This is a genomic window from Pseudomonas sp. NEEL19 (assembly GCF_028751975.1).
Taxonomy (GTDB): domain Bacteria; phylum Pseudomonadota; class Gammaproteobacteria; order Pseudomonadales; family Pseudomonadaceae; genus Aquipseudomonas; species Aquipseudomonas juntendi.
Genome location: NZ_CP081491.1, coordinates 4,817,465 through 4,875,135 on the forward strand (window position 1 = coordinate 4,817,465; position 57,671 = coordinate 4,875,135).

Sequence of the window (57,671 nt, forward strand, 5' to 3'; positions counted from 1 at the left end):
AGGCAGCAGCGCAGTCGATAGACCGCACGCCGCACTGGTTGATCAAGCAGGCGATCTTCAATTACCTGGAGAAGCTCGAGGGTGGCGCGACCCTGAACGACCTCAACGGCCATGCCGGCAGCCTGGCCGATGACGCCGGCGAGGTCCAGCCTGACCATGGTCACCAGTGCTTCCTGGAATTCGCCGAGAGCATCCTGCCCCAGTCGGTACTGCGCTCGGCCATTACCGCCGCGTACCGCCGCCCCGAGCAGGAAGTGGTACCGATGTTGCTGGAACAGGCGCGCCTCAGCGCACCGCTGGCCGAGGCGACCAACAAGCTGGCCGCCGGCATTGCCGAGAAACTGCGCAACCAGAAAAGCGCCGGCGGCCGGGCGGGCATCGTTCAGGGCCTGCTGCAGGAGTTCTCGCTGTCTTCGCAGGAAGGCGTGGCCCTGATGTGCCTGGCCGAAGCCCTGCTGCGCATCCCCGACAAGGGCACCCGTGACGCACTAATCCGCGACAAGATCAGCAACGGCAACTGGCAGCCGCACCTGGGCAACAGCCCGTCGCTGTTCGTCAACGCCGCCACCTGGGGCCTGCTGCTGACCGGCAAGCTGGTCAGCACGCACAACGAAGCCGGCCTCACCTCATCGCTCACCCGCATCATCGGCAAGAGCGGCGAGCCGATGATCCGCAAGGGTGTCGACATGGCCATGCGCCTGATGGGCGAGCAGTTCGTCACGGGCGAAACCATTGCCGAAGCCCTGGCCAATGCCAGCCGTTTCGAGGCCAAGGGCTTCCGTTATTCCTACGACATGCTCGGCGAGGCCGCCCTCACCGAGCACGATGCGCAGAAATACCTGGCGTCCTACGAGCAGGCCATCCACTCGATCGGCAAGGCTTCGCATGGCCGCGGCATCTATGAAGGCCCAGGCATCTCGATCAAGCTGTCGGCGCTGCACCCGCGCTACAGCCGTGCCCAGTACGAGCGGGTGATGGAGGAGCTGTACCCGCGCCTGCTGTCGCTGACCTTGCTGGCCAAGCAATACGACATCGGCCTGAACATCGACGCCGAGGAAGCCGACCGCCTGGAGCTGTCGCTGGACCTGCTCGAGCGCCTGTGCTTCGAGCCGGCGCTGGCTGGCTGGAACGGCATCGGCTTCGTCATCCAGGCCTACCAGAAGCGCTGCCCGTACGTGATCGACTACGTTATCGACCTGGCCAAGCGCAGCCGCCACCGCCTGATGATCCGCCTGGTCAAAGGTGCCTACTGGGACAGCGAGATCAAGCGCGCCCAGGTCGAGGGGCTGGAGGGCTACCCGGTATACACGCGCAAGGTGTACACCGACGTGTCCTACGTGGCGTGCGCACGCAAGCTGCTGGCCGTACCCGAGGCCATCTACCCGCAATTCGCCACCCACAACGCCCACACCCTGTCGGCCATCTACCATATTGCCGGGCAGAACTATTACCCGGGCCAGTACGAGTTCCAGTGCCTGCACGGCATGGGCGAGCCCCTGTACGAGCAGGTGGTCGGCAAGCTGGCCGATGGCAAGCTGAACCGCCCATGCCGCGTCTATGCTCCGGTGGGCACCCACGAAACGTTGCTGGCCTACCTGGTGCGTCGCCTGCTGGAAAACGGCGCCAACACCTCGTTCGTCAACCGCATTGCCGACCACTCGATCTCGATCCAGGAACTGGTCGCCGACCCAGTCGCCAGCATCGAACGCATGGGCACCCAAGAGGGCAGCATCGGCCTGCCGCACCCGCGCATCCCATTGCCGCGTGACCTGTATGGCAGCGAACGGGCCAACTCGGCCGGTATCGACATGGCCAACGAGCACCGCCTGGCTTCGCTGTCCTGCGCCATGCTGGCCACCGCTCACAATGACTGGAAAGCCGCCCCGCTGCTGGCCTGCGCCGCCAGTGAGGCGGCTGCGGTAGCGGTGCTGAACCCGGCAGACCACCGCGATGTGGTTGGCCATGTGCAGGAAGCCACGGTCGCCGACGTGGACAATGCCATCCAGTGCGCCATCAACGCGGCACCGATCTGGCAGGCGACCCCGCCGGCAGAGCGCGCCGCGATTCTGGAGCGTACCGCCGACCTGATGGAGGCAGAAATCCAGCCGTTGATGGGGCTGCTGATTCGCGAAGCCGGCAAGACCTTTGCCAACGCCATCGCCGAAGTGCGCGAGGCGGTGGACTTCCTGCGCTACTACGCGGTGCAGGCCCGCAACGACTTCAGCAATGACGCGCACCGCCCGCTGGGGCCGGTGGTCTGCATCAGCCCATGGAACTTCCCGCTGGCGATTTTCACCGGCCAGGTAGCCGCAGCCCTGGCTGCCGGCAACCCGGTACTGGCCAAGCCTGCCGAACAGACCCCACTGATCGCCGCGCAGGCCGTGCGCCTGTTACTGGAAGCCGGCATTCCGGAAGGTGTACTGCAGTTGCTGCCAGGGCGCGGTGAAACCGTGGGTGCCGGCCTGGTCGGTGACGAGCGGGTCAAAGGCGTGATGTTCACCGGCTCCACCGAAGTCGCGCGCCTGCTGCAGCGCAACGTCGCCGGCCGCCTGGACAACCAGGGGCGGCCGATCCCGCTGATCGCCGAAACCGGTGGCCAGAACGCCATGATCGTCGACTCTTCTGCGCTCACCGAGCAAGTGGTGATCGACGTGGTATCGTCGGCCTTCGACAGTGCCGGCCAGCGTTGCTCGGCCCTGCGTGTGCTGTGCCTGCAGGAAGACTCCGCCGACCGCGTGATCGAAATGCTCAAGGGGGCCATGGCTGAAAGCCGCCTGGGCTGCCCGGACCGCCTGGCAGTGGACATTGGCCCGGTGATCGACGCCGAAGCCAAGGCCGGTATCGAGAAGCACATCCAGGGCATGCGTGAAAAAGACCGCTCGGTCTACCAGGTCGCGATCGCCGATGCCGCCGAAATCAAGCGCGGCACCTTCGTCATGCCGACCCTGATCGAGCTGGACAGCTTCGACGAGCTGAAGCGTGAAATCTTCGGCCCAGTGCTGCACGTGGTGCGCTACAACCGCCGTAATCTCGACCAGTTGATCGAGCAGATCAACAACTCCGGCTATGGCCTGACCCTCGGCGTGCACACCCGCATCGACGAGACCATTGCCAAGGTGGTGGAAACCGCCAACGCCGGCAACATGTACGTCAACCGCAACATCGTTGGCGCCGTGGTAGGCGTGCAGCCCTTCGGTGGTGAAGGCCTGTCTGGTACCGGCCCGAAAGCCGGCGGCCCGCTGTACCTGTATCGCCTGCTGTCGACCCGCCCGGCCGACGCGATTGGCCGCCACTTCCAGCAACAGGATGGCGAAGGCAAGCCGGACCGTACCCTGCATGAGCAACTGGTGAAGCCGCTGCACGGTCTGAAGGCCTGGGCCGAGAGCAATCAGCTGGCCGACCTGGCCGCGCTGTGCGACCAGTTCGCTGGCCAGTCGCAGAGCGGCATCGCCCGCCTGCTGCCAGGCCCGACCGGTGAGCGCAACAGCTACACCATCCTGCCGCGCGAGCATGTGCTGTGCCTGGCCGACAATGAAACCGACCTGCTGGCGCAGCTCGCCGCGGTGCTGGCTGTTGGCAGCTCGGCGGTGTGGGCTGACAGCGAACCGGGCAAGGCCTTGCGCGCGCGCCTGCCGCGTGAGTTGCAGGCCAAGGTGAAGCTGGTGGCGGACTGGAACAAGGATGAAGTGGCGTTCGACGCCGTGATCCACCATGGCGACTCGGACCAGCTGCGTGGCGTTTGCCAGCAGGTGGCCAAGCGTGGCGGGGCGATCGTGGGTGTGCACGGGTTGTCCAGCGGGGATCATCAGATTGCGCTGGAGCGGCTGGTGATTGAGCGCGCGGTTAGTGTGAATACTGCGGCGGCCGGTGGTAACGCCAGCTTGATGACGATTGGCTGAGGCTGAGGGTTGTTGAGGAAAAGGGAGAGCTTTGGCTCTCCTTTTTTTATGGGTGCCCGCCTTGAGATTGGGGGTGGGCTGACAGGTGACCGACACAACATTTTCAGCGCCTGTGAGACCGAGCGCCGCCCGCGCGGCGCTTCGCGGGTAAACCCGCTCCTACATTTGTTTCGGGCCAATATTGCCTGTGCCGGACGCGCGCGACCGCCTTGTTTGCACGACGCGATATCGTGGCGGGCGCCAAGGCGTTCGCGCGCCAATCCCGCAGGAAATAATTGGCCCGAAACAAATGTAGGAGCGGGTTCACCCGCGAAAGGGCCCGCACAGGGATCCCTGCATTCTCAACCCATATCACCCATACCTATTAACCTCCCCTTACCCCACCCAACCACATAGACTCGCAGCATCCCGCCTCAGGACCGCCCCCATGCCCGAGACCCTGCTCAGCCCCCGCAACCTCGCCTTCGAACTCTACGAAGTCCTCGACGCCGAAGCCCTCACCCAGCGCCCACGCTTCGCCGAACACAGCCGCGAAACCTTCGACGCCGCGCTGACCACCGCGCGCACCATCGCCGAGAAGTTCTTCGCCCCGCACAACCGCAAAGCCGATGAAAACGAGCCGCGCTACGTCGACGGCCGCGCCGAGCTGATCCCCGAGGTGAAACCCGCCGTCGACGCGTTCCTGGAGGCCGGTTTCCTCAACGCCAATCGCGACTACGACGCAGGTGGTATGCAACTGCCCAGCCTGGTCTCGCAAGCGTGCTTCGCGCACTTCCAGGCCGCCAACGCCGGCACCACAGCCTACCCGTTCCTGACCATGGGCGCGGCCAACCTGATCGAAAGCTTCGGCACGCAGGAGCAGAAGCGCCTGTTCCTGCAGCCGATGATCGAAGGCCGCTTCTTCGGCACCATGGCCCTGACCGAACCCCACGCCGGCTCGTCGCTGGCCGATATCCGCACCCGCGCCGAACCTGCCGGCGACGGCAGCTATCGGCTCAAGGGCAACAAGATCTTCATCTCCGGCGGCGACCACGAGCTGTCGGAAAACATCGTGCACATGGTACTGGCCAAGCTGCCGGACGCCCCGCCTGGGGTGAAGGGCATCTCGCTGTTCATCGTGCCCAAGTACCACGTCAACCCCGACGGCAGCTGCGGTCCGCGCAACGATGTGCTGCTGGCCGGGCTGTTCCACAAGATGGGCTGGCGCGGCACCACCTCCACGGCGCTCAACTTCGGTGACAACGGCCAGTGCGTCGGCTATCTGGTCGGCCAGCCGCATCAAGGCCTGGCCTGCATGTTCCAGATGATGAACGAAGCGCGTATTGGCGTCGGCATGGGCGCGGTGATGCTGGGTTATGCCGGCTACCTGTATTCGCTGGAATACGCCCGCCAGCGCCCGCAGGGCCGCCTGCCGGACAACAAGGACCCGCACAGCAGCGCGGTGCCGATCATTCAGCACACCGATGTGAAACGCATGCTGCTGGCGCAGAAAGCCTACGTCGAAGGCGCCTTCGACCTTGGCCTGTACGCCGCGCGCCTGTTCGACGACACGCAGACCGGCAGTGATGAGAGCGCCCGCAACCAGGCGCAGGAACTGCTCGATCTGCTGACCCCGATCGTCAAGTCCTGGCCCTCGGCGTTCTGCCTCAAGGCCAACGAACTGGCGATCCAGATTCTCGGCGGCCACGGCTATACCCGCGATTACCCGGTGGAGCAGTACTACCGCGACAACCGCCTGAACCCGATCCACGAAGGCACCGAGGGCATCCAGTCGCTCGACCTGCTCGGCCGCAAGCTGGCGCAGAACAATGGCGCCGGCCTCAAGCAACTGCTTCGCCGAATCGCCGCCACCGGCGAGCGCGCCAGCCATCACCCCAACCTCGACCCGCTGCGCCAGCCACTGGAGCAACTGGTCAACCGCCTGCAAGGGGTCACCCTGACCCTGCTCGGTGACCTGGCCCAGGGTAAAGTCGCCGGCGCCCTGGCCAATTCGGCCCTGTACCTGAAGGCTTTCGGCCACTGTGTAATCGGCTGGCGGTGGCTGGAACAGGCAGTCCACGCCGAACTTGGGCTGCTCAAGGCCGACGCTGGCGAGCGCGACTTTTACCTCGGCAAGCTGCAAGCCGCCCGTTATTTCCTGACCTGGGAAGTACCAGGCTGCCATAATGAGCTGGCATTGCTCGAGGCACGCGACGACACTTGCCTCACCATGCAGGACGAGTGGTTCTAGAAGGAGCCACCGTGTACACGGAGGCTTGCACATGTTCGATTCCAGCGCCCTGCTGCGCCAGCGCTTTGCCGCGCTGCGCAGCACGGCCGAGTTGTTTTCCCTGCGCCATGTGAAACAGTCGCACCAGGCGCTTTCGGTTCGCCGCAATGTGGCCGAGCCACCCTCGTTCAGCCAGGACGAGGGCGCGATGCTCACCGTACGGGTCAATGGCGTGGAGGCCTATGCGGCCACCGCCGATCTGTCGCAGGCCGGCCTGCAGCGCGCCCTGGAGCAGGCCGAAGCCCTGGCCCGGCAGATCGCCCGGCATAGCCTGCTGGACCTGCGCGGGCAACCCGTGCCCAGCGCCCGCCACGACCACATCTCGCCCAACTTCGACCAGCCCGTGCCCAGCCTGGCCGACTGCCTTGGCTTGCTCGCCGCGGAATCAGCCAGCGTACCCAAGGACAGCCGCCTGGTGGACTGGCAGGCCAGTCTGGGCCTGAGCCTGGTCGAGCAGACCTACCTGAACTCAGCCGGCGCCGAGCTGCGCCATGCCCAGCGCTTTCTGTTCCCGGGGCTGGGGGTAACTGCCAGCAACGGCCAGGACAGCCAGAGCCGCAGCCTGGGCCGCGACAATTTCGGCCAGCAAGGCGGTTACGAGATCGTTGAGCGTTGCGGCCTGGTGGGCGCCGCCAGCCGGGTCGCCGACGAGGCCCTGCAGTTGCTGCTGGCCCCTAATACGCCCGGTGGCCCGCGCGACCTGCTGTTGATGCCCGACCAGATGATGCTGCAGATTCACGAATCGATCGGCCACCCGCTGGAGATGGACCGCATCCTCGGTGACGAGCGTAACTACGCGGGCACCAGCTTCGTCAAAGCCAGTGACTTCGGCTACCTGCAGTACGGTTCCAGCCTGCTGAACGTGACCTTCGACCCGACCATCGGCGAAGAACTGGCCAGCTACAGCTTCGATGATGACGGCACTCCGGCCAGCAAGCAGTTCCTGATCCGCGATGGTCTGCTGCTGCGCCCGCTGGGCGGCGCGCTATCGCAGTTCCGCTCCGGCCTCGACGGTGTGGCCAACAGCCGCGCCTGTGGCTGGAACCGCGCGCCGATCGACCGCATGGCCAACCTCAACATCGAGCCGGGCGAGCACTCCCTCGAACAACTGATCGCGGGCATCGAGCACGGCATCCTGATGCGGACCAACCGGTCCTGGTCCATCGACGACGCGCGCAACAAGTTCCAGTTCGGCTGCGAATGGGGCCAACTGATCGAGAACGGCGAGCTCAAGGGCATCGTCAAGAACCCCAACTACCGGGGCATCTCCGCACAGTTCTGGCGCAACCTGGCAGCGGTCGGCGACCGCAGCACCTTCCAGGTACTGGGCACGCCCAACTGCGGCAAGGGCGAACCCAACCAGGTGGTGCGCGTGGGCCACGCCTCGCCGGCCTGCGTGTTCCGCCAGATCGACGTATTCGGAGGCGACGCCTGATGAAACACGCTTTTGAAACCCTGGCCGGGGAGGTGCGCGCCGCCCTGGAAAGTGGCGAGCAGTTCACCCTTGGCTACAGCGCCGAGCAGTCCCAGTTCGTGCGCTTCAACCACGCCAAGGTGCGCCAGGCCGGGCATGTCAGCCAGGCCAGTGCGCAGCTGCGGCTGATCCGCGACGGTCGCCAGGCCGAACAGCAGGTGACCTTGAGTGGCGATGCGCAACTGGACCGCCAACGCTTGGCGGATGCCCTGGCGCAACTGCGCCAGACCCTGCCACTGCTGGCCGTCGACCCTTACCTGCGCCTGGACGAAAGCGCCTGGCACAGCCACAGCCAGCAACAGCAGCCACTACCTGAACTCAGCGATGTGCTGGCGTTGCTCGACCGCGAAGCGGGTGACCTGGACCTGGTCGGCATTTATGCCGCGGGCCCGGTCTGCCGGGGCTTCGCCAGCTCGTTCGGTGCCTTCGGCTGGCACCAGGCCAACAGCTTCAACGTCGACTGGAGCCTGTTCCACGAAAACGGCCAGGCGGTGAAGGCCAACTACGCCGGCCAGGTGTGGAACCCCGACGACTTCACCGCGCGCCTGCGCCAGGCGCGGGAGCAGTTGGGCTTCCTCGGGCGCCCGGCAGTCACCCTCGAACCCGGCAGCTACCGTGCCTACCTGGCCCCGGCGGCGATGGACGAAATCGCCGGCATGCTGTGCTGGGGCGGTTTTTCCGCCCAGGCGCTGGCCACCGGCAATAGCGCCTTGCAGCGCCTGTACAACGGCGATGCACGGCTGAGCCCGCTGGTGAGTTTCACCGAGCAGGTCAGCGGCTCGCTGAGCCCGGCGTTTTCCGACGAAGGCTCACCGCGCCTGGATGTGCCGCTGATCCAGCAAGGCCGGGCGGCGCAACGGCTGATCAGCGCGCGCAGCGCCGCCGAATTCAAGCTGCTGGCCAATGGCGCCGACAGTTACGAGTCGCCCTGCGCACTCAGCCTGGCATCGGGTGGCCTGCCCATGGACGAGGTCTTGCAGCGGCTGGGCACTGGGCTGTACATCAGCAACCTGTGGTACCTCAACTATTCGGACCTGCCAGCAGCGCGCATGACCGGGCTGACCCGTTTCGCCACCTTCTGGGTGGAGAACGGTCAGATCCAGGGGCCGGTGAGCACCATGCGCTTCGATGACAGCCTGTACAGTTTGCTCGGTAGCCAACTGGAGGACCTGACCCAGGAGCGCGAGATGATCCTGTCGACCAGCACCTATGGGCAGCGCAGCACCGGGTCGAGTCATTTGCCGGGTGCGCTGGTCAAAGGCCTGACCCTGACATTGTGATTGGACTTGCCGGCCCTTTCGCGGCTAAAGCCGCTCCTACAACGAACGCGTAACCCTTGTAGGAGCGGCTTTAGCCGCGAAGAGGCCGGCACTGACAAACGAGGAAGTCATGCCCGAACGCACCCCGCTAGACCCCGCCACCGCCCGCTGGATTCCCTGGGTGGTCGCCATCGCCTTCTTCATGCAGTCCCTGGACGGCACCATCCTCAACACCGCGCTGCCGGCCATGGCCCGCTCGCTGGCCGAAGACCCGCTGCGGATGCAGGGCGTAATCATTGCCTACATGCTCACGGTGGCCCTGCTGATACCCGCCTCGGGCTGGATCGCCGACCGCTTCGGCACCAAGCGCATCTTCTTCAGCGCCATCCTGCTGTTCAGCTTTGGTTCGCTGCTATGCGCCGCCGCCAACAGCCTTGGCTTCCTGATCTTCGCCCGTGTGGTGCAGGGCCTGGGCGGCGCGCTGATGCTGCCGGTCGGGCGGCTGGTGGTGTTGCGCGCCTACCCGCGCAGCGAGCTGGTACGCATCATGAGCTTCATTACCATCCCCGGCCTGCTCGGGCCACTGCTGGGTCCGACGGTGGGCGGCTGGCTGGTGGAGATACTCAGCTGGCACTGGATTTTCCTGCTCAACCTGCCTGTCGGCCTGCTGGGCTGCTACGCCGTCTGGAAGTTCATCCCCGACCTGCGCGGCGCTGAACGCACCCGCTTCGATACCCCTGGCTTCCTGCTGTTCGGCGCAGCGATGGTGCTGATCACCATTGCCATGGAGGGGCTCGGCGAGCTGCACCTGCCGCACCTGCGGGTGATGCTGCTGCTGTTTGCCGGCATGGCGTGCCTGGCCGCCTACTGGCTGCGCGCCGGGCGCGACCCCGAGCCGTTGTTCTCCCCCAGCCTGTTCCGCGTGCGCACCTTCGCCATCGGTATCCTGGGCAACCTGTTCGCGCGCCTGGGCAGCGGCGCCCTGCCGTTCCTGGTGCCGTTGCTGCTGCAAGTCGCACTGGGCTATTCGCCGGCCCAGGCCGGCATGAGCATGATCCCGCTGGCGGCGGCGGCAATGGTGGCCAAATCCCTTGCCAGGCCGCTGATCGAACGCTTCGGCTACCGCATCATCTTGACCAGCAATACCTTGCTGCTGGGCCTGCTGCTGGCCAGCCTTGGGCTGGTTGACGAGCAGACGTCCTATGCCGTGTTGCTGATCCAGCTGGGGCTGCTGGGCGCGGTCAACTCGATGCAGTTCACGGCAATGAACACGGTAACCCTGATCGACCTCGACGATGCCAGCGCCAGCAGCGGCAACAGCCTGCTGTCGGTGGTCGCGCAGCTGGCGCTGAGCCTGGGCGTGGCCTGCGCCGGCGCCCTGCTGGGCGGCTTCACCGCCGCCGGCAGTGCCGAAGGTGTGGACACCACATTGGGCGCCTTCCAGCTGACCTTCGTCACCATCGGCGTGATGGCCATGCTGGCGGCGGCGATCTTCCTGCAGCTGGCACCGACGGACGGAAGGCGTGCCCGTCGTCCGGAACACCACATGGAGTCTTAGGGCGAATGGCCACGAGGCTGGTAGACTATGCGGCATTTTTCGCTTCGCACCGCAGGCCCGCCTCGTGACCACCGAATCCACCGCCTTTGCCACCTTGCCGCTGTCCACTGCCATGCTGGCCAACCTGGACGCCCTCGGCTATGCCGCGATGACACCGATCCAGGCCCAGAGCCTGCCGGTCATCCTCAAGGGCCAGGACCTGATTGCCCAGGCCAAGACCGGCAGCGGCAAGACCGCCGCCTTCGGCATCGGCCTGCTGAACCCGATCAACCCGCGTTACTTCGGCTGCCAGGCCCTGGTGCTGTGCCCGACTCGCGAACTGGCCGACCAGGTCGCCAAGGAACTGCGCCGCCTGGCCCGCGCCGAGGACAACATCAAGATCCTGACCCTGTGCGGTGGTGTTTCGCTGGGCCCGCAGATCGCCTCGCTGGAACACGGTGCGCACATCATCGTCGGTACGCCTGGGCGCATCCAGCAGCACCTGGACAAAGGCACACTGGTACTCGATGGCCTGAACACCCTGGTGCTCGACGAAGCCGACCGCATGCTCGACATGGGCTTTTTCGATGCCATTGCCAGCATCATCGGCAAAACCCCATCGCGCCGACAGACCCTGCTGTTCTCGGCCACCTACCCGGCCGGCATCAAGCAGCTGGCCGCCGACTTCATGCGTAACCCGCAGCAAGTGAAAGTCGAGAGCCTGCACACCGACAACCAGATCGAGCAGCGCTTCATCGAGATCGACCCAGAGCAGCGCCTGGAAGCGGTGACCCGCGTGCTGGGCCACTATCGCCCGCAGTCGTGCGTGGCGTTCTGCTTCACCAAGCAGCAGTGCGAAGACGTGGTTGCTCACCTGACCGCCAAGGGTATCGTCGCCCAGGCGCTGCACGGCGACCTGGAGCAGCGCGACCGCGACCAGGTTCTGACCATGTTCGCCAACCGCAGCAGCTCGGTGCTGGTGGCCACCGACGTGGCCGCGCGCGGCCTGGACATCGATGGCCTGGACATGGTCATCAACGTCGAGTTGGCACGCGATGCGGAAATCCACGTGCACCGCGTGGGCCGTACTGGCCGCGCAGGCGAGAAGGGCCTGGCGGTGAGCCTGGTTGCCCCGGCAGAAGGCCACCGCGCCCAGGCCATCGAGCAACTGCAGAAGAGCCCGCTGCGCTGGGACCAGCTCGACAGCCTGAAGAACAAGGGCGGCGAGCCGCTGCTGCCGGTGATGAGCACCCTGTGCATCGCCGCCGGGCGCAAGGACAAGCTGCGCCCGGGCGACATTCTCGGGGCGTTGACCGGTGATGCCGGGATCCCGGGCAAGCAGGTGGGCAAGATCGCGATCTTTGACTTCCAGGCGTTTGTGGCGGTGGAGCGGGCGCTCGCCAAGCAGGCCATGCAGCGCTTGAACAGCGGCAAGATCAAGGGCCGGTCCCTGAAAGTCCGCATCGTCTGACATTTTTGGGGCTGCTTTGCAGCCCATCGCAGGCACGCCAGCTCCCACAGGATCACCACAGGCCTTCAGGCTTGTGCAGTACCTGTGGGAGCTGGCTTGCCTGCGATGGGCCGCACAGCGGCCCCGGCTATCCATGAGGTAACACCGTGCACTCCACCGACGTGATCATCCTCGGCGCCGGCGCCGCCGGCCTGATGTGCGCCCAGCTCAGCGCCCGCCGCGGCCGCCGGGTACTGTTGCTCGACCACGCCAACAAGCCAGGCAAGAAGATCCTCATGTCTGGCGGCGGGCGCTGCAACTTCACCAATATGTACACCGAACCGGCCAACTTCCTCTCGCACAACGCCCATTTCTGCAAATCGGCGCTGGCCCGCTACACGCAATGGGACTTCATCGAGCTGGTGTGCAAGCATGGCGTGGCGTACCACGAGAAGAAGCTCGGCCAGTTGTTCTGCGACAACAAGGCCAGCGACATCCTCGACATGCTGCTGGCCGAATGCGACGAGGCCGGTGCCGAAATCCGCATGCACACCAGCATCGAACAGATCGAAAAAACCGAAAGCGGCTACCTGTTGCAGACCAGCGGCGGGCAGTTCGCCTGCCAGTCACTGGTGATCGCCACCGGTGGCCTGTCGATCCCGACCCTGGGCGCCAGCGGGTTCGGCTACCAGGTCGCGCGCCAGTTTGGCCACACCCTGCTGCCGACCCGCGCCGGGCTGGTGCCGTTCACCATCACCGAGCCACAACTCAAGGCATTGTGCAGCGAGCTGTCCGGCACTTCGCTTGATTGCACGGCCACCTGCAACGGCACCAGCTTCCGCGAAAACCTGCTGTTCACCCACCGTGGCCTGAGTGGCCCGGCAATCTTGCAGATCTCGTCGTTCTGGGAAGCCGGTGACACTGTCGAGATCAACCTGTTGCCCGACCGCGATGCACTCACCTGGCTGCAGCAGATGCAAACCGAGCGCGCCAATGCCGAACTGAAGACCGTGCTGGGCGAAGTGTTCACCCGCAAGCTGGCCAACCTGCTGGCCGAGCAGTGGTTCGAGTCCAGGCCCATGAAGCAGTACACCCCGGCAGAACTGGCGCACATTGCCGAGAAGCTGGCCAACTGGCAGGTGGTGCCTGCGGGCACCGAGGGCTACCGCACCGCCGAAGTGACCCTGGGCGGCGTGGATACCCGCGAAGTGTCGTCCAAGACCATGGAGTCGCTGAAAAGCCCCGGGCTGTACTTTATTGGGGAAGTGCTGGATGTCACCGGCCACCTGGGTGGCTTCAACTTCCAGTGGGCCTGGGCATCGGCCAACGCCGCAGCGCAGTTCGTGTAGAGTAGAATCCATTCAGCAGCACGGAACGCTTCTTGCTGGCCCGTGCCCAGCGCCGGAATCTGGGCCGCTTTGCGGCCCTTCGCGGGCATGCCCGCTCCCACGGGGTTTTGTGCAGTACCTGTGGGAGCGGGCGCGCCCGCGAAGGGCCGCAAAGCGGCCCCAGTAACCGGTTCTGAAAGGTATTCCTCTGATCACTGCCTAGCAGGCCAACATGTCATCGAGCTCGTTCCGTCAGTCACTGCGTCGCCTGTGGGGCCAAGACAAGTTCAGCTATAGCATCCGGGTCACCATCGCCCTCACCGGCAGCCTGGCCCTGTGCTGGTACCAGAACGAGATGGCCCTGCTGATCCCGCTGTTCCTCGGCATCATCGCCAGCGCCCTGGCCGAAACCGACGACAGCTGGCAGGGCCGCCTCAGCGCCCTGGCCGTCACCCTGGTGTGTTTCGCCATTGCTGCGCTGGCGGTCGAACTGCTGTTCCCCTACCCCTGGTTCTTCGCCATCGCCCTGGCCCTGGCAGCGTTCAGCCTGACCATGCTCGGCGCACTGGGCGAGCGCTACGGGGCCATTGCCTCGGCAACCCTGATCACCGCGGTGTACACCATGATCGGCGTGGACCAGCGCGGCGGCCAGGTCACGGATTTCTGGCACGAGCCCATGCTGCTGGTGGCGGGCGCGGCCTGGTACGGGCTGTTATCGGTATTGTGGCAGGCGCTGTTCTCCAACCAGCCGGTCCAGCAGAGCCTGGCCAAGCTGTTCTTCGAGCTGGGCAGCTACCTGAAACTCAAGGCCAGCCTGTTCGAGCCGGTGCGCACCCTAGACGTCGAGGCCACACGCCTGGCCCTGGCCCAGCAGAATGGCAAGGTGGTGGCAGCCCTGAACGCGGCCAAGGAAATCATCCTGCACCGGGTCGGCAACAGCCAGCCAAACTCCAAGGTCAGCCGCTACCTGAAGCTGTATTTCCTGGCCCAGGACATCCACGAGCGGGTCAGTGCCTCGCATTACCCCTACAACGCCCTGACCGAAACGTTCTTCCACAGTGACGTGATGTTCCGCTGCCAGCGCCTGCTGCGCAAACAGGGCTCGTCCTGCCAGGAGCTGGCCCGTTCGATCCGCCTGCGCCAGCCTTTCGTGCTGGCCAGCGGTTATCCCGAGGCCCTCGAAGACCTCAACGCTGCGCTGGAGCACCTGCGCCTGCAAAACAACCCGGCCTGGCGGGGCCTGTTGCGCTCGCTGCGGGCCCTGGCCGCCAACCTGGCCACGCTCGACCGCCTGCTCAGTGCCGCGAGCAACCCCGACAGCCTGGCCGACGCCAGTGACAGCAGCCTGCTCGACCGCTCGCCACGCTCGCTCAAAGACGTGTGGACCCGCCTACGTACCCAGCTGACACCCACGTCGCTGCTGTTCCGGCATGCCTTGCGCCTGCCCTTGGCGCTGTCGATCGGCTACGGCATGGTGCACCTGATCCACCCCACCCAAGGCTATTGGATCATCCTCACCACCCTGTTCGTCTGCCAGCCCAACTACGGTGCGACCCGGCGCAAGCTGGTGCAGCGCATTTTCGGCACGGCCATTGGCCTGACCGTTGGCTGGGCCTTGTTCGACCTGTTCCCCAACCCGCTCATCCAGTCGCTGTTCGCCGTAGTTGCCGGGGTGGTGTTCTTCGTCAATCGCACGACCCGCTACACCCTGGCCACGGCCGCGATCACGCTGATGGTACTGTTCTGCTTCAACCAGATCGGCGACGGCTACGGCCTGTTCCTGCCGCGCCTGTTCGATACCCTGGTGGGCAGCCTGATTGCCATCCTTGCGGTGTTCCTGTTCCTGCCTGACTGGCAGGGGCGGCGCCTGAACAAGGCGCTGGCCAATACCCTGGCCTGTGCCAGCGTGTACTTGCGCCAGATCATGCAGCAGTATGCCCACGGCAAGCGCGACGACCTGGCCTACCGCCTGGCCCGGCGCAATGCCCACAACGCCGACGCGGCGCTGTCCACCACCCTGGCCAACATGCTGATGGAGCCGGGGCATTTCCGTAAGGAGGCCGATGTCGGCTTCCGGTTCCTAGTGCTGTCGCACACCCTGCTCAGCTACCTCTCGGGGCTGGGCGCGCACCGCGATACGGCATTGCCGGCCCAGGCCCAGGAACAGTTGATCGAAGGTGCCGGGCAAAGCCTGGCCAGCAGCCTGGACGAAATCGCCAACGGCCTGGCAGCGCGGCTGCCCGTGGCCATTCACAGCGATGCCGAAGAAGCGCTGGCCAACGCCCTGGAGCAGATGCCGGATGAGCTGGATGAACATCAACGGCTGGTGCAGACACAACTGGCGCTGATCTGCCGGCAGTTGGGGCCATTGCGGACCTTGGCCGCGCACCTGATCAAGGAAGGCAACCCGGGCTGAGGCCTGACCCGGCCTTTACCCACGAAGAGGCCGGTAACGCCACCCAAGCTCAAAAGCCATGCTGGCGCAGCAGCCGGGCATAGCTGCCATCGGCCTTCATCGCTGCGATCGCCTGCTCGAACCGCTCGACAATCCGCGCACGCTCCGGGTGCTTCAGGCTGACCATGATATGCAGGGTGTTCTCCCCCAGCGGCGGCTCAACCAGCACCACCCCGTCACGCACCTGCTGCGGTTCACGCTGCAGGTTGTAGCGGGCAACGTACTCGTCTTCCACCGCCAGGTCTACACGCCCTGCTGCGACCATGCGCAGTGCCGAGGAAAAGGTGCGCACCGCCACCTTGTGCAGGCGCGGATCGCCGTCGAACCCAGGGGAATAGGCGTAATCACGCACGACAGCGATGGTGTAGGGGTAAAGGTCCGACTGTTGCCGGTAGCGTATCGCCTGGCCTTTTCGCTGCAGCAAGCGGATACGGTTGGTCAGGTATGGCGTGGAGAACTGCCCGATACTGGCACGCGCCTCGTTGTACCAGGCATCGATCAACACGTCGTAGCGCCCTTGCGCAACGCCCTGCAGCGCCCGCGCCCAGGGCGCCTCCTCATAGCTGCTGGCATAGCCGGCACGGGCCAGCGCCGTGGTGACGATGCTGGTCGCCAGGCCACCGCCCGGCAGGTCTACATCGGTGAACGGGGGCCATTTGTCCGCCACCAGGCGCAGCTTGCCCTGGCCCAGGGCAGGTGTTGCCAGCAAGATTGCCAGTACTCCCAGCGCACAAAGCAGTGGCCGCATGCTTTTGTCCTTTTGCCATGGAGGGCACACACTGCGGGTGAGATTACACAAACGCACTGCCGGGGGCAGCGGCCAATAGTGTCATTTTGCCTCTATTTTTGGCCTCAAGGGTAACCCAGCACGTCGCGGATCTGCCGCAGATGCTGGCTGATCCACTGTTTGTCGACCGCGCCCCAGTCACGAATACGGTAATGCCCGGCGTGGTTGCGCGCGCCTTCCTGTTGCTCGAACTCGCAAACGATGTCCAGGTCGGCCAGCGCGGCGATGGTGTCCTGGGCGGTGCGCCGCGGCATACCGGTGGCTTCCACCAGGGCCGGCACGCTGGTCGCGGTGCGGCTGTCGATCAGCCAGGCTACGTACAGGCGCCGGTAGAAGCTGCTTTTGGTCTTGCTCACGTCCATGCTGCATGTTCCTCAGAGGTTGCCCGGCAGTTCCCGGTAGGTCAGGTAGACGCGCAGGTCGAATTCCAGTTGGTGATAATCGGGCTCCATGTGCTGGCAGAGCTGGTAGAACGCCTTGTTGTGGTCGCGCTCGCGCAAGTGCGCCAGCTCATGCACCACGATCATGCGCAAGAATTGCGGTGCGGCCTCCTTGAACAGCGAGGCGATACGGATTTCCTTTTTGGCCTTGAGCTTGCCGCCCTGCACCCGCGACACCGCGGTGTTCAGGCCGAGCGCGCGGTGGGTCAGGTCGAGCCGGCTATCGAACAACACCTTGTCCAGGCCCGGCGCACTGCGCAGGTACTGCTGGCGCAGCTCCTGGGCATAGCCGTACAGCGCCTTGTCGCTTTGCACATCATGGCGCCCGGGGTAGCGGCGCTGCAGGTACTCGCCCAGGCGGTCGCTGTCGATCATCTTGCGCACCTGCTCTTGCAGGTGCGGCGGGTAGGCTTGCAGGTAACGTAATACGGTCATGGCAGTGCATTCGGCGTAACGAATGCCGATTCTAGCCAATCATGGCGCTGGCCAGGAGAAAATCACCGGGAAGCGGGTAGCGTCCGAGGCGGTCATGGGGTGGGCCACCAGGAACCCCTGCACATACTCGCAACCATTGGCCTTGAGCCAGGCTGCCTGGGCCGGAGTCTCCACACCCTCGGCAATGACCGTGATGCCGTAGTCGGCGCACAAGCTGATGACACTGCGCACCAAGGCGGTATCCACTGCCGTATCAGGCAAGCGTGCCACCAGGTGGCGATCCAGCTTCAGGGTATCGATCGGCAGGTCCCGCAGCATGCGCAGTGAACAGTCGCCGGCGCCAAAGTCATCCAGCGCCACCCGTACGCCCAGCTCGCGCAGGCGATGGATCTGTTTCACCGCCGCATCGATGTTGTACATCAGCGAGGTCTCTGCAACCTCGACCTCCAGTTGCGCCGGGTCCAACTGGTAAAACTGGACCACCCGCTGCAGTTCTTCGACCAGCCCGGGCATGACGAACTGCGCACGGCTCAGGCTGATGCCCAACACCAGGTCTGCGGGAAAGTGCTGGTACCAGGCATGGCGTTGGGCCGCGCCCTGGCGGTAGATCCAGCTGGCCAGCCGGTTGATCAGCCGGGCTTCCTCGAGCAGAGGAATGAACAGGCCTGGCGGCACATCGCCGACGCTCGGGTGCTGCCAGCGCAACAAGGCCTCGAAGCCCCGCAGGTGGCCATCGATGAAGCTGACCTGCGGCTGGTACACCAGGGTGAAGTCCTGTTGCTCGATGGCGGTGCGCACGCTGTCTTCGAGCATCAGCCGCGAACGCGCCCGCCCGTTGAGTTCCTGGTCGTAAAAGCGGTACTGCTGGCGCCCGGCCTGCTTGGCGGCATACATCGCCGCATCGGCTGCGCGCAGCAGGCCTTCGACATTGGCACCGCATTCCGGATAGGTGGCAATACCAATGCTCACCCCAAGGCACACATCCAGGCCGTCCACTTCATGGCGGATGGACACCCGCTCCAGCAGCCGCTCGGCATAACGCCCAGCCTGCTCCGGGTAAGGCAGGCTGTCGAACAGCGCGGTGAATTCATCGCCGCCCATGCGCGCCAGCAAGGCCTCGCTGCCCAGGCAGTCCTTGAGTTGCTCGGCGACCCAGCGCAGCACCCGGTCACCGGCGTCATGGCCAAGGGTGTCGTTGATGCGCTTGAAGCCGTCCAGGTCCATGTACATCAGCGCCTGGGCCTTGTCCGAGCGCTCGTTGCGCAACAGAGCGCCCTCGGCCGCCTGGTAGAAACCGCGGCGGTTCAGCAGGCCGGTCAGCGGGTCGGTAACGGCCTGGTACTCCAGTTGCTGGTGCAGGTTGCGCACTGCCGACATGTCCAGCACGGTCACCACCATGGCCTGCTGGTCGGCTGGCAACGGCGCGCACGACAATGCCACCGGAACAAGCTCGCCGGCCAGCGTGCGCAGTTGCGCGTCGTGCACGCGGTAGATTTCTTGCCCCAGGTAAGCGCGGTAGAACTCCGATTCAAGCCATGGGCAGGCAGCGGGAAGCTGCACCAGGTCGAGCAGTTGGGCGCCCTGAATGTGCTGCACGGGGGCCGCCAGCAAGCGGGAAATGGCCGGGTTGGCAAAGCTGATCACGCCCTGTGCGTCCACCACCAGAATGCCTTCGGCGGCGTTCTCCAGAATTGACCCATTGAACGCCCTGGCGGCTTCCAGCTCCCGGGTCAGGCGCTGTAGCATGCGCCGGTTGCGCTGCTGGTCGAGCAAGGCCTGGACCTTGGGCTTGAGAACCTTGGGGTCGAACGGTTTGAACATGTAGTCCACGGCGCCGCTGGCGTAGCCTTTGAGCACGGCCGCTTCGGACTGTTCGTTGGCGGTCAGGAAAATGATGGGTGTCAGCCGCGTACGTTGGCTGCCGCGCATCAGCCGGGCAACTTCAAAGCCGTCCATCTCCGGCATTTGCACGTCCAGCAGGACCAGGTCGACATCATGTTCCAGCAAGGTGCTGAGGGCTTCCATCCCCGAACCGGCTGTCAACACCTGCCAATCTTGCCGGGCCAGCAAAGCCCGCATGCTGATGAGGTTTTCGGGGTAATCGTCTACCACCAGAAGAACCGAACTGCCATCCAGTGGCTGAGGGTAAGCGCCATCCATGCTGCTTCTCTTGTATGTCCAACTACGACTTGCTATTGGCTCCGAGCTTAACTCTAGCCGTGGCTACGAAAGACGCAATGCAAGGCATGGCAATAAGCCATGGACGAAGAAATTAGTCGACTAACGGTAGCTGTGCAATATGACTGTGAGCCTGATGCCGGGGGCCGCCAAACCGCTCCCAAGGCCTGAATGCCAAGCAAAAAAAACCCGCATTTCTGCGGGTCTTTCTATAACGCTCAACGGTTCGATCAGTTGACCTTGGCCGCCAGCTCGCCTTTGGCATAGCGCTGGAACATGCCTTCCAGGGAGATCGGCTTGATCTTCGAGGCATTGCCTGCAGTGCCAAACGCTTCGTAACGGGCGATGCACACATCACGCATGGCCTTCACGGTTTCAGCGAAGAACTTGCGAGGGTCGAACTCGCTCGGGTGCATGGCCATGTGGCGGCGCATGGCACCGGTGGAAGCCAGGCGCAGGTCGGTGTCGATGTTGACCTTGCGCACGCCGTACTTGATGCCTTCAACGATTTCTTCAACCGGTACGCCGTAGGTTTCCTTGATCTCGCCACCGTACTGGTTGATGATCGCCAACCACTCCTGCGGTACCGACGAGGAGCCGTGCATCACCAGGTGGGTATTGGGGATGCGCTTGTGGATTTCCTTGATACGCTCGATGGCCAGGATGTCACCGGTTGGCGGCTTGGTGAACTTGTAGGCACCGTGGCTGGTACCAATGGCGATGGCCAATGCATCGACCTGGGTCTTCTTGACGAAATCAGCGGCTTCTTCCGGGTCGGTCAGCATCTGGCTGTGGTCCAGAACACCTTCGGCACCGATACCGTCTTCTTCACCGGCCATGCCGGTTTCCAGCGAACCCAGGCAGCCCAGCTCGCCTTCTACCGAAACGCCACAGGCGTGCGCCATGGCCACGGTCTGCTGGGTGACACGCACGTTGTATTCGTAGTCGGTCGGGGTCTTGCCGTCTTCGCCCAGCGAGCCGTCCATCATGACCGAGCTGAAGCCCAGCTGGATCGAGCGCTGGCAGACATCAGGGCTGGTGCCATGGTCCTGGTGCATGCACACCGGAATGTGCGGGAATTCTTCGATGGCAGCCAGGATCAGGTGGCGCAGGAACGGGGCGCCGGCGTATTTACGGGCGCCGGCCGAGGCCTGCACGATCACGGGGGAGTCGGTCTTGTCGGCCGCTTCCATGATGGCGCGCATCTGCTCGAGGTTGTTGACGTTGAAAGCTGGTACGCCGTAACCGAACTCGGCGGCGTGGTCCAGCATCTGGCGCATGCTAATGAGTGCCATTGTGTATCTCTCTCCCGACAAGCGTCGTATGTTTCGTGCAAGCCTGCCGCAGGGGCGGTTGCTGTTCAAGTAGTGTGGGCCGCCATTGCGGCCCGGCCAGTCACGGTGCCTTGCAGCCCCGCCCAATCAGATCGTTGGTTGCCACCCAGTACACCAGGCCTTCTTCGCCCTTGGTGTGGAAGGCCAGCATGCCATCGCTGTACAGCGCGCCCGAGGCACCTGGTTCGGCCTTGAGCCGGTAAACCTGGTCACCACCGCCCAGGCGCACATCGACCTGGTCACGCTGGGCATCGGCGAAGCGCCACAGCACCTCGGCCTGGGTGTCGCAGACCCAGCGGGTCCAGTTGTCTGCCGGGGCGGGTTGCGCCGGCTGCAGCAATGAGCAGCCTGCCAGTGTCGCCAGGACCGTCACGGCCAAAAGCGCTTTCATTCAGTTTCCTCGATTTGGGGCTGCTTTGCAGCCCTTCGCGGGCTTGCCCGCTCCCACAGGTCAAGCGCGGTACCTGTGGGAGCGGGCAAGCCCGCGAAGGGCGCACGGCGGCTCCTTTCCAAGACCACAAATCAGCCTTCAGGTTGCCTGTTACCCGATCAAGGGCAACCCGGCGCCTTGCGCTGGTGGTCTTCGTCGTACTTTTCCAGGCCTTCCGGGCCCACACGCTTGCTGATCACCGGCACGGTCTCGGCCTGCCACTCGGACTGGTAGCAGCCGCCCTTGGGCGGCTGCGCCGGGTCGTCAGGCGAAGCCGGGCTGCCGGAGCATGCGCTCAGCAGACCCGCCAGCAGCATCACAGGCAATTGCTTGACCATCAGGCCACTCCCTTTGCCAGGCGCCGAAGTCATCAGGCCTTGGCCCGCTCTTCCAGGATTGCCACGGCTGGCAGGACCTTGCCCTCGACGAACTCGAGGAACGCGCCGCCACCGGTAGAAATGTAGGAGATTTCCTTGCTAACGCCATATTTGTCGATGGCCGCCAGGGTGTCACCGCCACCGGCGATGGAGAACGCGTCGCTGTCGGCGATGGCCTTGGCCAGCACCTGGGTACCCTTGCCGAACTGGTCGAACTCGAACACGCCGACCGGGCCGTTCCACAGGATGGTCTTCGACGACTTCAGCAACTCGGCGAACTGGGCTGCGGTTTGCGGGCCGATGTCCAGGATCATGTCGTCGGCAGCAACATCCGCGATGGCCTTGACGGTGGCTTCGGCATCTTCGGCGAACGCCTTTGCGACCACCACGTCAACCGGCAGCGGCACATTGACCTTGGCAGCGATGGCCTTGGCCGTGTCGACCAGGTCCGGCTCGTACAGCGACTTGCCGACAGGGTGGCCGGCAGCGGCCAGGAAGGTATTGGCAATGCCACCACCGACGATCAGCTGGTCGCAGACCGCGCTCAGGCTGTTCAGCACGTCCAGCTTGGTGGAAACCTTGGAGCCGGCGACGATGGCCGCCATCGGCTTGGCCGGCGCCTTCAGGGCTTTGCCCAGGGCATCCAGCTCGGCAGCCAGCAGGGGGCCTGCAGCTGCAACCTTGGCGAACTTGGCCACACCGTGGGTCGAGCCCTCGGCGCGGTGCGCGGTGCCGAACGCGTCCATGACAAACACGTCGCACAGCGCAGCGTACTGCTGGGCCAGCTCGTCGGCGTTCTTCTTCTCGCCCTTGTTGAAGCGCACGTTCTCGAACAGCACCAGCTCACCGGCCTGCACCGCGACGCCGCCCAGGTAGTCGGCAACCAGCGGCACCTCGCGGCCCAGGGCCTTGCTCAGATACTCGGCAACCGGCTTGAGGCTGTTTTCGGCAGAGAACTCGCCTTCGGTCGGGCGGCCCAGGTGCGAGCAGACCATTACCGCCGCGCCCTTCTCCAGGGCCAGCTTGATGGTCGGCAGCGCTGCCAGGATGCGCGCGTCGCTGGTTACCACACCGTCCTTCACAGGCACGTTGAGGTCTTCGCGGATCAGTACGCGCTTACCTTGCAGGTCGAGGTCGGTCATCTTCAACACGGTCATGAATGCAGTCCTTCAGGGCTGTTTATTGCGGGTTGGGTGAACGACGTGCAGATAGTGTTCGGCAACGTCGAGCATACGGTTGGCGAACCCCCATTCGTTATCGAACCAGGCCAGCAGGTTGACCAGGCGGGGCCCGGCAACACGCGTCTGGCTGGCATCGACGATCGCCGAATGCGGGTCATGGTTGAAATCACAGCTGGCATGCGGCAGCTCGGTGTAGGCCAGCAAGCCTTTCAGCGGGCCGTCCAGCGCGGCCTCGCGCAGCACCCGGTTGACCTCGGCGGCACTGGTGTCGCGGGCGGTCTGCAGGGTGATGTCCAGGCAAGACACGTTGACGGTCGGCACGCGTACCGCTTTGGCCTGGATTCGCCCGGCAAGTTCCGGAAGCAGGCGCTCGATACCGCGCGCCAGACCAGTGGACACCGGTATCACCGACTGGAAGGCCGAACGGGTGCGGCGCAAGTCTTCGTGGTGATAGGCGTCGATCACCGGCTGGTCGTTCATCGCCGAGTGGATGGTGGTGATCTGCACGTACTCGATGCCGAACGCCTGGTCCAGCACACGCAACAGGGGCACGCCGCAGTTGGTGGTGCAGGAGGCATTGGAAACCAGCCGCTCCTGGCCGGTCAGGCAAGCCTGGTTGATGCCATAGACCACAGTGGCATCGACATCGGCCTCGCTGGCCATGGGCTGGGAGAACAGCACGCGCGGGGCACCGGCATCGAGGAAACGCTGGCCGTCGGCGCGGGTGTTGTAGGCACCGGAGCACTCCAGCACCAGATCGATACCCAGGGCAGCCCAATCGATGCCTTCGGGGGTGGCGCTGCGCATGACTTTCACGCAGTCGCCATTGATATGCAGACAGTCGCCGTCGACCTTCACCTGGCCAGGGAAGCGGCCATGGGTGGAGTCGAAGCGAGTCAGGTACTCCAGGCTGGCCTGGTCGGCCAGGTCATTCAGCGCAACGATCTCGAAACCGGCCTTTGCCCCCCGCTCGAACAGCGCGCGCAGGACACAGCGGCCGATACGGCCATAACCGTTGAGTGCAACTTTGTAGGGACGCAGGTGGGGCATTCGTTGGCTCGCTAACGCATGATGGCGGTTGGGGCCGCGTGGCGGCCCATCGCGACGCAAGGCCGCTCCCACAGGGTGCGGCATGCGCAGTACCCTGTAGGAGCGGCCTTGTGTCGCGATGGAGGGCAGAGCCCTCCCCTTGCACGACCTGGAGGGCGTCACTGCCCTCCCGGGTTACATCAGTCTTCCAGCAGCTCTTCGGCAGTACCGAGGATGTTCTCCAGGGTGAAGCCGAACTCCTCGAACAGGGCCGAAGCCGGCGCCGACTCACCGTAGGTGGTCATGCCGATCACGCGGCCTTCCAGGCCGACGTACTTGTACCAGAAGTCGGCGTGGGCGGCTTCGATGGCGATGCGCGCGCCCACTTCCAGCGGCAGCACGGACTGCTTGTAGGCAGCATCCTGGGCATCGAACACGCTGGTGCACGGCATGGAAACCACGCGCACCTTGCGGCCCTGCTCGGTCAGCTTGTCGAAGGCCTGAACCGCCAGGCCCACTTCCGAACCGGTGGCGATCAGGATCAGCTCAGGCTCGCCTGCACAGTCCTTGAGCACATAGCCACCACGGCTGATGTCGGCAATCTGCTGCGCGCTGCGCGCCTGGTGCTGCAGGTTCTGGCGCGAGAAGATCAGCGCCGAAGGGCCGTCCTTGCGCTCCAGGGCGTTTTTCCAGGACACAGCGGATTCAACGGCGTCAGCCGGGCGCCAGGTGTCCAGGTTCGGCGTGCTGCGCAGGCTGGTCAGCTGCTCGATCGGCTGGTGGGTAGGGCCGTCTTCGCCCAGGCCGATGGAGTCGTGGGTATACACATGGATCACACGCTGCTTCATCAGCGCCGACATGCGCACGGCGTTGCGGGCGTATTCCATGAACATCAGGAAGGTCGCGCCGTAAGGCACCAGGCCGCCGTGCAGGGCAACACCGTTCATGATGGCGGTCATGCCGAACTCGCGTACGCCATAGAACACGTAGTTGCCGCTGGCGTCATTGGCTTCGACGCCCTTGCAGCCCTTCCACAGGGTCAGGTTGGAGCCGGCCAGGTCGGCCGAACCGCCGAGGAACTCGGGCAGCAGCGGGCCGAAGGCGTTCAGGGCGTTCTGGCTGGCCTTGCGGCTGGCGATGGTTTCACCCTTGGCAGCCACTTCTTCGATGTAGGCCTGGGCCTTGGCACTGAAGTCGGCCGGCAGTTCGCCGCGGGTACGGCGCTTGAACTCGGCAGCCAGCTCCGGGTAAGCCTTGGCGTAGGCGTCGAAGCGCTGGTTCCACTCGGCTTCGACCTGGGCACCGGCAGCCTTGGCATCCCACTCGGCATAGATGTCGGCCGGGATTTCGAACGGGCCGTAGTTCCAGTTCAGGGCCTGGCGGGTCAGGGCGATTTCGTCGTTGCCCAGCGGTGCGCCGTGGCAGTCTTCCTTGCCCTGCTTGTTCGGCGAACCGAAACCAATGGTGGTCTTGCAGCAGATCAGGGTCGGGCGATCGCTCTTGCGGGCGGTATCGATGGCGGTCTTGATCTCGTCGGCGTCATGGCCGTCGACATTGCGGATCACCTGCCAGTTGTAGGCTTCGAAGCGCGCCGGGGTGTTGTCGGTGAACCAGCCGTGCACTTCGCCGTCGATGGAGATGCCGTTGTCGTCGTAGAAGGCGACCAGCTTGTTCAGGCCCAGGGTGCCGGCCAGCGAGGCGACTTCGTGGGAGATGCCTTCCATCATGCAGCCGTCGCCCAGGAACACATAAGTGTTGTGGTCGACGATGGTGTGGCCGTCACGGTTGAACTGGGCAGCCAGCACTTTTTCTGCCAGGGCGAAGCCCACGGCGTTGGCGATACCCTGGCCGAGCGGGCCGGTGGTGGTCTCCACGCCCGGGGTGTAGCCGTATTCCGGGTGGCCCGGGGTGCGGCTGTGCAACTGACGGAAGGCCTTGAGGTCGTCGATCGACAGGTCGTAGCCGGTCAGGTGCAGCAGCGAGTAGATCAGCATCGAGCCGTGGCCATTGGACAGCACGAAGCGGTCGCGGTCGGCGAAGTGCGGGTTGCTCGGGTTGTGTTTCAGGTAGTCACGCCACAGTACTTCGGCGATATCCGCCATGCCCATGGGGGCACCTGGGTGGCCGCTATTAGCCTTTTGCACGGCATCCATGCTGAGGGCGCGAATGGCGTTGGCACGTTCACGACGGCTGGGCATCGCTGGTCTCCTGGGGGGCTTGTAGAGGTGGTGTCACGAAAAAGACGACCATTTTCGCCCACTGGGGGGCTTGGGGCAAACATTTAAGCGCCAAGCGGCCAGCTTTAAGCTTCAAGAAAGAAGCAGGGGCCGAGCCGGACTGCTCTGGAGCCTGTAGCGTGCAGTTTGAAGGCTGCAACTCATCGCCAATATCAAAACTTTTTGATATTGGCCTTGCTAGGGCACCAATGCCTGACTAGACTGCCCGCCCATGAACCTCCGTGTGCAATCGATCCCCGAGCAATGCGAAACATTGGCCGCCCTGTGCAAGGCCAGTGGCGACGCCTTGCGCCTGAACGTGCTGAGAGCCCTGGCCAACGACTCGTTCGGTGTACTGGAGCTGGCCCAGATCTTCGGCATCGGGCAGTCGGGCATGAGCCACCACCTCAAGGTGCTGGCCCAGGCAGAGCTGGTCGCCACCCGCCGTGAAGGCAATGCCATCTTCTACCGCCGCGCCCTGCCCGACAGCCTCCGCCTGGGTGGCCGGCTGCACGCGGCGCTGCTGGAAGAGGTGGATGCCCTGGCCCTGCCGGCCGATGTGCAGGCGCGCATCGCGCAGGTCCAGCAACGCCGCGCGGTCACCAGCCAGGACTTCTTCCTGCGCGTGGAAGAAAAGTTCCGCGCCCAGCAAGACCTGATCGCCGGCCTGCCGCAGTACCGCGAGAGCCTGCTGGCGCTGCTCGACAAGCTGCATTTCGACCCGGCGGCCAGTGCTCTGGAAGTCGGCCCCGGCGACGGTGGTTTTCTGCCCGACCTGGCCCGGCGCTTTGCCCACGTCACTGCGCTGGACAACAGCGCGACCATGCTCGAACTGGCGCGCCAGGTGTGCCAGCGCGAGGGGCTCGACAATGTGACCCTGCAGTTGGCCGATGCACTGGGTGCCACGGATGTGGCCGCCGACTGCGTTGTGCTGAACATGGTACTGCACCATTTCAGCGACCCGGCCCTGGCCTTGCGCCAGCTGGCCAAACGGGTGAAGGCAGGCGGCAGCCTGCTGGTCACCGAGTTGTGCAGCCATGACCAGGGGTGGGCCCGCGAAGCCTGCGGCGACCTGTGGCTTGGCTTTGAACAGGACGACCTGGCCCGCTGGGCCAACGCGGCCGGGCTGGCCCATGCGGACAGCCTGTACGTGGGCTTGCGCAACGGCTTCCAGATCCAGGTCCGGCACTTCCAGCGCACGGCTGGCGACATACACCATCGGTAAATTTCAGGAACCTTCGAGATGAGCGAATACTCCCTTTTCACCTCCGAGTCCGTGTCCGAAGGGCATCCGGACAAGATCGCCGACCAGATTTCGGACGCAGTCCTCGATGCCATCATCGCCCAGGACAAATACGCCCGCGTAGCGTGTGAAACACTGGTCAAGACCGGTGTCGCCATCATCGCCGGTGAGGTCACCACCTCGGCCTGGGTCGACCTGGAAGACCTGGTGCGCAAAGTCATCATCGATATCGGCTACAACAGCTCCGACGTCGGCTTCGACGGCGCCACCTGCGCCGTGATGAACATCATCGGCAAGCAGTCGGTAGACATCGCCCAGGGCGTCGACCGCTCCAAGCCGGAAGACCAGGGCGCCGGCGACCAGGGCCTGATGTTCGGTTATGCCAGCAACGAAACCGAAGTGCTGATGCCGGCGCCTATCTGCTTCTCGCACCGCCTGGTCGAGCGCCAGGCCGAAGCACGCAAGTCCGGCCTGCTGCCATGGCTGCGCCCGGATGCCAAGTCGCAGGTCACCTGCCGCTATGAAAACGGCAAGGTCGTAGGCATCGACGCAGTGGTACTGTCGACCCAGCACAACCCTGAGGTTTCGCAGAAAGACCTGCAAGAAGCGGTGATGGAGCTGATCGTCAAGCACACCCTGCCTGCCGAACTGCTGCACAAAGGTACCCAGTACCACATCAACCCGACCGGCAACTTCATCATCGGTGGCCCGGTGGGCGACTGCGGCCTGACCGGCCGCAAGATCATCGTCGACTCCTACGGCGGCATGGCGCGTCACGGTGGTGGTGCGTTCTCAGGCAAGGACCCGTCCAAGGTCGACCGCTCCGCCGCCTACGCCGGCCGCTACGTGGCCAAGAACATCGTCGCCGCCGGCCTGGCCGAGCGTTGCGAGATCCAGGTGTCGTACGCCATTGGCGTGGCCCTGCCGACCTCCATCTCGATCAACACCTTCGGTACCGGCAAGGTCTCCGACGAGAAGATCATCCAGCTGGTGCGCGAGTGCTTCGACCTGCGCCCGTACGCGATCACCACCATGCTCGACCTGCTGCACCCGATGTACCAGGAAACCGCTGCCTACGGCCACTTCGGCCGTACCCCGCAGCAGAAGACTGTCGGCGACGACACCTTCACCACCTTCACCTGGGAGCGTACCGACCGCGCCCAGTCGCTGCGTGACGCTGCTGGCCTGTAAGTTTTCCTGCAGCGCCGGACGAAAGCCCCTGCCGAGCGATCGGCAGGGGCTTTTTCATGACATATCGACTCACAATCGCTTACCGGCAATGCCTGCCAGCTTGCCTACGCTGAGGGGCCAACCCGCCATGCAAGGATGCAGGCCATGCCGTTCATGCTGTTCATCACCCTGCTGGGGGTGCTCGCCGCGCCACTGGCGCACGCCAGTTCATGCCCCGGCTGGAACCCCCAGCAAGTCGCCAGCGAGGTTGCCCAACTGCGGAAAACCCTTGGCAGCTGGGACGACCACTACCATCGCCAAGGCATTGCCTTGGTACCTGATGAGCTTTATGACCAGAGCCGCCAACGCCTCGCGCAGTTGCAGCAGTGCTTCGGCCTGGCCGGTGGCCCTGCGCCCCTGGCCAACGCGGGCGGCCCGGTACCCCACCCCATTCCCCACACGGGCATCGACAAGCTGCACGACCGCCACGCCGTGCAGCGCTGGCTGGCCGGCAAGGCCGATGTCTGGGTCCAGCCCAAGGTCGATGGCGTGGCGGTGTCGCTCATTTACCGAGAGGGCCGCCTGGTGCAGCTGATCAGCCGGGGCAACGGCGCCCAAGGGCACGACTGGAGCCGCCACATCCCCCAGCTGGGTAGTATCACCCGCCAGCTGCCGCAGGCCATGGACCTGCAGTTGCAGGGTGAGCTGTACCTGCGCTTGAACGCGCATGTTCAGGCCCAGGCGGGCGGCGCCAAGGCGCGCGATACCGTGGCCGGGTTACTCGCCCGCAAGCGCCTGAGCAGCGAACAAGGCGAGGCGGTGGGCCTGTTCGTCTGGGACTGGCCGCAAGGCCCCGAGCAACAGGCCGAACGCCTCGCGCAGCTGGCACAGCTGGGCTTTGCCGACAGCCAGCGCTACAGCGTTGCCATCAATACGCTGGATGAGGCGGCCCAATGGCGTGAACGCTGGTACCACGCTGCCCTGCCCTTCGCCAGCGATGGTGTGGTGCTGCGCCAGGGTAGCCGGCCACCCGCTGAACGGTGGCAGGCCAAGGCACCGTACTGGCTCGCCGCCTGGAAGTACCCGTACATGCAAGCATTGGCCGAGGTTCGCGACGTGCGCTTTCGGGTCGGTCGTACCGGGCGGGTCACGCCCGTGCTGCACCTGCTGCCGGTAACCCTCGACAACCGACGGGTCACGCAAGTGAGCATGGGTTCGCTGGCGCGCTGGCACAGCCTGGACGTTCGCCCTGGGGACCAGGTGGCGGTGAGCCTGGCCGGGCTGACCATTCCGCGCCTGGAGCAGGTGGTACACCGCGCTGTCGAGCGGGTGCCGGTAGCGGCACCGGCAGCCGGCCAGTATCACGCCCACAGTTGCTGGCAGGCCAGCGTGGGCTGTGAAGAACAGTTCATTGCCCGCCTGGCGTGGCTGAGCGGCAAGCACGGCCTGGCCCTGCCGCGCACCGGGCCGGGCACCTGGCGCCGGCTGGTCGCAGCCGGGCTGGCAACCTCGCTCACTGACTGGCTGCAACTGGATGCCACACGCCTGAGCGAGGTTGCAGGAATCAGTGAGCGAACGGCAGCCCAGTTGCGCAGCAGTTTCGACGATGCTCGCACCCGGTCGCTTGACCAGTGGCTGCGGGGGCTGGGCGCTCCCCTACCCAATGGCATGCAGATTACTGGCGACTGGCAAGCACTGGCGGCCCGCACGGCTGACACTTGGCAGGCACTACCCGGCATTGGCGAAAAGCGCGCACGACAACTGGTGGATTTTTTTGCAGCCGCCGAGGTTCGAGCCATAGCAACGCAGCTGGGCGAGCACGGTGTCGAAGGCTTTGAGCGCCCTAAGCAATGATTTTTTACCAATTAGCCTGTAGGAAATTCCTGAGATTCAAGCGGAAATACCCGGCAAGGGTTTCTAAAAGGACAAAACCAAGGCAGGATTTCACCCTAATTTTTTGCTGCCCCGCCCCGTCCAGGAGGCTTTTCATGAAACGTATTTCCACCCTTTTCCTGCTCGCGACCATTGCGGCGGCCGCAGGCACCGCCCAGGCTGCCCAGCCGGATGCCGGCCTGACTGGCTGCGCCGCCAAGCGCAGCGCCATCGAGAACCAGCTGAAGATTGCCCGTGACCACGGCAACAGCGACCAGGTCGCAGGCCTGGAAGCAGCGCTGCGCGGGGTCGACAACTGCACCGACGCAAGCCTGCGCAAGGAACGCGAGCAAAAGGTGCTCGACGCCCGTCATGAAGTGGCGCAGCGCGAAAAAGACCTGAAGAAGGCCGAGAAAAAGGGCGACGCCGAGAAGATCAACAAGCGCAAGGACAAACTCGCCGAGTCGCGCAAAGAGCTGCAGGAAGCAGTAGACGATCTCGACCGCTGAGGTATCTGACTTGCAAGTGCGGTCTTTGTGGGAGCCTCAGGTTTGTGCAAACAGCACAGCCCTTAATGATTGCGGAACTCGCTATGGCAGGCCTTGCAGGCCGCCTCGACCTTGTCCATCGGCGCTTTCAGTTGCGCAGGGTCCAGCGGCTGCGTGCGGGTCACATCGACCAGTTCGCCGGTCACGCCTTCCAGCTGCCGGGCCAGCTCATGGAAGCGCGCCTGGCGCTCCCACACTGCGGCACGGGCACTGCTGTCACCGCCATCGCGTACCTGCGGGAAGTGCTGCCACGGCTGGTGCGAAAGGTTGTCCAGTTGCAGTGCACCGCCGGCAAACTTCACCCCGTCGAACGGCAACCGGCCACGCAACATGCCGCCCAGGTCTTCGCTGGTCTTGAGCATGTCCTTGAAGATGACCTTGCGCTTGCCCAGCGGCGAGTTGGGGTCAACCCGCTCGCAACCACTCAAGGCTGCACCCAAGGCCACTGCTGCCAGCACTACAACGGTCAATCGCTTCAACATGACGCTCACTTCGGCCTGCGAAAAGGGGCGGTCAGTATCGCTGCCCCGCAGCCAAACACCAATAGCCACATAAAAAACAGGGGCGAATCTTCATGTTCACCCACCACAGGAATGCACACATGAAATCTGCCCTGCGCCACCTGGCCTGGACATTCCCGGTACTGGCCCTGCTGGCTGGCTGCAATGGCGGCGAGAGCGCCAAGCCCGAGCCGCATGCGGTAGCCACCTACGCCCCCGCCACCTGGAAAGACCTGCCCGCAGTCAGTGACGAAGACTTGCTGGCCGGGTTCTACGCCTGGCGCAGCGGTTGCGAAAAACTCAAGCGCGACCCGGTCTGGGCCGCGACCTGCGAAGCGGCGGGTAGCGCCCAGGCCAGTGCCGCGCAGGTGCGCACCTTCCTGGAGCAGAACCTGGAGGTCTACGGCCTGCGCTCGGCCGAGAACAACGCCAACGGCCTGATCACCGGCTACTACGAACCGGTCTACCCCGGCAGCCTGAGCCCATCGAAAACCAACCATGTGGCGGTTTACGGCGTGCCCGAGGACATGATCGTCGTCGACCTGGCCAGCGTGTACCCCGAACTCAAGGGCAAGCGCTTGCGTGGCCGCCTCGAGGGTCGGGTGCTCAAGCCTTACGACACCGCCGAGGTGATCAACCGTGACGGCGTGAAAGCGCCCGTGCTGGCCTGGCTGAGCGACCCGATGGACCTGCAGTTCCTGCAGATCCAGGGCTCAGGCCGGATCCAGCTGGAGGATGGCCGCCAGCTGCGCCTGGGCTATGCCGATCAGAACGGCCACCCCTACCGGCCGATCGGTCGCTGGCTGGTCGAGCAGGGAGAGTTGAAAAAGGACGAGGTGAGCATGGGAGCCATCCATGCCTGGGCCCAGGCGAACCCCCAGCGCGTCGCGGAGCTGCTTGCCAGCAACCCAAGCTACGTGTTCTTCAGCACCCGCCCGGACAGCAACGAGGGGCCGCGCGGTTCGCTGAACGTACCCTTGACCGCAGGCTACAGCGTGGCCATCGACCGCAAGGTGATTCCCCTGGGTAGCCTGTTGTGGTTGTCCACCACGCGCCCCGACGGCTCGCCGGTGGTGCGCCCGGTTGGCGCCCAGGACACGGGCGGCGCCATTGCTGGCGAAGTGCGTGCCGACCTGTTCTGGGGCACAGGGCCCGAGGCCGGCGAGTTGGCGGGGAACATGAAGCAGCAAGGGCAGATCTGGATGCTCTGGCCCAAGGGCCAGCCGCTGCCAGAGGTGCCCAAGGTTCCTTGACGTTGCGCGGGCCCTGCGAGGGCGGCTTCAGCCGCGCCACAGGGCCCACGCAGGCCTTCAGATGGAAACCACGAAGAACGCCACGATGATCGCCAGCCCGGCCAGCCATACCAGCGAGCGCAAGGCAGCCCAGTCGGCCAGGTAGCAAATGATGTAGAGCAGCCGGCTGGTGATGTACATCACCCCCAGCACATCCTGGGTCACCTGCTCGGCATTGCCGACAATGTCTGCCACCAGCACGGCTGCGGCGAACGCCGGAAATGCCTCGTAGCTGTTCTGCTGCGCAGCATGCGCGCGGCGTGGCAGCCCGGACAGCGTATCGAGGAAGGCACGCGGGTCATGGTTGTCCCGCATGCCAAAGCGGCCACTGCTGACCTTGGCGATCAAGGCACACAGCGGCGGCAGGAACAGCGCGATCAGGATGCACCACAAAGCGACGGTCATAGGCAGGACTCCTTGTTCAGTCTTCAGGTCAGAGCTTCATTACCAGCATGCCGGCCAGCACCAGCCCGCAAGCTAGGAGTCTTGGGCCGCCAAAAGGTTCTTTGAGGTAGCGCATCCCCAGTAACACCACCAGCACCACGCTCAATTCCCGCAATGCCGCAGCCTCGGCCACAGAGCCCAGGTGCATGGCCCACAGCACCAGCGCATAGCTGAACAGCACACAGAACCCTACCGCCAGTCCCAGGCGCCACTGGCTGCGCCAGAACGCTACGAAGGGCGCACGCCGCGCCACGCTGGCCAGTAGCGGGAATGGCCAGGCACTGAGCAGGGTCAGCCACACCAGGTAATCCCACGGCTTGCCCCACAGGCGCACGGCCTGCCCGTCGAACCAGGTGTAGCACCCGATGCACAGGCCGATCAGGGCCACCACCGGTAGCATCGCCCAGGGCAGCCGCTCACCGCCGCCGCCCTGCCACAGCAGGCAGGCCATGCCGCACGGAATCAGCAGGATCCCGATGATCTGCTGCTGGCTCAGCGACTCCCCGGCAAACGCAAGCGTCAAGCCCAGCACCACCAGCGGCGACAACCCGCGCATCAGAGGGTAGACCAGGCCCAGGTCACCCACCCGGTAGGCCTGGATCAGCAGGTAGCGGTACAGCTGCTCGGCCAGCGCCGAAGCCAGCAGCCACGGCCAGATACTGGCCGGTGGCAGTTGCACGAACGGCAGCGCCAGCACGGCGAAGGCCAAGGCCACGGTGTCCATGCTGGCAATGACCAGCAGCCGCTCGCCGCTGAATTTGATCAGGGTGTTCCAGGTCGCGTGCAGCAGCGCTGCGACCAGCACCAAGGATGTTGCCAGCACGTCTTGTTTTCCTTATGGCTTTCGTGGCTGTGAATATAGAGCGTTCGCGGGCCATTGTGCGGCCAATCGCCGGCCCCAGAATGGGAACGTTCGCAACGAATTCGGTCAAAGGCTGTGTCCCGAACCCCTCGCCAGGTCATCAAAGAACTGCCCGAGCCATTCGGGTTACGACTTGGAAGCCACTGTTACAGGATTCGGGATGCTTGAATTAGTTGCCGCGTTTATCTGCCTGACCACCCTCCTCACCTATGTGAACTACCGTTTCATCGGCCTGCCGCCCGCCATCGGCGTGATGGTCACGGCGCTGTTGTTTTCCCTGATGCTGCAAGGCCTGAGCCTGATCGGCTTCCCTGGCCTGGAAGAGCGCGTCGAAGGCCTGATGAACCAGATCGACTTCAATGACCTGCTGATGCACTGGATGCTGGCATTTCTGCTGTTTGCCGGCGCCCTGCACGTCAACCTCACCGACCTGCGCAGCTACCGCTGGCCGATTGGGCTTCTGGCGACCGTGGGCGTGCTGATTGCCACCGTGGTCATCGGCTACCTGTCGCATTGGGTCTTTGCCATGTTCGGCTGGCAGGTTCCGCTGATCTACTGCCTGCTGTTCGGTGCACTGATTTCACCGACCGACCCGATTGCCGTGCTCGGTGCGCTGCGTACCGCCAATGCGCCGAAACCCTTGAAGACCACCATCGTCGGCGAGTCGTTGTTCAACGACGGTACCGCCGTGGTGGTGTTCACCGTGTTGCTGGGCATCATCCAGCTGGGCGAAACCCCAAGCATCAGCGACACGGCGGTGCTGTTCGCCCGCGAGGCCATTGGCGGTGTGCTCTTCGGCGGCCTGATCGGCTACGCCACCTACCGCATGATCAAGAGCGTGGAGCAGTACCAGGTCGAGGTCATGCTGACCCTGGCACTGGTGATCGGCGGCTCGGCGATGTGCTACGAGCTGCACGTGTCGGCGCCGATCGCCATGGTGGTGGCGGGCCTGATCATCGGCAACCTGGGGCGCAACCTGGCCATGAACGACATGACCCGCCGCTACATGGACGGTTTCTGGGAGCTGATCGATGACATGCTCAATGCGCTGCTGTTCGCCCTGATCGGCCTTGAGCTGTTGCTGCTGCCGTTCAACTGGATGCACCTGGCCGCTGGCGGCGTGCTGGCGCTGGCGGTACTGCTGTCGCGGTTGCTGACCGTGGCCCCAGCCATCGTGCTGTTGCGGCGCTGGCGGCCGGTGCCCAAAGGCACAGTGCGGGTACTGACCTGGGGGGGCTTGCGTGGCGGGGTCTCGGTGGCCCTGGCGTTGTCGCTGCCCTTGGGCGATGAGCGCGACCTGCTGCTGTCGATTACCTACATCGTGGTGCTGTCGTCGATCCTGGTGCAGGGCTTGAGCATCGGCCGGGTGGTGCGTAAGGTCAGCGCCCAGCCTTGAGAATGCCGGGGCCGCTCTGCGGCCCCGTACGATCACTCGACGGCAGAATCCGGGAACTGGTCCTGCACATACTTGATCGCGGTTCGCCCATGGGCCGCCGGCAAGCCGTCTTCACCCAGGTTGACGAAGACCATCTTGTCGACGGTCAGGATGCTCTTGCGGGTGATCTTGTTGCGTACCTCGCATTTGAGGGTGATCGAGGTGCGGCCGAACTCCGTCGCGGTGATGCCCAGCTCGATGATGTCGCCCTGGCGCGAGGCACTGACGAAATTGATTTCCGACATGTACTTGGTCACCACGCGCTGGTTGCCCAGCTGCACGATGGCGTAGATCGCCGCCTCTTCGTCGATCCAGCGCAACAGGCTGCCACCGAACAGGGTGCCATTGGGGTTGAGGTCTTCGGGTTTAACCCACTTGCGGGTGTGAAAGTTCATCAGTACTCCTGACCTGCTTGGCTAACGTGTGCCCATGATGGCAGAGCAGCTGCGATCGCTCCATTGCACATCGACTATCGTCGCGATTAATCGACAGAAAACCTTGGGCAACCCGGCAGGCACAGCTATAATCTGCGCCGCTTCACATGGTTGCCCACAGCGGTGCCATGCCCGCCACCTGTCCGAGGGGCGCTGCAGCAGGCTAGGCCTGTCAGGCTCGGATGGGGCGTTGCTCGCTCTCGCGGGCGCTTAACGCACAACGGCGCCCATTCGCACACTACGAATGGAGGCTCTCATGAGCGCTGCAAACATGCCTGCTGGTTTTACCGATTTCAAAGTCGCCGACATCTCCCTGGCCGCTTGGGGCCGTCGCGAAACCATCATCGCCGAATCGGAAATGCCTGCGCTGATGGGCCTGCGTCGCAAGTACCTGGCCGAGCAACCGCTCAAGGGCGCGAAGATCCTGGGCTGCATCCACATGACCATCCAGACCGCCGTGCTGATCGAAACCCTGGTAGCCCTGGGTGCCGAAGTGCGGTGGTCGTCCTGCAACATCTTCTCCACCCAGGACCAGGCCGCCGCCTCCATCGCCGCTGCCGGTATCCCGGTGTTCGCCTGGAAAGGTGAAACCGAAGAAGAGTACGAGTGGTGCCTGGAGCAGACCATCCTCAAGGATGGCCAGCCATGGGACGCCAACATGATCCTCGACGACGGTGGCGACCTGACCGAACTGCTGCACAAGAAGTACCCGCAGGTACTGGACCGCGTGCACGGCGTGACCGAAGAAACCACCACTGGCGTGCACCGCCTGCTGGACATGCTGGCCAAGGGCGAGCTGAAAGTCCCGGCAATCAACGTCAACGACTCGGTCACCAAGAGCAAGAACGACAACAAGTATGGCTGCCGTCACAGCCTGAACGACGCCATCAAGCGTGGTACCGACCACCTGCTGTCGGGCAAGCAGGCGCTGGTGATTGGCTACGGCGACGTGGGCAAGGGTTCGGCGCAGTCGCTGCGCCAGGAAGGCATGATCGTCAAGGTCACCGAAGTCGACCCGATCTGCGCCATGCAGGCCTGCATGGACGGCTTCGAGGTGGTATCGCCGTTCATCGACGGTATCAACGACGGCAGCGAAGCCAGCATCGATAAAGCCCTGCTGGGCAAGATCGACCTGATCGTGACCACCACCGGCAACGTCAATGTCTGCGATGCCAACATGCTCAAGGCCCTGAAGAAGCGTGCCGTGGTGTGCAACATCGGCCACTTCGACAACGAGATCGACACGGCCTTCATGCGCAAGAACTGGGCCTGGGAAGAGGTCAAGCCGCAGGTGCACAAGATCCACCGCACCGGTGCCGGCAGCTTCGACCCGCAGAACGACGACTACCTGATCCTGCTGGCCGAAGGCCGCCTGGTAAACCTGGGCAACGCCACCGGCCACCCAAGCCGCATCATGGACGGTTCGTTCGCCAACCAGGTCCTGGCCCAGATCTTCCTGTTCGAGCAGAAGTTCGCCGACCTGTCGCCCGAGAAGAAGGCCGAGCGCCTGACCGTGGAAGTGCTGCCGAAAAAGCTCGACGAAGAAGTGGCCCTGGAAATGGTCCGCGGCTTCGGCGGCGTGGTCACCCAGCTGACCAAACAGCAAGCTGACTACATCGGCGTTACCGTCGAAGGCCCGTTCAAGCCGCACGCTTACCGCTACTAAGCGGCAGGGTTGGAGCTGCTAGCAGCAAGTTGCAAGCAGAAGCAGAAGCAGACCGCAGCTTGTAGCTCCAGCCTCTTGAACCTTGAACGATGACCAAGCCAGACCGGCCATCACCGATCTGGCTTTTACTTGCAGCTCGCCGCTTGCAGCTTGCTGCCAGAGGAACGCCTGATGTCACAAGAACGCCGCTACAGTTTCGAGTTCTTCCCGACCAAGACCGATGCCGGTCATGAAAAGCTGATGGGTGTAGCCCGCCAGCTGGCTGCCTGCAACCCGGACTTTTTCTCCTGCACCTATGGTGCCGGTGGTTCGACCCGCGACCGTACGCTGAACACCGTGCTGCAGCTGGAAAGCGAAGTACAGGTACCGGCCGCCCCGCACCTGTCGTGCGTGGGCGACACCAAGGCTGAACTGCGCGCCCTGCTGGCCGAGTACAAGGCCGCCGGCATCAAGCGCATCGTGGCCTTGCGCGGCGACCTGCCGTCGGGCATGGGCATGGCCTCCGGCGAACTGCGCTACGCCAGCGACCTGGTCGAGTTCATCCGCACGGAAACCGGCGATCACTTCCACCTGGAAGTGGCTGCCTACCCCGAAATGCACCCACAGGCGCGCAACTTCGAGGCCGACCTGGGCAACTTCGTACACAAGGTCAAGGCCGGTGCCGACAGCGCCATCACCCAGTACTTCTTCAACGCCGACAGCTACTTCTACTTTGTCGAGCGCGCGCAGAAGCTGGGGGTGGATATCCCGGTGGTGCCGGGCATCATGCCAATCACCAACTACAGCAAACTGGCACGCTTCTCCGATGCCTGTGGCGCCGAGATTCCGCGCTGGATCCGCAAGCAGCTGGAAGCCTACGGTGATGACACCGCAAGCATCCAGGCCTTCGGCGAAGAAGTCATCACCCGCATGTGCGAACAACTGCTGCAAGGCGGCGCACCGGGCCTGCACTTCTACACCCTGAACCAGGCCGAGGCGAGCCTGGCGCTGTGGAACAACCTCAAGCTCCCGCGCTGAAACTTTTTGGCAATGTCTGCTTAAGAAATGATTAAGGCTTTGGTCATAGACTAAGGCCTTGTTCTTTTTTGGGTTACACAGGTCTTGCCTGCCATGCAGCATCCCCAGCCATCTCGCCCACAGCTCGTCTACCTGGCTTTTGGCCCCGCGACCTATCATCAGGAAGCCTGTTTCAGCATCATCAGCGCCCTTGCCCAGCTCGGCAGTACCGCCAGCAGCGTCATGGACATCCAGGTCTACACCGACAACCCGCAACCCTATGCCGGGCTACCGGTCACCACTCATGTACTGGACGAGGCCACGCGCCAAGCCTGGAGCGCCCCGCACGGCTACCACTTTCGCAGCAAGCATGTGCTGTTGCGCCAGGTACTGCGCCAGCACCCGCTGGCCGTGCTGATCGACACCGATACCTTTTTCCGCAAGTCACCACTGCAACTGTTCGACCGGGTCGCGCCCGGCAAGCTGCTGTGCAACACCATCGGCCCGCACTATGGGGCGAACCCGAAGTGCCTGCTGTATAAAAACCTGCTGGGCCCTCTGCAGTCCCGCGGCCTGGCCGACTGCCAGATGCCCCTGGTCAACTCCGGGGTGATCGGCCTCACTGCCGCCGACGCGGGCACCCTGGACCGCTCCATCGACCTGATGGACACGCTCTACCCGCTGGCCCGCGAGGCCTACACCCTGGAAGAATTCTGCCTGGCAGTCGCGGCCCATGGTCACCTGCAGCTCGCGGCATGCTCCGACGTCATTCACCATTACTGGAGCCGCAAGGCGCAGTTCCGCGCCAAGATCCAGGCCTGGCTGGCCAAACATGGGCAACATCCACTCAGCCTGGCAGCGCTGGCCGACGTCGCCCTGGTCAACGACCAGCTGCCCCGGCCACCGGCCTTGCACCGCCTGGGCTACAAGGCATTGAGCCTGACCCTTCCGCCCCAGGAACGTCAGTTTGCCCGTGAGTTGCTGTACGGCTGCTACCCCTACGCCAACGAGTTCGACCGCGCCTGCGCGTCGGCCTGGTGGGACAAGGCCCTGGAAAACCTCAATGCCCGCCACGGCCCCACCGACCCCGAGCGCCTGCGCCAGTGCTTGCGCCACCCCGGGCTGCGCTTGTCGCTGGGGGAACGACGCAAGGACATCGAGCATCACCTGCTCAGGTCTTCCCACGCTTGAATGGCCCGGTGCCCTGCCCTCTGGCCTTGCACCGGCCGAGCGCGTAATCTCCCGGCATGCCCAACATCGCCCGGCTGTTCTGGATCCTGCTGCTCGTTTGCCTGAGCCCGTTGGCCCTGGGCGAACGCTTGCGCCTGGTCTCCGACGACTGGGCGCCCTACGTGTACCAGCAGGACGGCCATCCACGCGGCATCGACTACGAAGTGACCAACCTGGTGTTCGCCCGCCTCGGGGTCGAGGTGGAATGGCAGTTCCTGCCGTGGAAGCGTTGCCTGGCAATGGTCGAACAAGGCCTGGCCGACGGTATTGTCGATATCTTCCAGACCGAGTCGCGTCAGCCCTACCTGGTCTACGCGCCAGAGCCCATGTCGGAGGTCGAGTTCATCCTGTTCCAGGCCAGTGTGCGCCGCCACGTGGTCAACCAGCTGGAAGACCTGGCCGGGCTTACCGTCGGCACCTCGCCCGGCTACACCTATGGCGCAGCCTTCAGCGGGGCCACCTACTTCAAGCGCGAAGCCGCGCCCACCCACGAAGCCAATTTCGGCAAGCTGATGCTGGGCCGTGTCGACCTGGCGATCACCGACCGCAAGGCTGGCCATTACCTGGCGCAGCAGCTGGGCCTGCAACGGCAGGTCGAGGCGCTGCCACTGGTGGTCAGGCGCCAGCACCAGTACCTGGCCCTGGTGCGCAAGCCGGGCCGCGAGGCACTGGCCGAGGCGTTTGCCGAAGAACTGCGGCGTTTCAAGCAGGAAGCGGCCTATACGGCGATCAGCAACCGCTACACAGGCGACACCGAAAACATTCTCAACGCCGTTGAGCAGCAGGAAAGCAGCACAGCGCGATAGCTCTGTTATACTCGGGCCTTCCCGCCCGGCTCACGCCCGGACGCTCGGCCTCGCAACAGGCATCCCGATCGGCACTGGCGCACCTTCGCGTCCACCCTCCGTTTCCCGGATGTGCAGTGAAAGCCCAGCTGGACCGGACGCGATCGCATCCCGACGATGCCCGTCGCGCCAGGCAGAACATCCCATACGGGCCCAGCCCAAACGAGAACAGGATCGCCCATGTCCTTTGCTTCCCTCGGTCTCTCCGAGGCTCTTGTCCGCGCTATCGAAGCTGCGGGCTATACCCAGCCGACCCCCGTGCAACAGCGGGCCATTCCCGCCGTGTTGCAAGGCCGCGACCTGATGGTTGCCGCCCAGACTGGTACTGGTAAGACCGGCGGCTTTGCCCTGCCGATTCTCGAGCGCCTGTTCCCGGCCGGCCACCCCGACAAGTCGCAGCGCCATGGCCCGCGCCAACCCCGCGTGCTGGTACTGACCCCAACCCGCGAACTGGCCGCCCAGGTGCATGACAGCTTCAAGGTCTATGCCCGCGACTTGCCCCTGGTCAGCGCCTGCATCTTCGGGGGCGTAGGCATGAACCCTCAGATCCAGGCCATCGCCAAGGGTGTCGACGTACTGGTCGCCTGCCCTGGCCGCCTGCTCGACCTGGCCGGCCAAGGCAAGGTCGACCTGGCCCACGTTGAAATCCTCGTCCTGGACGAAGCCGACCGCATGCTCGACATGGGCTTTATCCACGACGTGAAGAAGGTACTTGCCCGCTTGCCGGCCAAGCGTCAGAACCTGCTGTTCTCGGCCACCTTCTCCAAAGACATCACCGACCTCGCCGACAAGCTCCTGCACAACCCGGAGCGCATCGAAGTCACCCCGCCGAACACCACCGTGGAGCGTATCGAGCAACGCGTGTATCGCCTGCCGGCCAGCCACAAGCGTGCCCTGCTGGCGCACCTGATCACCCTCGGTGCCTGGGAACAGGTGCTGGTGTTCACCCGGACCAAGCACGGTGCCAACCGCCTGGCCGAGTACCTGGAAAAGCACGGCCTGACCGCCGCCGCCATCCATGGCAACAAGAGCCAGAACGCTCGTACCAAGGCGCTGGCCGACTTCAAGGCCAACAGCGTCCGGGTACTGGTCGCCACCGACATCGCCGCCCGCGGCCTGGACATCGACCAACTGCCGCACGTGGTCAACTTCGAGCTGCCGAACGTCGAGGAAGACTACGTGCACCGTATCGGCCGTACTGGCCGCGCCGGCCGTTCGGGCGAGGCCATTTCCATGGTCGCCCCGGATGAAGAAAAACTGCTCAAGAGCATTGAGCGCGTCACTCGCCAGCGCATTCCCGATGGCGACCTGATGGGCTTCGACGCCAGCCAGGTAGAAGCCGAAAAGCCCGAAGTACGCGAGCGCCCGCAGAACAACGGCCGCGGTGGCCGTAACCAGCAGGCCCGCGGCGAAGGTGGCAAAGACGCCAACGGCGGCCGCAAGGACAAGGGCAAGGACAAAGGCAAGGCCAAGCAGCAAACAGCTGAAAAGCCCGCCGACAAGGAAAAGAGCGGCGACAGGCAACAGCAGCCGCGCAAGCCGCGTGACAAGAAGCCGCGCCAGCAGCAACAAGCCAGCAGCAGCCCCAGCGTGCCGAAGGTTCCGGCCGACCGTGACCCGGAAGAGTTCCTGGATGACGAGATCGACAACTTCGGCAACCGCGCTGACTATGTCAGCCCCTACCAGGGCAAGAGCCAGGGCCGCAATCGTCGCCCGGGTGGCGGTCAGGGCCAGGGCCAAGGCAATGGTCAGCGCAGCAACACTGGTGGTCAGGGCCAGGCCCGTAGCGGCGGCCAGCAGCGCAGCGGCGGTGGCAGCGGCGAAAAACGCCCGCCGCGCGCCAACAACGGAGGCGGTGCCCGTCGTGATGGCGGCGCTGGCCGTGGTCGCCCGGCCCGTGACGATGCTGCCCGGCAGGAGCCAGCCGTGCGCAACCCGCGCCAGGCGGAAAAACAGCCGGTGATCATCCGCAAGGAATCCAAGCTCGACCGTTTCCCTACGCCTGAGCAGCTGGATGACTTGCCAAGCCGCCCCCGCGGTGAGCGCCCGGCGCTGCTGACCCGCAAGGGCTAAGCCCAGGTAGCAAAAAAAGACGCCGCCCGATGGGCTAATGCCAGTCAGTTAAGTAAGTTGGGGCCGCTTTGCGCCCCTTCGCGGGCACGCCCGCTCCCACAGGGATAGCGCATTTCTTGAATTCAGCGCCAAACGTGTAGGAGCGGGCGTGCCCGCGAAGGGCTGCAAAGCAGCCCCCGCGGTGAGCGCCCGGCGCCGCTGACCTGCAAGGGCTAAGCCCAGATAGCAAAAAAAACGCCGCCCGATGGGCTAATGCCAGTCAGTTAAGTAATTTGGGGCCGCTTTGCGACCCTTCGCGGGCACGCCCGCTCCCACAGGGATAGCGCATTTCTTGAATTCAGCGCCAAACGTGTGGGAGCGGGCGTGCCCGCGAAGGGCTGCAAAGCAGCCCCCGCGGTGAGCGCCCGGCGCCGCTGACCTGCAAGGGCTAAGCCCAGGTAGCAAAAAAAACGCCGCCCGATGGGCTAATGCCAGTCAGTTAAGTAATTTGGGGCCGCTTTGCGACCCTTCGCGGGCACGCCCGCTCCCACAGGGATAGCGCATTTCTTGAATTCAGCGCCAAACGTGTGGGAGCGGGCGTGCCCGCGAAGGGCTGCAAAGCAGCCCCAGTAACACTTAACTGACAGCCATTACCCGATGGGCGGCGTTTTTCATGGGCAACGCAATGCTTACTTCTGCTTCACGCCTTCGACACTGATATCCAGGTCCAGGGTTTGCGAAGCCGGGCCTGGGCCCTTGATGCCGAAGTCGTTCAGGTTCAGCGTGGTGGTCGCGTTGAAGCCTGCACGCTCCCCGCCCCATGGGTCTTTGCCTTCACCGTTGAAGGTTGCCTTGAAGGTGACCGGCTTGGTCACGCCGTGCATGGTCAGGTCGCCAGTCACGTCAGCGGTCTTGTCGCCAGTCGACTTCACACTGGTGGAGACGAACTTGGCGTCCGGGTATTTTTTCACGTCCAGGAAGTCAGCGCTGGCAATGTGCTTGTCACGCTCGGCGTGGTTCGACCACAGGCTGGCGGTTTTCAGGTCGACGCTGATCTTGCTGGCTTCAGGCTTGGCGCTGTCCCAAGTGAAGTTGCCGTCGAAGTCCTTGAAAGTACCGTGGATGAAGCTGTAGCCCAGGTGGCTGATTTTCCAGTCAACGAACGCGTGCTGGCCTTCCTTGTCGATCTTGTACTCGGCAGCCATGGCCTGGCCAGCAGAGAGCAGAGCGGTACCCAGCGCCAGAGCGGCAAAAGTCTTTTTCAACATCCTGTTCCTTCCTATGCAATTGAGGTTGAGGGTCAAGCTTTGCGGCCCAGCATGCGGGTCAGGGTCGCGTCACGGTCGATGAAATGGTGCTTGAGTGCAGCCAGGCCATGCAGCACGGCAAAAATCACCAGGCCCCAGGCCAGCCACAGGTGGATCACACCGGCCACGTCTGCCTGGTCCGGCAGGTCACTGATCAACGCCGGCACTTCGAACAGGCCGAACACCGGAATGCCAACGCCGTCGGCAGTGGAAATCAGGTAGCCGGCGCCCATCACGGCAAACAACCCGAGATACAGCGCCAGATGGCCCATTTTGGCCGCCAGGCGGGTGAAGCTGCCATGGTTGGCCGGTGCCGGCGGTGGCGGGCTGATGAAACGCCAGACTACACGCAGCAGCATTACCGCCAGCAGCACCAGGCCGATGCTCTTGTGCAGGTCGGGGCCGGCTTTGCGCCACGGGCTGTAGTAGTCGAGGCCGACCATCCACAGGCCCAGGCCGAACAGGCCGAAGACTGCCAGTGCCACGCCCCAGTGCAGGACGATGCTGACCACGCCGTAGCGGGAAGGTGAATTGCGCAGTTGCATGTTGACGTGTTTCCCCGTGAAAGCTGTGCACAGACTAACGCGTAACGTATCGAATAAAAGCGAAAAAAATTGCTTCGGATTATCGATAAATCCGATAGAAATTCTGAGCGCTTCCCATTAAGGAAACATTAACGCCAACGGGTGTGAATGGGGTAGCCAGGGCGGGCCTCTACCAGGGCGCCCGCTCCCGCCAAGGACCACAGTGTCCGTTGCAGGAGCAGGGTTACTCACCTAGAGGCCGGCACTGCGACCTGTCAACCCGCCTTGGCCTGCGGGTTGGCGACAGGTTTCTTGGCCGGCTCCGACTTGGCGTTGGCCTTTTTGCTCTCGGCAGGCTTGGTCGCTGGCTTGTGCGCTGGCTTGTGCGCTGGCGCATGCTTGGCAGGGGCGGCCTTGGCCGCAGCAGGCTTGGCTGGCGCCGCCTTCACCGCCGGTGCAGGTGCAGGTGCTGGTGCTGCCTGGGGCGCTGGCGCAGGGGCAACGACCGGCGCCGCTTCGTCAGCCTTGGCTACCGGCTGGGCCTTGGCCTCTGGCGCGTCAGCGCCACCGAACAGGCGCTTGAAGAAGCCTGGCTTGTCTTGCTTGGCCTCATCGCCTGCCTTGGACTCAGCCTTGGCAGGTGCCTGCTCAGCCTTGCCCGCCTTGTCGGACGAACCCCCGAACAGGTTGGAGAAGAACCCGCCCTTGCTCGCGGCAGCTGCCCCGGCACCGGCGGCGGCTGCCGCGACCGGCGCGGCCTTGACCGGGTCGAACGACTTGCCGGCCAGCAGGTCCTGGGCCTGGCTGGCGGCACGCTGGCCGCTGCGCAGGGCGCCTTCCAGGGTGCCCGGGTACAAGGCATCGGTGTGCTCACCGGCAAAAGTGATGCGCTGCACCGGGCGCTCCCACAGGCGCCAGAACTTGCTGATCTGGCCCGGCCCGTAGGCCAGGTAGGCACCGCCGGTACCGGCATCGACGCTATACCGCTTCACCTCGTAACCGGTGAACGCGCCGCGTGCCTGCGGGTAGAAGGCATGCAGTCGGATCAACACCTGGTCGACCATCTGCTTGTCGCCGAAAGCCTGCAGCAGGCGGGCGTTGTCGCCGGACAGGTTGATCACCACGTTCGCCCCGCCCTTCAGCGCCGGCTCGATCCACAGCATGCCGAGACCGGCGTTGCTGAACACCTCGCCCGACATGCGCGCGCGGCTTTCCCAGACCGGCTTCTTGAACTTGAGCATCAGCTGGTCACGCCAGCCATAGTTGGTGCCCTTGAGCGCCGCCAGGTGCTGGCTGTCCAGCCCCGGGGTGATCTGGATCTTGGCCAGGGCGCGCAATGGCACGGCCATGACCAGGTAATCGGCCTGGTAACCGACACTGCCGACCTTGACAGTGACGCTGTCCTTGTCCTGAACGATGGCGGTGACCGGCGAGCTGGTCTTGATGGTCTTCAGCTGCTTGACGAAGGCCTGTGCCAGCACCGGGCTGCCGCCAGGCAGGCGCGCGGCCCGCAGGTCACGGTCACTGACGTTGCGGTAAACACGGTTCTGCTGGGCGAAGTACAGCAGCGACAGGCGCGACGGTTCATCGTAACGGGTGCGGATTTGCTGGTTGATCAGTTGCCGGGCGGTGGCCGGCAGTTGCAGCTTGTCCAGCCAGCTGGCGACGTTGATCTGGTCAAGGGCAAACAGCGTGCTGGTGGCCTGCGGATTGAGCGGGTCGTCGATCGAGCGGGCCAGGTCATCGAGGGTTTTCTCGTAACGCTTGAGTGCCTCGGCGGTGGCCGGCTGCTTGGTGGCCAGGTCGGTTGCGCTGAAGTACTCGCCGTCGATCAGGTAACCCGGGGTGCGCACGAACTCTGGCGCCGGCAGGGTCGAGAGCTTGAAGCGCTCAAGGTACTCATTGAGCACAGGTTGCGCCTTGGCGTTGCCGATCCACTCGCTGGTGGCCAGGCCAGAGCGCCCGCCCATGCTGGCCTTGGCCTCCAGCAGGGTCACCTGCCAGCCTTTGTTCTGCAGCTCATAGGCTGCCGTAAGGCCCGCCAGGCCACCGCCGACGACGATCGCCGTGGGTGTCTTGTCCTTCGCCAGCGCAGCGCCGCTGGACACACCAATCAATACCAACGCGCACAGGCGCACCCAAGCAGCAGCCATGTCGGCGAACTCCGAGTCAGAGGTTACAGGAACGAGGAGGGGCAGAAATGCCCCGAGCGAGATGCGTTAAGAATACGTCAGCCGTGCCGGCCCTGCCAGCGCAGTGATATCAAGTGCCCTTGGCAACTGACATTTTTACCTACCGCCGACCGGCGGTTGTCCTACCCTGCGGCATTGCTTAGGCTTACGCGGTCGAACCACGCCGCAAAGCCAGGAGAAGTGCCGATGGGCCTCAATGATCAGTGGATGCAACGTGACCTCAAGGTCCTGTGGCACCCCTGCACCCAGATGAAAGACCATGAGCAGCTGCCGCTGATCCCGATCAGGCGCGGTGAAGGCGTATGGCTCGAAGACTTCGAAGGCAAGCGCTACCTGGACGCGGTGAGCAGCTGGTGGGTCAATGTGTTCGGCCACGCCAACCCGCGCATCAACCAGCGCATCAAGGACCAGGTCGACCAGCTGGAACACGTGATCCTGGCCGGCTTCAGCCATCAGCCGGTGATCGAGCTGTCCGAGCGCCTGGTGGCCATGACCCCGGCCGGGCTTGACCGGGTGTTCTACGCCGACAACGGCTCATCGTGCATCGAAGTCGCGTTGAAGATGAGCTTCCACTACTGGCAGAACGTCGGCAAGCCAGGCAAGAAACGCTTCGTCACCCTGACCAACAGCTACCACGGTGAAACCATCGCCGCGATGTCGGTCGGCGATGTGCCGCTGTTCACCGAGACGTACCAGGCGCTGCTGCTCGATACCCTCAAGGTGCCGAGCCCGGACTGCTACCTGCGCCCCGAGGGCATGGGCTGGGAAGAGCATTCGCGCAACATGTTCGCCAGCATGGAACAGACCCTGGCCGAGCACCACGAAACCATTTCGGCGGTGATCGTGGAGCCGCTGATCCAGGGCGCCGGCGGCATGCGCATGTACCACCCGGTGTACCTCAAGCTGTTGCGCGAGGCCTGCGACCGCTACGACGTGCACCTGATTCACGACGAAATCGCGGTGGGCTTTGGCCGTACCGGCACGATGTTCGCCTGCGAGCAGGCCGGCATCCGCCCAGACTTCCTGTGCCTGTCCAAGGCCCTTACCGGGGGCTACCTGCCGCTGGCGGCCTGCCTGACCACCGACAAGGTGTACCAGGCCTTCTATGACGACTACCCGACCCTGCGGGCGTTCCTGCACTCGCACAGCTACACCGGCAACCCGCTGGCGTGCGCAGCGGCGCTGGCGACCCTGGACATCTTTGCCGAGGACAACGTGATCGAGGCCAACAAGGCCCTGGCCGCACGCATGGCCAGCGCCACCGCCCACCTGGCCGACCACGCCCATGTGGCCGAGATCCGCCAGACCGGCATGGCGCTGGCCATCGAGATGGTTCAGGACAAAGCGGGCAAGGTCGCTTACCCCTGGCAACAGCGGCGGGGCCTGAAGGTGTTCGAACACGCCTTGAGCCGCGGCGCCCTGTTGCGCCCGTTGGGCAGCGTGGTGTACTTCCTGCCGCCGTACGTGATCACCCCCGAGCAGATCGACTTCCTTGCCGAGGTCGCCAGCGAAGGCATCGACCTTGCCACCCGCGAGCGCATCAGCGTGGCGGTGCCGGCCAACTTCCACCCCGACTTCCGCGACCCGGGCTGATCGTGCAGCCCTTTCGCGACACAAGGCCGCTCCGAACCAGGGCGCGTTTCCCTTTGCCAACGAGCACTACATGAGACTGTCCCGCTTTTTCATCGATGCCCCCCTGAGCCTTGGCGAGCATGACCTGCCCGAGGCCCAGGCCCACTATATTGGCCGCGTCTTGCGCATGGCCCCCGGCGACGCCGTGCAGCTGTTTGATGGCAGCGGCCAGGAATACCGTGGCCATTTGCTTGAAGTGGGCAAGAAAACCGTACGCGTCAGCCTCGACCAGGCGTTTGCCGGCCAGGCCGATTCGCCTTTGCACATCCACCTTGGCCAAGGCCTGTCCCGCGGCGAGCGGATGGACTGGGCGATCCAGAAAGCCACCGAACTGGGCGCCAACGCCATCACGCCTATCGTCAGCGAGCGCTGCGAAGTGCGCCTCAAAGACGAGCGCGCCGACAAGCGCCTGGCGCATTGGCGCCAAGTGGCAATCAGCGCCTGCGAACAATGCGGCCGCTCCACCTTGCCGGCCATCAACCCACCCACCACCCTGGCCGAATGGCTGAGCAGCACCCAGGCTGAGCTGAAGCTGGTCCTGCACCCGGTGGCCGAGCCGCTCACAAGCCATGCCAGGCCCGCCACCCTGGCCTTCTTGATCGGCCCTGAAGGCGGCCTTGGCGACGCTGAAGTCGAACAGGCGCAACGCGCAGGCTTCCAGGCCGCACGCCTCGGCCCGCGCGTGCTGCGCACCGAAACCGCACCGGTAGTGGCGCTGTCGGTAGCGCAGCAGTTGTGGGGCGACTTTTAACTAGCGCACGTAGAACGACACCGCCACGAAGTGCAAAAGGCTGCCGGCGATCACGAACAGGTGCCAGATACCGTGCGCGTGGCGCAGGCGGCTGTCGAGGGCGAAGAAGATGATGCCCACGGTATAGAACACTCCGCCGGCGGCGAGCCAGGCAAAGCCGGCGGTGCCCAATGCCTGCAGCAAGGGATTGACCGCCACCAGTACGATCCAGCCCATCACCGCGTAGATGATGACCGACAGGATCCGCGCTTCGGAGCGGGGCTTGATTTCCTGCAACATGCCGATCACTGCCAGCCCCCAGACCACGCCGAACAGGCTCCAGCCCCACGGGCCATGCAGGCTGACCAGGCAAAACGGTGTATAGCTGCCGGCAATCAGCAGGTAGATCGACAAGTGATCGAGCTTGCGCATGATCACCTTCGCCCGGCCGCGCGTGCTGTGGTAGAGGGTGGAGATGCTGTACAGCAACAGCAGGGTGCTGCCGTAGATGGAGAAACTGACGATCTTCCACGGGTCACCTTGCATACCCGCAACCACGATCAGCCAGATGGCACCGATGCTGGCCAGGATGGCACCGACCAGGTGCGTCCAGGCATTGAAGCGTTCACCGTAATACATGCAAACACAGACCTCTCTAGGAGCGGCTAGTTTCAAGCGGCAAGCTGCAAGCCGATCACGGTGAAACGAACACCGCCCTCAAGCTCGCAACCTCAAGTTTGAAACTTCGAGCGCTGCTATTGCAATTGCGCGTCACGCACCAGCCTTTCCAGCGCAACTAGGTCCGGCACCCGCGCCACTTGCTCGCCCACCTGCACTGCGGCCAACTCCAGCCGCCCCAGCGCCACGTCCACATAGTTGAGCTGGCTGTCGAGCTTGCAGGAACGCGGAATGTCCTGCAGCAGCAATGCCAGGTAGCGCAGGCCGGTGTCGCCCAAGGCATTGAGCACCACCACCCGCGCCCGCTCCCCGCACGGTGTTTCGCCACCGCAGGCAGCCTCGAAACCGATCAGCGGCAGGCGCTGCTGGCGCCAGTCGATCCAGCCCAGGTGCCAGGGCGGGTCGCCGCGCTGGCACAACAGGTTGCGTTGGCCGCTCAACTCGGCCACCGCCACGTTGGGTAGCACCAGGGTCCGGTCACCCAAGGGCAGCAACAACCCGGTCAGGCTGCTGCGCTGGCCGGCAATCAGTTCAAGCATGGGTCTGGCTCCACTGGGCGATACTTTGCAACAGCAACGACTCTTGGTACGGCTTGCCCAGGTATTCGTTCACGCCAATCGCCATGGCCCGGTCGCGGTGCTTCTGCCCGGTACGCGAGGTAATCATGATGATCGGCAGGTCTTTGAGCCGCTCATCACGGCGGATACGCGTAGCGACTTCGAAGCCGTCCATGCGCGGCATCTCGATGTCCAGCAGCAGCACATCGGGGCGGTGCTCCTGCAGCAAAGCCATGGCATCGACGCCGTCCTTGGCCGTGAGCACGCTCATGCCGTGGCGTTCCAGCAGGCGGCTGGTGACCTTGCGCACCGTGACCGAGTCGTCCACCACCATCACCAGCAAGGCGCGGCGCGGTACCGGGCCGGGCAACTGGCGCGGGTTGCCGCCCCCGGGCAGGCGAGCCAACCTGCGCTGCTGGCCACGCAGCTGGCCCAGCAGGTCGAGAATCAGCACGACCCGCCCATCGCCCAGCAACGTCGCCCCGGAAAGCCCGGCAACGGCGGCAAATTGCGGCCCCAGGCTTTTCACCACGATCTCCCGGCTGGGTGACAAGGCATCGGCCTGGATCGCGAACGACTGCTCCTTGGAATGCACCAGCAGTACCGGCAGCGGCACACTTTGCCCCAGCAAGCTCGGGCGCGGCATGCCTTGCAGCAACTCGCCCAGGTAACGCAACTCGTATTCGTGGCCGGCATACACATAGCGTGGCGTGTCCAGTTGGTAGCACGCCGCAAGCTCGGCCGGCGGCACGCGGACGATGCCTTCGATGGTATTGAGCGGGATGGCGTACTGTTCCTCGCCCAGGTGCACCATCAAGGCGCGGTTGATCGACACCGTGAACGGCAGGCGGATCAGGAACCGCGCGCCTTTGCCCTGGGCCGACTCGATGCTCATCGAACCGCCCAGCTGCTTGACCTCCTCGTGCACCACGTCCATGCCCAGGCCACGCCCGGAGATCTGGGTAATCTTCTCGGCGGTGGAAAAGCCGGGGCGCAGGATGAACTGCAGGATCTCGTGGTCGCTCAAGTGCGCCTGCGGGTCCAGCAAGCCGCGTTTGATCGCCTTGCGCCGTACGGCCTCCAATGGCACGCCGGCACCGTCGTCGGTCATTTCGATGACGATATCGGCGCCTTCGTGCAGCAAGTTCAGGTGGATGGTACCCAGCTCCGGCTTGCCCGCTGCCAGGCGCATTTCGCGGCTTTCCAGGCCATGGTCCACGGCGTTGCGCAGCATGTGCTCCAGCGGCGCCACCATGCGTTCGAGCACGCTGCGGTCCAGTTCACCCTCGGCGTTGCCGACCACCAGCTCCACTTGCTTGCCCAGCTCGCTGGCCACCTGCCGCACCACCCGCTGCAAGCGCGGTACAAGGCGTTCGAAAGGCACCATCAGGGTGGCGGTCAGGCCCTCCTGCAACTGGCTGTTCACCCGCGCCTGTTGCTGCAGCAGGCTGTACGCCTCCTGGGCGCGCTGGGCCAGGGTTTCCTTCAGGTCGAGCAGGTCCGAGGCAGACTCGAACAGTGCCCGCGACAGCTGCTGCAACTGCGAATGGCGGTCCAGCTCCAGGGGGTCGAAATCGTCGTAGGCATCGCCCTCGAACGGCTGGCGGCTGGAAATCCGCCCCTGGGTCTCGCTATCCAGGCGCAACAACTGGTCGCGCATGCGCTCAAGGGTGGTTTCCATTTCGTTGAGGGCAAACTGCGCATCGTTGACCTGCTGCTCGATGCGCCCACGGATGATCGAGTGCTCACCTGCCAGGTTGCCCAGGTCGTCGAGCAGTTCGGCATCGACCTTGACCATGTCGCCGGCGGCGCGCTCAGGTGCCGCTGCCGGCACTTCGGCAGCGCTGGCATCTTGCGGCCCCTGGCCTGCGGCACTGTCGGTCAGTGCCGCGCTGCTGAAATTGCGTATGTAGTCGATCAGCGCCGTGGCCGCGTGCAGCGGCTGCCCCAGGCGCACGGCATCGAGCATTTGGGCCAGGCGATCGTGGCAGTTCTGCAGCAAGGCGAACAACGGTGCACTGGGTGGCAGGCGGCCGGCGGCCAGCAGTTCGTAGAGAAACTCAAGCTCATGGGCAAGGTCGCCGATTGGGGTGATTTCGACCATGCGCGCCACGCCCTTGAGGGTGTGCAGGTCGCGCATCAGGTTGTCCACCTCGACGCTGCTGCGCGGGTCGGCTTGCCAGCGGGCCAGGGCTGCAGCGGCGCTTTCGACGATGTCCGAGCTTTCTTCGAGGAATACCTCCAACAACTCCTCGCCAGGGCTTTCGGCCTCCTCGACCTGGGGCTCGGCCACTTCCGGCGGCAGTGACGGGCGTGGCAAGCCCAGGCCCAAGGCGTCGGTCAGGTCCATGTCCGGGTGCAGCGGGGTGACCGCGTCGATACCCACCAGGCCGGTGGCATCCGGGGCCAGCGCCTGGTCCAGCAGCGCACGCAGGCGCTCGACCAGTTCCGGGCGCGGCGCTACATCCTGGCCGGCCGCCACTTCATCGAGCATGTCCATCAGGGCTTCATGGGCGCCTTGGGCCAGGGCGAAGAAACCTGCTTCGGCAGCCAGGCTGCCCTCCTCCACGGCACCATAGAGGTCGAGCAGGGCCTCGCACAGGTCATCCATTGGGCGAAGGTCGGCCAGGTGCGCGGCATGGCCCAGCGTGGTCATTTCATCCAGCAGGGTGTCCAGCGCATCGCGTTGGCCGGGCTGCTGCTGCCAACGCGACAGCAACGATTCGGCGTTGAGCAGGGTATCCATCGCTTGCGCGAGGAAACTGGCCACCCACTGCGGGTCATGCCTGCCGCGCCGCTGCTGCTGAGGGTCGGCGTGCAGGCTGGCCAGCCGCTCGTCCACTGCCTGGCCAACCCGCTCGATCAGGTCCGAAGCCCCGGCAATGGGGGCAAGCGGGGTGCTGTCCAGTTGCGCCAGGCCCAGCTGGAACAACGCCCGGGCAGCCTCAAGCCACTCGACTTCAGCCATCTGCAGCGGTAACTGGTGGCCCTTGTATTCGCGTACCAGGCGGTCGAAGGCCGTGGCCAGTTCGGCAAGCGGCATCACCCCGGCCATGGCGGCGCTGCCCTTGAGCGTGTGCAAGGCACGTTGCAGGTCATCGCTGACCGGCGTGTCATGGCCGCCGGCACCCTGCAGGAAGGCGTCGAGACTGGCCAGGTGGCCTTGCGCTTCGCTGCGGAAGATGTCCAGCAACTGCGGGTCGAGGCCATCGAGGTCGGCGACCGCGGGTGGGTCGTTTTCAGCCAGGCCATGCAGATGCCCAGCCAGTCGTTCGATGTCGCTCAGCTGCGGTAACTGGCCTGCGGCAAAGTCGGCCAGCAGGTCTGGCAACTGCACGAAGGCTTGCTGCAGCGCCACCACGCCCTGGGCGCTGAGCGCCCTGCGGCCTTCGATTACACGGTTCAACAGGTGTTCGGCGCCCCACGCCAGTTCGGCCACGGCTTCGGCATGGACCATACGCCCACTGCCCTTGAGCGTGTGCAAGGCGCGCCGAACATCGCCCAGTGCTGCCATCTGCTGGTTATCGGCACGCCAGCGCAGCCAGTGCCGCTCGATTTCCGGTAACAGCTCACCGGCCTCTTCGAGGAACACCTCGCGCAGCTCATCATCGATGCCATCGCTGCTGTCATCGGCGCCTTCAGTGGCGGTGGGTTGCGTACACTGCACCCCAAGCGCAGCCAGGCTGGCCCGTGCGGTGTCGATAAAGGGCTGGCCATCGGCCAGCGGATCTGCGACACGCCATTGCAGATAACACTCGGCCGCGCTCAGGGCCTGCGCCAGGTGAGCCAGCTCATCGGCCGGCGGCTCCGCTTCCGGCTGTTGCAGCCAACCCTGCACATAGCCGGCACACCCCCCAAACAGCTCGGCCACCGCAGGCAGCATCAACATGGCCAGTGCCCCGCGAACCTGCTGCAACAACCCCGGCAGGGGTTGCAGGCGCTGCCGAGGCCAGCCGGACTCCAGGCAATCGCCAATCAGGTCCTTGGCCTGCTGCAGCACATTCAGCGACTCGTTCAGCACCAACTGGCGAATCTCGGCCAGGTCCGAGCCAGCCAGGCCGCCCTGGCCGTTTTCCTCCAGCGGGCCGACCATGCCGTTGAGGGTAGCCTCCACGTACAGCAGCGCACCTGCCACATCCATCAGCACCGCATCGTCAACGGCACGCGCCCCTTCGGCCAGCGCCTGCAAGGCCAGCACCTGGTCGATGATCACCCGCCGTGGCTGCTGAAAGCCCAGCACGGCGAGGGTATCGGCGACATGCCGCAGGGGCGCCAGCAAAGCGTCAAGCTGTTCACGGTGCTGACGGTCGCCGCGCACGAACTGGTCAAGCCGCTCCTTGATGCGCATCAGGTCGTCGCACAGCGCGGTCACTACCGAGCGCAAGGCATCCCTGCCCGGCCCGGCCTGCAGCTGTTCACGCCAATTGCCCAGCGACAGATCGAGGTTGGCCAGGTCATCGGCACCGGCGAAGCGGTGCGCCGTGCCGCTGATCAGGCTGGCCTGGGCCAGCGGCTCGACACCCCGGCAGGCGCGCAACTGGTTGAGCAACGGCAGCATCACCAATGGCAGGTCATGGCGCGCGCCACGCAGGCGTTCAAGGTACGCCGGCAATTGCTCGAGGCCGCGGAACAATGCCCCCAGGCAATCCCCGCGCGGGCTGACCTGGCCATCGGCCAAGGCCTTGGCGAACAGCTCCAGCTCCTCGGCCAGCCGTGTCGCGCCGCGCAATTCGAGCATACGCAGGCAACCATGCACCTGGTGCAGGTTGTCGACCACGAAGGCCAGCATCGACAGCTCGCCCGGCTCGCCGGCAAAGCGCTCCAGCGCCTGGCGGGCCTGGCCCAGGCAATCGAGGATGGCGGCCTTGGTCCAGGCCAGCGCCACGGTATCGTGGCGCTCGGGGCTTAGTGCTGCTACAGCCATGGGCACTCCTCAGCGCGGCATATCAGTACGGCTCATCGCAAGGCCGGTTCACTTGGGCTCGGCAGGTGGTGGCAAGGTGAAGCCAGACACCGAACGGCGCATCTCGCTGGCCATTCGCGCCAGGTGGCGAATACTGTCGGCGGTCGCACCAGAACCGGCGGAAGTCTGCGCAGTGATCTGCTGGATCACCGCCATGGTGTGGGAAATCTGCCCGGCCGAAGAGGTCTGCAACTGCGCAGCATCGGAAATGCTGTGGATAAGGTCGGCAAGGTTCTGCGACACCCCTTCGATCTCGGCCAGCGCCACCCCGGCATCCTGGGCCAGGCGGGCACCGCGCACCACCTCGGCGGTAGTTTGCTCCATGGATATGACGGCTTCGTTGGTGTCGGCCTGGATGGTGCGCACCAACGCCTCGATCTGGCGGGTGGCCGACGACGAGCGCTCGGCCAGGCGCTGCACTTCATCGGCGACCACGGCAAAGCCGCGCCCGGCTTCGCCCGCCAGCGAGGCCTGGATCGCCGCATTCAGGGCAAGGATATTGGTCTGGTCGGCGATATCGTCGATCAGGCTGACGATATCGCCGATTTCCTGGGACGACTCGCCCAGCCGCTTGATGCGCTTGGCGGTGTCCTGAATCTGCTCGCGAATGTTGTCCATGCCGTTGATGGTGTTGTGCACCACCTCGTTGCCCTTGTTGGCGATGGCCACCGACCGCTCGGCAACCTTGGCAGATTCATAGGCATGTGCGGAAACCCGGTCGATCGACTCGACCATGTCGCCCACCGCCTCGGACGCCTCGCTGATCTGCTCAGCCTGCTGCTCGGAGGCCTTGGCCAACTGCCGCGCGGTGTTCTGCGTATCCTGCACGGCGGCGGCAACCTGCACCGCACTGTGGTTGATGGTAGCGACCAGGTCACGCAGTTGGTCGACCGAATAGTTGATCGAGTCGGCAATGGCGCCGGTGAAGTCTTCGGTGACCGAAACCGTCACCGTCAGGTCGCCATCGGCCAGCTCTTCGATTTCATCGAGCAGGCGCATGATTGCCTGTTGGTTGCGTTCGTTCTTTTCTGCCGTCTCGCGCAGCTGCCGGTTGGTGGTGCGCACCATCACCAGGCCGATGAGGATGATCGAAGCCAGGGCCAGCAGGCCCAGGGCGTAGCCACCCACGGTATCGAGGGTGCGCCCGCCGGCCAGGTTTTCAAAACCGTTGGCCAGGTGCGAGGCCTCGTCGAGCAGGGTTTGCGACAGGCTGAAGATATTGCCCGCCGCCTCGCGCACCCGGAACAGCTCTGGGGAGGTTTCGAGAATTTCGTCCACCGAACCGGCAACGAACTGGAACAGCTCGGCAATTTCGGCCAACCGGGCACGGGCGTCGGCATCTGCAACTCGGGTTACCTGGATGCCCGCATCGCCGTTGAGCATCCCTTGCAGCACCTGGCCGAAACGCCCGGCATCACGTCCGAACGCATCGGCCGCCTGGGCTGCCGCGTCATCACCGGCCAGCACGGTGTTGACCGAGCCGAGGATCCGCTCGGCCAGCAACAATTGGCGCTGGGCCACCGCCACCTGGTTGGCCGGGGCGCCGCTCTGCAGCAGGATCTCGACGACCTTTTCGTACTCCACCTGCAGTTGCGGCACGGTTTCGGCCAGGGTCGCCGCCACCTGGTGCAGCGACAGCACCGTCTGTTCAGTGGCCAGGATGGTATCGGTGTTCTTGCGCAGGTTTTCCCAGTCACGCCGCACCGCTTCCATTTCATCACGCACGGCGGGCGGCGCCGGCGGCAGGCCGGTGGCCTTGTCACCTTGGCGCAGGTAGCCCCAGCGCCGCTCGAAATCGTTGCGCGCATCCGACAGCAACTTGAACGCCAACGCCTTGCCTGCAGCGGCTTCGGTGGCGTTCTTGGCGATGCGTTGTGACAGCACGCGCAACTCGCCGGCATGGCCGATGTACTGCTTGTCGTAGTTGGACTGGGTGTTCAGGTAAGCGAAATTGGCGAACAGCAGGATGATCGACAGGATCAGGATCAGGAACAGCACGGTGATCTGCGCGATGCTGCGGGTACGCGGGGTCACGGTGGTGGCCGTGACGGGGGCGGCGGGTGTGTTCACGTTCGCAGGTCCTATAGCGCCACATCGAGAAAGCCCGGCGCCTGGGCCAGGGCGAAGGGGCTGAAGATCGCCCAATTGCGTTCACGCGGGAAGTGCCCTTGCACAAAGCGCGCAGCGGCCCGAATCAGCGGCTGTGGCGGGGACAGTTGCAGGCTGTCGAGGGTAAAGTGCTGCAAACCGAGCACTTCGTCCACCAGCAGGCCGACGAACAGGTCGTCGTGGTCCACCACCAGCACCCGGCGCTGCTTGCCCGGGGCGGCGTGGCCCTGGCCAAAGAAGCTGCTCAGGTCCATTACCGGCAACAACCGGCCACGCAGGTTGGCCACGCCGCAGACCCATGGCTGCACCCCC

General features: G+C 64.6%; 43 protein-coding genes and 1 riboswitch (2 of these 44 running past the window's edge). Of the genes, 21 read left to right on the forward strand and 22 right to left on the reverse strand.

Translation table 11 applies throughout. The features are described from left to right. From putA to yccS, 8 genes are all read left to right on the forward strand, one after another. Positions 1-3,899: the 3' portion of a trifunctional transcriptional regulator/proline dehydrogenase/L-glutamate gamma-semialdehyde dehydrogenase gene (putA, locus tag K4A76_RS21450; protein WP_274411105.1), read on the forward strand. Its footprint begins 55 nt before the window's first position; 3,899 of the gene's 3,954 nt are visible here — the last part of the coding sequence; its start codon lies beyond the left edge, outside the window; it ends in the stop codon at positions 3,897-3,899. Between the two features lie 427 nt (positions 3,900-4,326). Then, positions 4,327-6,129, forward strand: a complete 1,803-nt coding sequence (locus K4A76_RS21455; RefSeq protein ID WP_274411106.1) for an acyl-CoA dehydrogenase — start codon at positions 4,327-4,329, stop codon at positions 6,127-6,129. A gap of 31 nt (positions 6,130-6,160) precedes the next feature. Then, positions 6,161-7,603, forward strand: coding sequence for a TldD/PmbA family protein (locus K4A76_RS21460; RefSeq protein ID WP_274411107.1), 1,443 nt, complete (start codon positions 6,161-6,163; stop codon positions 7,601-7,603). Then, positions 7,603-8,922 carry a TldD/PmbA family protein gene (locus tag K4A76_RS21465; protein ID WP_274411108.1) on the forward strand — a complete coding sequence of 440 codons (1,320 nt, stop codon included), beginning with the start codon at positions 7,603-7,605 and terminating at the stop codon, positions 8,920-8,922. Before K4A76_RS21460 ends, K4A76_RS21465 begins: the two co-directional genes overlap by 1 nt. Before the next feature lie 109 nt (positions 8,923-9,031). Then, positions 9,032-10,459 (forward strand): multidrug transporter subunit MdtD, encoded by a 1,428-nt coding sequence (gene mdtD, locus K4A76_RS21470; RefSeq protein ID WP_029887785.1) that lies wholly within the window; start codon positions 9,032-9,034, stop codon positions 10,457-10,459. Positions 10,460-10,571: 112 nt separating this feature from the next. After that, positions 10,572-11,909, forward strand: a complete 1,338-nt coding sequence (gene dbpA, locus K4A76_RS21475; RefSeq protein ID WP_232108669.1) for an ATP-dependent RNA helicase DbpA — start codon at positions 10,572-10,574, stop codon at positions 11,907-11,909. Between the two features lie 146 nt (positions 11,910-12,055). Beyond that, the gene (locus K4A76_RS21480; protein WP_274411109.1) at positions 12,056-13,237 is read left to right on the forward strand and encodes an NAD(P)/FAD-dependent oxidoreductase; all 1,182 of its coding nucleotides are present in this window, start codon (positions 12,056-12,058) and stop codon (positions 13,235-13,237) included. Between the two features lie 211 nt (positions 13,238-13,448). Continuing rightward, on the forward strand, positions 13,449-15,632 hold the full coding sequence (gene yccS, locus K4A76_RS21485) for a YccS family putative transporter (protein ID WP_029886249.1): 2,184 nt from the start codon (positions 13,449-13,451) through the stop codon (positions 15,630-15,632). A 49-nt stretch (positions 15,633-15,681) separates the two neighbouring features. Here yccS and K4A76_RS21490 read toward each other — a convergent pair whose 3' ends face one another. From K4A76_RS21490 to tkt, 10 genes are all read right to left on the reverse strand, one after another. Then, positions 15,682-16,419 carry a substrate-binding periplasmic protein gene (locus tag K4A76_RS21490; protein WP_274411110.1) on the reverse strand — a complete coding sequence of 246 codons (738 nt, stop codon included), beginning with the start codon at positions 16,417-16,419 and terminating at the stop codon, positions 15,682-15,684. 104 nt (positions 16,420-16,523) lie between these two features. Then, positions 16,524-16,820, reverse strand: coding sequence for a winged helix-turn-helix domain-containing protein (locus tag K4A76_RS21495; RefSeq protein WP_110677484.1), 297 nt, complete (start codon positions 16,818-16,820; stop codon positions 16,524-16,526). Between the two features lie 12 nt (positions 16,821-16,832). Further along, positions 16,833-17,333 carry a M48 metallopeptidase family protein gene (locus tag K4A76_RS21500; protein WP_009681371.1) on the reverse strand — a complete coding sequence of 167 codons (501 nt, stop codon included), beginning with the start codon at positions 17,331-17,333 and terminating at the stop codon, positions 16,833-16,835. 39 nt (positions 17,334-17,372) lie between these two features. Beyond that, positions 17,373-19,493 carry a putative bifunctional diguanylate cyclase/phosphodiesterase gene (locus K4A76_RS21505; RefSeq protein ID WP_182389482.1) on the reverse strand — a complete coding sequence of 707 codons (2,121 nt, stop codon included), beginning with the start codon at positions 19,491-19,493 and terminating at the stop codon, positions 17,373-17,375. A gap of 248 nt (positions 19,494-19,741) precedes the next feature. Next, positions 19,742-20,806: a class II fructose-bisphosphate aldolase gene (gene fba / locus K4A76_RS21510; protein WP_009681373.1), complete on the reverse strand. Its 1,065-nt coding sequence runs from the start codon at positions 20,804-20,806 to the stop codon at positions 19,742-19,744. 100 nt (positions 20,807-20,906) lie between these two features. Beyond that, positions 20,907-21,236, reverse strand: coding sequence for an MliC family protein (locus tag K4A76_RS21515; RefSeq protein ID WP_009681374.1), 330 nt, complete (start codon positions 21,234-21,236; stop codon positions 20,907-20,909). A 158-nt stretch (positions 21,237-21,394) separates the two neighbouring features. Then, positions 21,395-21,646 carry a hypothetical protein gene (locus tag K4A76_RS21520; protein WP_047149951.1) on the reverse strand — a complete coding sequence of 84 codons (252 nt, stop codon included), beginning with the start codon at positions 21,644-21,646 and terminating at the stop codon, positions 21,395-21,397. Beyond that, a complete protein-coding gene (locus K4A76_RS21525) occupies positions 21,646-22,809 on the reverse strand; it encodes a phosphoglycerate kinase (protein ID WP_009681377.1) in 1,164 nt (387 codons plus the stop codon). The genes K4A76_RS21520 and K4A76_RS21525 overlap by 1 nt, the downstream gene beginning before the upstream one ends. Before the next feature lie 12 nt (positions 22,810-22,821). Continuing rightward, positions 22,822-23,883: an erythrose-4-phosphate dehydrogenase gene (gene epd, locus K4A76_RS21530; RefSeq protein ID WP_144189438.1), complete on the reverse strand. Its 1,062-nt coding sequence runs from the start codon at positions 23,881-23,883 to the stop codon at positions 22,822-22,824. Positions 23,884-24,062: 179 nt separating this feature from the next. Beyond that, positions 24,063-26,060 carry a transketolase gene (gene tkt / locus K4A76_RS21535; protein ID WP_132476302.1) on the reverse strand — a complete coding sequence of 666 codons (1,998 nt, stop codon included), beginning with the start codon at positions 26,058-26,060 and terminating at the stop codon, positions 24,063-24,065. Between the two features lie 250 nt (positions 26,061-26,310). Here tkt and K4A76_RS21540 point away from each other — a divergent pair, with 250 nt between their 5' ends. The 4 genes from K4A76_RS21540 (at position 26,311) to K4A76_RS21555 (ending at position 30,872) form a co-directional block, all read left to right on the forward strand. Further along, positions 26,311-27,303: an ArsR/SmtB family transcription factor gene (locus tag K4A76_RS21540; RefSeq protein WP_009681380.1), complete on the forward strand. Its 993-nt coding sequence runs from the start codon at positions 26,311-26,313 to the stop codon at positions 27,301-27,303. A gap of 18 nt (positions 27,304-27,321) precedes the next feature. Next, a complete protein-coding gene (metK, locus tag K4A76_RS21545) occupies positions 27,322-28,512 on the forward strand; it encodes a methionine adenosyltransferase (protein WP_274411111.1) in 1,191 nt (396 codons plus the stop codon). Between the two features lie 144 nt (positions 28,513-28,656). Further along, positions 28,657-30,345, forward strand: a complete 1,689-nt coding sequence (gene ligB / locus K4A76_RS21550; RefSeq protein ID WP_274411112.1) for an NAD-dependent DNA ligase LigB — start codon at positions 28,657-28,659, stop codon at positions 30,343-30,345. Between the two features lie 134 nt (positions 30,346-30,479). Then, positions 30,480-30,872: a DUF1090 domain-containing protein gene (locus K4A76_RS21555; RefSeq protein WP_009681384.1), complete on the forward strand. Its 393-nt coding sequence runs from the start codon at positions 30,480-30,482 to the stop codon at positions 30,870-30,872. A gap of 62 nt (positions 30,873-30,934) precedes the next feature. Here the strand turns inward: K4A76_RS21555 and K4A76_RS21560 are convergent, their stop codons facing one another. Then, the gene (locus K4A76_RS21560) at positions 30,935-31,393 is read right to left on the reverse strand and encodes a c-type cytochrome (protein WP_054912856.1); all 459 of its coding nucleotides are present in this window, start codon (positions 31,391-31,393) and stop codon (positions 30,935-30,937) included. A 119-nt stretch (positions 31,394-31,512) separates the two neighbouring features. Between K4A76_RS21560 and mltA the strand changes: the two genes are divergently transcribed. Further along, positions 31,513-32,664 carry a murein transglycosylase A gene (gene mltA / locus K4A76_RS21565; protein WP_274411113.1) on the forward strand — a complete coding sequence of 384 codons (1,152 nt, stop codon included), beginning with the start codon at positions 31,513-31,515 and terminating at the stop codon, positions 32,662-32,664. 57 nt (positions 32,665-32,721) lie between these two features. On the opposite strand, the gene K4A76_RS21570 is transcribed toward mltA, so the two are convergent. Further along, entirely contained in the window at positions 32,722-33,108 is a 387-nt protein-coding gene (locus K4A76_RS21570) for an MAPEG family protein (protein ID WP_009681388.1), read from the reverse strand. A 28-nt stretch (positions 33,109-33,136) separates the two neighbouring features. Further along, positions 33,137-33,970, reverse strand: a complete 834-nt coding sequence (locus tag K4A76_RS21575; RefSeq protein ID WP_274411114.1) for an EamA family transporter — start codon at positions 33,968-33,970, stop codon at positions 33,137-33,139. 199 nt (positions 33,971-34,169) lie between these two features. Here K4A76_RS21575 and K4A76_RS21580 point away from each other — a divergent pair, with 199 nt between their 5' ends. Beyond that, entirely contained in the window at positions 34,170-35,405 is a 1,236-nt protein-coding gene (locus tag K4A76_RS21580; protein ID WP_029886258.1) for a cation:proton antiporter, read from the forward strand. Positions 35,406-35,437: 32 nt separating this feature from the next. Here K4A76_RS21580 and K4A76_RS21585 read toward each other — a convergent pair whose 3' ends face one another. Beyond that, positions 35,438-35,839 (reverse strand): acyl-CoA thioesterase, encoded by a 402-nt coding sequence (locus K4A76_RS21585; protein WP_009682837.1) that lies wholly within the window; start codon positions 35,837-35,839, stop codon positions 35,438-35,440. Positions 35,840-36,017: 178 nt separating this feature from the next. Then, positions 36,018-36,114, forward strand: a riboswitch (S-adenosyl-L-homocysteine riboswitch). 20 nt (positions 36,115-36,134) lie between these two features. Here K4A76_RS21585 and ahcY point away from each other — a divergent pair. The 5 genes from ahcY to K4A76_RS21610 all read left to right on the forward strand — a co-directional run bounded on the left by ahcY (position 36,135) and on the right by K4A76_RS21610 (position 42,688). Beyond that, complete coding sequence (ahcY, locus tag K4A76_RS21590) at positions 36,135-37,544, forward strand: adenosylhomocysteinase (protein ID WP_029887594.1); 1,410 nt, start codon at positions 36,135-36,137, stop codon at positions 37,542-37,544. Between the two features lie 171 nt (positions 37,545-37,715). Continuing rightward, positions 37,716-38,561 (forward strand): methylenetetrahydrofolate reductase [NAD(P)H], encoded by an 846-nt coding sequence (gene metF / locus K4A76_RS21595; RefSeq protein ID WP_009682835.1) that lies wholly within the window; start codon positions 37,716-37,718, stop codon positions 38,559-38,561. Between the two features lie 93 nt (positions 38,562-38,654). Continuing rightward, positions 38,655-39,731: a hypothetical protein gene (locus K4A76_RS21600; RefSeq protein WP_274411115.1), complete on the forward strand. Its 1,077-nt coding sequence runs from the start codon at positions 38,655-38,657 to the stop codon at positions 39,729-39,731. Positions 39,732-39,787: 56 nt separating this feature from the next. Then, on the forward strand, positions 39,788-40,576 hold the full coding sequence (locus tag K4A76_RS21605) for a substrate-binding periplasmic protein (RefSeq protein ID WP_173891331.1): 789 nt from the start codon (positions 39,788-39,790) through the stop codon (positions 40,574-40,576). 219 nt (positions 40,577-40,795) lie between these two features. Next, complete coding sequence (locus K4A76_RS21610; protein WP_236183970.1) at positions 40,796-42,688, forward strand: DEAD/DEAH box helicase; 1,893 nt, start codon at positions 40,796-40,798, stop codon at positions 42,686-42,688. Positions 42,689-43,356: 668 nt separating this feature from the next. On the opposite strand, the gene K4A76_RS21615 is transcribed toward K4A76_RS21610, so the two are convergent. From K4A76_RS21615 to K4A76_RS21625, 3 genes are all read right to left on the reverse strand, one after another. Beyond that, positions 43,357-43,935: a YceI family protein gene (locus tag K4A76_RS21615; protein ID WP_009682831.1), complete on the reverse strand. Its 579-nt coding sequence runs from the start codon at positions 43,933-43,935 to the stop codon at positions 43,357-43,359. 32 nt (positions 43,936-43,967) lie between these two features. Next, on the reverse strand, positions 43,968-44,519 hold the full coding sequence (locus K4A76_RS21620; RefSeq protein WP_274411116.1) for a cytochrome b: 552 nt from the start codon (positions 44,517-44,519) through the stop codon (positions 43,968-43,970). Positions 44,520-44,773: 254 nt separating this feature from the next. Then, positions 44,774-46,651: a flavin monoamine oxidase family protein gene (locus K4A76_RS21625; RefSeq protein WP_274411117.1), complete on the reverse strand. Its 1,878-nt coding sequence runs from the start codon at positions 46,649-46,651 to the stop codon at positions 44,774-44,776. Between the two features lie 225 nt (positions 46,652-46,876). Here K4A76_RS21625 and K4A76_RS21630 point away from each other — a divergent pair, with 225 nt between their 5' ends. Next, positions 46,877-48,283 carry an adenosylmethionine--8-amino-7-oxononanoate transaminase gene (locus tag K4A76_RS21630; protein WP_029887358.1) on the forward strand — a complete coding sequence of 469 codons (1,407 nt, stop codon included), beginning with the start codon at positions 46,877-46,879 and terminating at the stop codon, positions 48,281-48,283. A 70-nt stretch (positions 48,284-48,353) separates the two neighbouring features. Then, positions 48,354-49,073: a 16S rRNA (uracil(1498)-N(3))-methyltransferase gene (locus K4A76_RS21635; protein ID WP_274411118.1), complete on the forward strand. Its 720-nt coding sequence runs from the start codon at positions 48,354-48,356 to the stop codon at positions 49,071-49,073. Here K4A76_RS21635 and trhA read toward each other — a convergent pair whose 3' ends face one another. From trhA to K4A76_RS21660, 5 genes are all read right to left on the reverse strand, one after another. Continuing rightward, entirely contained in the window at positions 49,074-49,691 is a 618-nt protein-coding gene (gene trhA / locus K4A76_RS21640; protein WP_274411119.1) for a PAQR family membrane homeostasis protein TrhA, read from the reverse strand. It abuts the gene before it with no gap. Positions 49,692-49,807: 116 nt separating this feature from the next. Further along, the gene (locus K4A76_RS21645; protein WP_054904974.1) at positions 49,808-50,269 is read right to left on the reverse strand and encodes a chemotaxis protein CheW; all 462 of its coding nucleotides are present in this window, start codon (positions 50,267-50,269) and stop codon (positions 49,808-49,810) included. Further along, a complete protein-coding gene (locus K4A76_RS21650) occupies positions 50,262-55,211 on the reverse strand; it encodes a hybrid sensor histidine kinase/response regulator (RefSeq protein ID WP_274411120.1) in 4,950 nt (1,649 codons plus the stop codon). The genes K4A76_RS21645 and K4A76_RS21650 overlap by 8 nt, the downstream gene beginning before the upstream one ends. A 48-nt stretch (positions 55,212-55,259) precedes the next feature. Beyond that, complete coding sequence (locus K4A76_RS21655; protein WP_223809682.1) at positions 55,260-57,284, reverse strand: methyl-accepting chemotaxis protein; 2,025 nt, start codon at positions 57,282-57,284, stop codon at positions 55,260-55,262. Between the two features lie 47 nt (positions 57,285-57,331). Beyond that, positions 57,332-57,671 carry the 3' portion of a chemotaxis protein CheW gene (locus K4A76_RS21660; protein ID WP_274411121.1) on the reverse strand. Its footprint extends 215 nt past the window's final position, so 340 of the gene's 555 nt are visible here — the last part of the coding sequence; the start codon falls outside the window, past its right edge; the stop codon is at positions 57,332-57,334.

Bases quoted from the DNA above. Each gene is read 5' to 3' on its own strand.
- K4A76_RS21525 (WP_009681377.1), bottom strand. From the start codon at position 22,809: ATGACCGTGTTGAAGATGACCGACCTCGACCTGCAAGGTAAGCGCGTA.
- K4A76_RS21540 (WP_009681380.1), top strand. From the start codon at position 26,311: ATGAACCTCCGTGTGCAATCGATCCCCGAGCAATGCGAAACATTGGCC.
- dbpA (WP_232108669.1), top strand. From the start codon at position 10,572: ATGCTGGCCAACCTGGACGCCCTCGGCTATGCCGCGATGACACCGATC.
- K4A76_RS21520 (WP_047149951.1), bottom strand. From the start codon at position 21,646: ATGACTTCGGCGCCTGGCAAAGGGAGTGGCCTGATGGTCAAGCAATTG.
- K4A76_RS21560 (WP_054912856.1), bottom strand. From the start codon at position 31,393: ATGTTGAAGCGATTGACCGTTGTAGTGCTGGCAGCAGTGGCCTTGGGT.
- K4A76_RS21635 (WP_274411118.1), top strand. From the start codon at position 48,354: ATGAGACTGTCCCGCTTTTTCATCGATGCCCCCCTGAGCCTTGGCGAG.
- tkt (WP_132476302.1), bottom strand. From the start codon at position 26,060: ATGCCCAGCCGTCGTGAACGTGCCAACGCCATTCGCGCCCTCAGCATG.
- yccS (WP_029886249.1), top strand. From the start codon at position 13,449: ATGTCATCGAGCTCGTTCCGTCAGTCACTGCGTCGCCTGTGGGGCCAA.
- metF (WP_009682835.1), top strand. From the start codon at position 37,716: ATGTCACAAGAACGCCGCTACAGTTTCGAGTTCTTCCCGACCAAGACC.
- mltA (WP_274411113.1), top strand. From the start codon at position 31,513: ATGAAATCTGCCCTGCGCCACCTGGCCTGGACATTCCCGGTACTGGCC.
- K4A76_RS21615 (WP_009682831.1), bottom strand. From the start codon at position 43,935: ATGTTGAAAAAGACTTTTGCCGCTCTGGCGCTGGGTACCGCTCTGCTC.
- K4A76_RS21465 (WP_274411108.1), top strand. From the start codon at position 7,603: ATGAAACACGCTTTTGAAACCCTGGCCGGGGAGGTGCGCGCCGCCCTG.
- K4A76_RS21625 (WP_274411117.1), bottom strand. From the start codon at position 46,651: ATGGCTGCTGCTTGGGTGCGCCTGTGCGCGTTGGTATTGATTGGTGTG.
- K4A76_RS21555 (WP_009681384.1), top strand. From the start codon at position 30,480: ATGAAACGTATTTCCACCCTTTTCCTGCTCGCGACCATTGCGGCGGCC.
- K4A76_RS21570 (WP_009681388.1), bottom strand. From the start codon at position 33,108: ATGACCGTCGCTTTGTGGTGCATCCTGATCGCGCTGTTCCTGCCGCCG.
- K4A76_RS21490 (WP_274411110.1), bottom strand. From the start codon at position 16,419: ATGCGGCCACTGCTTTGTGCGCTGGGAGTACTGGCAATCTTGCTGGCA.
- ahcY (WP_029887594.1), top strand. From the start codon at position 36,135: ATGAGCGCTGCAAACATGCCTGCTGGTTTTACCGATTTCAAAGTCGCC.
- K4A76_RS21645 (WP_054904974.1), bottom strand. From the start codon at position 50,269: ATGCTTGAACTGATTGCCGGCCAGCGCAGCAGCCTGACCGGGTTGTTG.
- K4A76_RS21515 (WP_009681374.1), bottom strand. From the start codon at position 21,236: ATGAAAGCGCTTTTGGCCGTGACGGTCCTGGCGACACTGGCAGGCTGC.
- K4A76_RS21505 (WP_182389482.1), bottom strand. From the start codon at position 19,493: ATGGATGGCGCTTACCCTCAGCCACTGGATGGCAGTTCGGTTCTTCTG.
- trhA (WP_274411119.1), bottom strand. From the start codon at position 49,691: ATGTATTACGGTGAACGCTTCAATGCCTGGACGCACCTGGTCGGTGCC.
- metK (WP_274411111.1), top strand. From the start codon at position 27,322: ATGAGCGAATACTCCCTTTTCACCTCCGAGTCCGTGTCCGAAGGGCAT.
- fba (WP_009681373.1), bottom strand. From the start codon at position 20,806: ATGGCACTCATTAGCATGCGCCAGATGCTGGACCACGCCGCCGAGTTC.
- K4A76_RS21580 (WP_029886258.1), top strand. From the start codon at position 34,170: ATGCTTGAATTAGTTGCCGCGTTTATCTGCCTGACCACCCTCCTCACC.
- K4A76_RS21455 (WP_274411106.1), top strand. From the start codon at position 4,327: ATGCCCGAGACCCTGCTCAGCCCCCGCAACCTCGCCTTCGAACTCTAC.
- K4A76_RS21495 (WP_110677484.1), bottom strand. From the start codon at position 16,820: ATGGACGTGAGCAAGACCAAAAGCAGCTTCTACCGGCGCCTGTACGTA.
- K4A76_RS21610 (WP_236183970.1), top strand. From the start codon at position 40,796: ATGTCCTTTGCTTCCCTCGGTCTCTCCGAGGCTCTTGTCCGCGCTATC.
- mdtD (WP_029887785.1), top strand. From the start codon at position 9,032: ATGCCCGAACGCACCCCGCTAGACCCCGCCACCGCCCGCTGGATTCCC.
- K4A76_RS21620 (WP_274411116.1), bottom strand. From the start codon at position 44,519: ATGCAACTGCGCAATTCACCTTCCCGCTACGGCGTGGTCAGCATCGTC.
- K4A76_RS21605 (WP_173891331.1), top strand. From the start codon at position 39,788: ATGCCCAACATCGCCCGGCTGTTCTGGATCCTGCTGCTCGTTTGCCTG.
- ligB (WP_274411112.1), top strand. From the start codon at position 28,657: ATGCCGTTCATGCTGTTCATCACCCTGCTGGGGGTGCTCGCCGCGCCA.
- K4A76_RS21500 (WP_009681371.1), bottom strand. From the start codon at position 17,333: ATGACCGTATTACGTTACCTGCAAGCCTACCCGCCGCACCTGCAAGAG.
- K4A76_RS21585 (WP_009682837.1), bottom strand. From the start codon at position 35,839: ATGAACTTTCACACCCGCAAGTGGGTTAAACCCGAAGACCTCAACCCC.
- K4A76_RS21460 (WP_274411107.1), top strand. From the start codon at position 6,161: ATGTTCGATTCCAGCGCCCTGCTGCGCCAGCGCTTTGCCGCGCTGCGC.
- K4A76_RS21650 (WP_274411120.1), bottom strand. From the start codon at position 55,211: ATGGCTGTAGCAGCACTAAGCCCCGAGCGCCACGATACCGTGGCGCTG.
- epd (WP_144189438.1), bottom strand. From the start codon at position 23,883: ATGCCCCACCTGCGTCCCTACAAAGTTGCACTCAACGGTTATGGCCGT.
- K4A76_RS21600 (WP_274411115.1), top strand. From the start codon at position 38,655: ATGCAGCATCCCCAGCCATCTCGCCCACAGCTCGTCTACCTGGCTTTT.
- K4A76_RS21630 (WP_029887358.1), top strand. From the start codon at position 46,877: ATGGGCCTCAATGATCAGTGGATGCAACGTGACCTCAAGGTCCTGTGG.